Origin of the sequence: Pedobacter sp. ASV1-7, assembly GCF_040203335.1 — a bacterium.
Lineage (GTDB): Bacteria > Bacteroidota > Bacteroidia > Sphingobacteriales > Sphingobacteriaceae > Pedobacter.
Genome location: NZ_JBEHBV010000002.1, coordinates 576,715 through 634,385 on the forward strand (window position 1 = coordinate 576,715; position 57,671 = coordinate 634,385).

Genomic DNA, 57,671 nt, shown 5'->3' on the forward strand with positions numbered 1-57,671 from the left:
AATTCATTTACGTCAGAATACCAATTAGCAACACTATCACGTTCATTGCTCGCATATTCACCATAAAATACTTTAACAGATTGTGGCTTACCTATTTTTCCAGTATTAGCGGTTTCAATCCACAGCGCATGTGCAAAAAGTTGTGTTGTAGTAAAGCTGAGTAGCAAGCCCACAATTATCGTAGTGATATTTTTCATATTTTTTTATTTTAATATTGGTTCTTTAATTTCTAATATTTTTTGAGGGGTAGGTTTTGTTTTCTTTTTTTTAAACTTACGACCATACCACACCAGGAAACCAGTAATTGGTAGGCTAGCTCCGATCAAGGAAGCCAGAAAAGCCAGAACTTTACCTGGGAATCCTAATATACTACCGACATGTAAATCGTAATTCATCTTTCTAAGCTTAGTACCGATTGTGGCCCCTTCATAATCTCTAGAATAGACGTTATCTGATTTTAATTCAGCCAATGTATGCTGATCAAAAGTATATCCTTTGCTATTATAAAACTGTCCTGTATTTGGATATACAGTAATATCTATTGTTGCTTTCACTCTAGAGGTATCAGGGAAGTTATAGTAAAAACCCTGAGATCTGGGATGATTTGTAATCACCTTGTTCCATGCCAGATCCATTGCCTGCTTTGGCGTATAATGTTTATTAGCTTGTAGGGAATCTGATTCCATTCGTTTAAACTCAGTCAGCTTATCACCTCCTGATGTAACCCAGTATAGACTTTCACTATACCATTTGATGCCATACACCATTCCTGTAAGTGCAATCGCTAGCAAAAACAGTAATGAATAAAAGCCTAACACATTATGCAGATCAAGGTTAACACGTTTAAATGAAGCTCCCCATTTAATTTTGAAACTCTTGTCAATGGTCGATTTATTCCATTTTTTTGGATACCACCAGATCATACCTGTGATCAATAAAACAACAAAGACCATTGTACCATAGTTGACGATTGGCCTGCCGATTTCATAAGGAAGCCATAAAAACCTGTGGCCATTGATCACAAATCGAAAAAAATCAGTCTCACCCTTTTTACGCACCACTGTTTTGACAACTTCACCTGTATAAGGGTTAATTTTGAGCTGTATTCCTCCTCCTCTTCGGCCACCTCCCTTTACTTCTTTTTCTACTTTATTTTTTAAGCTCAGATTGATGGTACGACCTTGCTGATAATTGGCATAAGAAGGTATCTTATCGGGATACAATCGACTCACAATTGCAGAAAGTTGTGAAGGTGTAAGTACAGGCTTATCTTGCTTTTCAACTTTTGTTTCCGGCTCCAGTAATCCATTGATTTCTTCATTGAACACCCATATACAGCCTGTTAAACACACGATTAAAACAATAATACCAGAAACAAGTCCTAGCCATAAATGGAGCCATTTGTTGATTCTTATAAAAAGCGAATCCTTGCTCTTCTTTTTTGCCAGTGTATTCTTTTTTCCTAAGGCTGTCATGACTTTTTGTTAAGCTGCTGAATACATTATTCAGCAGCATTTTACCAGATTAACTTAATAAGTTAGTTTAGAAATTGAGGAGACATTTGATCCTATTATTTCAGCTCCTTTTGTAGCAGTAGCAGCATTGATATCAATTGTATAAACACGATATCTCTCTTCCGATTCACGAAGAACAAACTGAGCAGTTTTCCCATCTCCCTCATAATATGCAGGGAAATCATACCAAGGTGCATTGTACTGTGGAATACCGGAAATGTAAGTAATAGTCTGTGCTCTTACGTCAGCGATAGCTACCTTCACGTCAGCAGGATCGCCTCCTCCTCTTGATGGGGCGACGTCTCTTTTTGCTGCTTCTATAGCAACCAGGAATTTACCATTAGCGATGTACCTACCTCTAACGATTTTTAATCCTCCTGTTTTTGCTTCTACATTAAAGAAGTAGTTTTTATCAAATTCTAAGGCTCCTTTTTTTACACGAAGAAAGCTGGAAGGATTCTTTGAATTGTAAGCAGAACACCATGCATAAGTATCACCATCTTCAATTTGCTTAACACTGGTCATAGAAAACCAATTTCCACTAGAACTTGCCCTTCCATCACGAATAACTTTATTCATAGTCAGATCGGGATAATTAACCACAGCAATCCACATACTATCGGTATATTTTGAAGTCACTCCAGAAACACCGGTAGCAGTATAGTATGGCAAAAAAAGCTTGTTATTATCTACATCTGCAACTCCAGTAAAAGTCGCCAACTCATTAATTCCTGTAATACTAAGCGTATTTATATTACCTCTTTTTGCGATAATAAAGTTTTTTGTATCATAATCCATTATCGCAGCATCCGGAGCAGCAAGGTTACCATTAGCTGCAAATACAAACCTGTCAGTCTTTACAGGGCCATAAGCCAATGCACGAACAGCATTTACCGGTTCCCCCATTTTTAACACCTTACCCTGATCGTTTAGCTTATATGGCGTAATTGGTCCTTGAGTAGACCATACAAGACCAAAAATCATATTATTCTGATTGATAAATGAATATCCATCTGTTTCCGTACCATTACCCGTTGTAGAAATGGTTCCATTTGTAATATTCTCAACAGGTACAATGTAGGTGGCACCACCATCAGTACCTACTGAAGCTACCTGGAAAACGTACCTTGACTTTACATTCCCTACACCTTCCTCAGGCTTATTATTTTTTGAACAAGAAGAAAATCCCGCGCATAGAGTCAGCGCGGCTAATAAAACACCGTTTGTTTTTTTCATTTTAGTAATTATTTAATTGAATTTATTGGATAAAAAATACCTGATCTTCAAATTGAAAGACCGGCTAGGCTTTTGTAAACTAAAGTTGTCGTAAAGGATATTGTTGGCCAGGTTTCTTCCCTCCAACGCCAGATTATATTTTCCTTTCGCGAGTGTGTACGTGATATTTGCATCATGTCCGAATTGAGTAGGAACATCATCTTTACCTAAAGCACTGTCACCCTGACTAGGCCACCTCAGATAAAAGGCGTGAACATACAATAAGTTGTAACCCACTGATAATGTATTGCCTTGTCTACCTGCATTAAAGAATACTGCAGCATTAGCATTTCCAAAGAGGAAAGGCATATTGGGCATACGGTCTTTATAAACCGGACTAACGGTAGTAGAGCTACCTTCATATTTAGTATTATTCCTTATATTCTGATAGGTAACATTAAATCCGGCATTGAATAACCGCTTATAGCTATACCTGATGTCAGTATCAAATCCGTTGTTGATAACATCTCTTAAATTTCCATTTCTTAACTGTGCTGTACCTATAGTAGTTACAACTGGCCTGATAAAGTCCTTTGCAAACCGGTAAATAAAGTTACCATCGAAACCTAAATGATGATCTTTATTAATCCGATAACTATATGCTATACCCAGGTTTAAATTATCACTGCTTTCAGGCTTTAGATTAAAATTCGGATCTACGTTACCTACATCCCCAAATAATTCCTCATTTTCAGGAAGCCGGTAACTCTTTTCATATGAAGCTTTCAACTGAAGACCAGCGTTTAGAAAATAGGTTGAAGCCACACCATATCCAGTAAACTGGAAATTACTTTTTTGCGTATAGTAAATCTTTTCAACCACTTGAAAAGTTGTATTATTCTGAAAATACTTTTTAACAAATAATGTTGTATTCCATTTTACAGAAGCTTCAAATCTGTAACCAATGCCGAGAATGGCCTTTTGAGTTTTACGAGGTTGCTTAAGATTCTCATCCTCAGGTATTAGCTCATCACTACCTTCTCGATTAAATGTGCTATACATCCCATTCAAGACAAAGGAATGTCTTTCATTAAGTTTATATGTCGAATTTAAATTAGCCAGTCCATTATTGTTTCTGTATTTGTATAATGTACGTCCTCGTTCTCCACCTAATGACCATCGATCAGGATAAGTACCTTTATAAATACTCTCACCACGCCAGTTAAACAACTTATTGAGCGTATCAATGGTCTGCTCCTCTCCCAGGTTGTAATTAGCAGACAGGTTAATGTCTAAACCTTTTGTAAAAAGATCATTTTTGCTGTATTTCAAAGAAGGCATTATGATATTACCTTTTCTTTTTCTTCCTCCATACACATCAAACATTCTATTACCAGTTTGCACATCAGCGTCATTCTGTCCAAGCGTTACACCAACTGTCAACCTATCTGCATATTTTTTATTGACCACACCCACATTAGCGATAATGGTTTCATTTTGATAGGTATCATGAAATCTATTGGCCCAACCTAAACTTGTTTTTCCAGAGATGAGATCTTCTACAATCGGAACATATACTCTGTAATTATTATCAGAATAGTTCTGAAAAGCATTAAGTTGCATTGTAAATCCTGATTTAGAAGTAAAGCCGGCGTTAACATTTGTTCGATGTGTATTAAAAGAGCCATAAGAATAAGAAAGGTCAAGGTAATTATTCAGGCCTTTATTCGTAATGATATTTATAGCTCCACCTAATGCATCTGCACCCAGAGAGATCGGCACAACTCCTTTGTATACCTCAATCCTATCTGCCAGATTAACGGGAATGTTATTAATCTGAAAAGATGAACCAAAATTATCCATAGGAACGCCATCAATAAAAAACTTCACCTGCCGGCCTGTAAAGCCATTTAAAGAAAGATTAACACTTGAACCTACGCCACCAGATTCGCGGACTCTGATTCCGGAAACTTTATCTAATACATGAGAAAGATCAAGTGTAGTGTTATGAAGTTTTTTAGCATCTATGGCAGTAACATTGTAAGCTTGCCTATTGCTTTCTTGAGTAGCTGTACGGCCAATAACATTGACCATTTCCATATCCTGACTGCTTTCTGTTAGGCTAAAGTTTAATTTCAACTCTTGATTGCTAACCACAATTACCTGCCTTTTCTGAGGCGCAAAGCCTAAGGAATTAACCAGGACAATATAAGTTCCCGGTTTTACGTTTGAAATTCTAAAAAAACCATTGTGGTCTGACGTTGATCCTTGATAGGTATTTTGAAGTTTGATAGTGGCTGAAGCAACAGCTTCGCCTACACTGTTTTTTAAAGTTCCGCTGATGGAAGTAGCCGGACTTTGAGCTTTTGTAAAAAATACATAGGTACATAGCATACCTAATAGCAAAAAATTCTTAATTTGCATGACTTTTAACTACGATTAAAGGTGAGCCGGCATTGCCGGTTAGCCACACGGGTCCTAAGCCGTGTGGCATTTTTTTTATGCTGCAAATATATCTTTATTTAGAATAAGTCCAAATTAAAATTATAGATAATTTAATAATAATATAGTCGTGGCAGTAAATATGGCTCTATCCTTCCAATATGAAATGATCTGGACTTTGTTGCCTGCATTTTTTTAATTGCCAATCAGCAAATTTAAGTACAGAGCACTATGAGATTATCTGGTTTAATAAGGTACTCTACTGGTCTATTAATTGAGGTGAAACATTAGCCGAGCGAAAGACAGTAAAATCAGATACCACAAAGATGTATACCTTATCTAACTTCCCTCGTGCTTTTGACAAGCAGGTAGCAGCGATCTTAACGCACTACAAGGATCCTTTTATTTAAACATTAACTATTCAGATACCGCCAAGGCAGATGGTACTATCCAGGTTTATATACGGAATGATATGGATAGACAATTTAACAACCGGTACCGATTACAGGATTCATTATTTGGTACAATCGTAAATGGGGCAAGAAAAAGAAAAAAGGAGCTAAAAAAGAGACTGTTCTATCCAGCTCTGTCTCAGAACCAATTAAAGCAGCTGAATCTTTTGAACATGAAAAGACTTACAGCTAGCAAAGGAAGGAAAACTATGTATTCCCAAATTTTAACTGGTTCAGATTGTTTGTTGCTTTGCCACGCTTTGGAAAAATTAAAGACTATAAATTGCTATTCTCCCTAAAATCCGACTCAAAATTCATGATCTCATTTTCGCCATAGTATAATACCTTTGGAAGTTAATGAATGCCGCTATTTGACATTGATTTGCAACAAACATCACCTTAAAACAGCCCTACAACTGCTTTAACACTGGTTTGTTACTAGAAAAGCAGTAGCAGACCAGTAGCTGACCAGTAGCTGAGCAGTAGCAGACCAGTAGCTGTTATACACCAAACCACCATAATCCCTGCAAATAATACGGAAGCAATACACTTACCAAGGGTAAATAAAATTAAACTCAAAGATATATAAATTCACCATAACAACGGCGATATGGCAGATTGTGAAAAGGCTGACTGTACCGATAAAAATAACGCAAAAAATAATATAATTTTTACTTTTTGCGAAGATTGCTCTAATTTGAACATAACTTTATATGGATAGAATTAACAAAACGAATCTAATTATCAATTCAATAGTAAAGTTTTAAATCCTTCCAAAATAGTTATGAATTTGATGAATACCTAACTAGTACCTTGTATAATTCCTGCATTCTATTTATCGTATTTCAAATAGGAAAAAGTTATATTTGATAAGAAGATCAAAACTCCTATGAAAACTCTTTACCTATTCATTGTAACTATCCTTTTCTCCATTCAGCTATTTGCACAATCAGGAAACAAACAAGATGTAGTTCTGAAAACCAATGGCGAAGAAATGAAGGGAAAGGTAACCAAAATCACTGATACAGATATTTCATTTGTTTATCCAAATGAAACGTTGGAATACACCATCAAAAAATCGGACATTCTTAAAATCACCCACGCCAGCGGCAGGATTGAAAACTTTAGCCAACCAGCCAATCTGGCACAGACCCGTCAGAATGATGCTGTTGCCATGTCTGCCTCTCCAGCTGATCATCATAACAAGATTGCTATCCTGCCCTTTACTTTTATGATGGACAATCAACCTGGTTCAGAAGAAATAGGTATGAAGGCGCAACAGGATACTTATGACTTTTTAACAAAACATTCGGCTGGTTACACAATTTTAGACCCAAGGAATACCAATGCCAAGTTAATCAAAGCAGGCATCACGCGTGACAAAATGATTGGATTTACCATGAAAGAAATCTGTGATGTTCTAGGGGTAGAATATATCGTTGATGGTGCTGTTACTCAAAACAAAGGTTATTCTACAACATCTTCAAGTGGGACTTCGAATGATAAAGTGAAAAGGGACGGAAGCGATAAGGTAAAAAGTGTTTCTGGTTACAACACCAGCTATAGTAATGCTGTACAACGCTATGATGTTGCCGTAAGCCTACACATATACATGGACAATAATGCGAGCATCTACAACCAAAGTCATAAAGCTTTTTTGAGTAATACTGACGGATCATATAGTAGCCCGCTGGAATATCTGTTAAAACGTTGTCCCCTGTATAGGAAGTAATATATTTTTATAGCTCTTATAACAAAAATCTATCGTGTCTGGTTTTCATATTCAAGCAGACAAAGACTATAACAAAAACTAAAGCCTGGTAAATCCAGGCTTTAGTAAAGATAAAAACAACCGTAAATCTTCCTTATACTGGAAGTTTCTTAAATATATTTTCAATCACCTTAGGTATTTGGTCTATTGCCTTTTCAGGATTGTTCAACTCCCCTTCTGCCCAACCTCTCCAGATTACCTTTTTAGTCCTGCGATCAATCAGATCAATCATGATGCTACCCTGCTTCACATTCACTCTACGTTGTTCAGTTCCTACATAAACTGGAAATGGGTCACGGTAAGCATAATAATAAAAAGCACGTCCGCGATGAACACCGAAACGTGGAACATACCTTCCAGGAGCATCATAGTACACCGGATCATTATAAGATCTGGTTTCATTATTTACTACTGCGGTATACCTGATCAGCACGTCTGGCCTTTTATTGTTCAATTTAAAGCTTCTTTTATTCAACTCCGCACTTGCTGCCTCAACAATCCTATCCGCCGCTATATCATTATCATAAATATTAGAAGCTTTGGACTTGCTTTCTGGTAACCATGCATAGGTGCGGTAACTACTATTCAACTTTTTATTGCTAACCGCATAATAATTATAGTTGGAACAGGATGACAATACGGCCACCAATCCCAAAATCATTAAAATTTGCTTTTTCATCGTCTTTTCTATTTGTGTGATGTAGAAAATCTCCCATATCTTATCTCCTATACAATGATTTACGATAATAAACTGCTACCAGATTCTGGTAGCCACACTATTTGTTAGACTGCAGAATAAAGAAAAAGATTAATGGGGAATATTTTACCAGCTTCCCCATAAGACCCCGATAAAAAACTCAACAAGTTATCAAATGCATACTCATATTTTGCGTTTAACCCTTATTTTTATGATAATTTATAAGAATTATATAAAAAAGAAAGATAAACAGCTGTAATCTTTAAAACTGGCATTATTGATGCAAAGACAGGATCTGTAAGTTATCCTGACCAAATATATGAACCCATCTAATCGTTTCGACTGCCATTCTTATTTAGATAACAATACCTTAGCCATTCTTGAAATATCAACCAAAGTCAATTTTTCTGATCAGATCTCCAGATCTTACCATTGGTTATTGATCAACAAAAGCACACTACAAGTTAAAGTATTACAACTCCATTCAAGAGATGATTCAACCTATGTACAAGAACGTTTTTTCGATATTGGTTATTTAAAATATGATGCTAATACAGGTATTTTCATTCCTCAGAATTCGCAGGAACTACATCCTCTTGAAAACCTTACCTGCAATGATATACCAAAAAATCTATTAAAAGCGGTAGAAAATTACCTATGTGTAGTGTAGTGAGATGCAGCAAAAAAACTAAAAAAAGATGTACTGGGCAAATGGACTTTCATCAATGCAGCTTTTCCGAAAACCTCCAGTGCTTTCGAAGGAAAAACGACAATAACCAATCCGACATTAAAGTCTATGGCAAGATTATCTGCAATAGCAAATGTATCCCACGTTGCTCCCAAAACTAGTTTTATAGATTTTATAAATGATAATACCTATCTTATTTATGATGCAAAAGGTAATTACTTCACAGGTAAATTTGAGGCAAAGGATGGCCAAACAATTGATCTTTCTGGATTTGGGACAATCAAAGAAATCAAATTTACAGAAGGAAAAATAGATTTTAAAATCACATACAACAGTAGCAATCAAACCATCAGTATATCCGCAAATAAAGCGAGTGCTATGACTTTGAATGAACGCACCAAACTATTATGCCAAACATGGGAATTTCTTTCTATTGAAGAAAATGGAAAAGACATTAGGGTAAACGGAAAATGGGAAGTTTTTGGTAGATGCATTAAAAATTGAAGAGGTCTACTCTTATGATAACAAAGTTGAAACAACCAAAATGGTTCTTCGTCCAGTTCAATAAGGAATCTCTTGTTTCTGTTCCAACTTGCATTTGAAACAATGTTGGTTCTTCGATATACAAATAAAGGCCGTTCTTTAGAAACAGCCTTTATTTGTATAATGCTCCCATGGAAATAACAATTTCACTCACAATAATTTTTTGATTCTTTTTACAATATAATCAATATCAAACGGTTTACTGATATAATCATTTGCACCCGCTGTAATGCTCTTTTCTTTATTAATATCGCTTGCAGACATTACAATAATTGGAATATGTTTGGTAAATGGATCTGTTTTAAGATCAGAACATATATCAGCACCATCCCCATCTGGCAACATCACATCTAAAATAAATAAATCTGGCACAGAATCTTTCAGTTTACTTTTTAGTTCAATAAATGTGGAAGAAAGTTGTAGCTCGTAACCTTCATCTTTAAGCAAAACACCGATGATATATCTGATATCCTCATCATCCTCAAGCACATGAATTCTTTTGATCATAGTTAATTTTGTTTTAAAGTTAATTTTGCTTTTTACATAGCAACAATTTTGCCATATATTAAATGAAACAAGCTCTATACTTTCAACTGTCTACATTTTTTATACAAGTGATCAAGGGGAGTTTTTCAAATGGTGTAAAAGAATTAAAAATAGATTTCTAATAAAAAAGCACTCTCTTACAAGAATGCTTTTTAGGGATAACGGGATTTATTATCCTCACACACTATAAATTTCAATCATTTTCGCGCTTGCGCTGATTATCTTTATTTGAAGTTTGATCAGAACGGTGGCCGCCTGAGTTGGAAACACCCTGTTGCTTCTTGTCTTGTTTTGGATTGTGGAAAAACCTGTCCGAAGTAGGCTTACCTTGATCATTTCCAGTGCTTTTTTGATGGGGTTGATTTTTCATACTCGTTAGGATTATACCATAAAAAGATTAACTTATTTATATTAACAGTAATAAGCATAATATGTTTAGAAAATAATTAAGTCTTCTTTATTTTACATGGGAATAAATGGCAAAACAAATGAAAACGTAGATCCCTTACTCAGCTCACTCTGCACTCTAACTTTACCCTCATGTAACTTGAGTATCTCTGCAACCAGGTATAGGCCTATCCCGAATCCAGTGACATGTTGTTTTCGGCTGTTATCAACCCGGTAAAACCTTTCAAACAGTCGCGACTGATCTACTTTCGAAATACCATACCCCTCATCTGTTACGCTAAATTCTACAGTTCCACTATTTAATACACATTGAATTGTTACAGTTGTAGCATCTGGCGAATATTTGATCGCATTTCCAATAAGGTTGGTCAGTACCTGACCAATCTTTTCCTTGTCGGCAGTAATCATCACCTCAGGACAGGCTTCGTATTTAATCAGATGAGAGGGACTAAGCATTAAGGCATCGCTCAATACTTCTTCCATGAGTTCACTTAAAGAAAAGTCAGAAATATTTAGTGACATCTTTCCCTCTTCCAGCCTAGAAAGATTCAAAAAGTCTTGTATTAGCGTTGTCATTTTTCCGGTTTGGGTTTCCGCACGCCTCAATACATTTTGTGTAAACGTATCCTCCCGCTGAACGGCTTTTGCAAGCGCAAGTTGTACATAAGAACGCATCGAAGTTAGAGGTGTTTTAAGTTCATGACTCACGATCGCTATGAAGTCATTTTTACGTTGTTCTTCCTGTTTTTTATCAGTGATATCCCTCGCTATCTTTGAAATACCGATGATTCCGCCAGTTGAATCCATAACAGGAGAAATTGTAAGAGAAACATCTAAAAGCTTTCCATACTTGGTGATACGTTTGGTCTCAAAATGATCCACACGTTGCCCTTTCTTTAATCTTGAGATAATCTCAGGTTCCTCTTGTAAACGATCTGCTGGAATCAGCTTCACGATCGACTGTCCTATCATTTCTTCCGCAGTATAACCAAAAAGACGTTTTGCAGAATTGTTCCAACTGGTGACAATACTGTTTAGATCCTTGCTGATGATCGCATCATCAGAACCATCCACTATTGCTACCAGCATAGCACTGCGTTGCTCTGCAAGACGAAGCTTTGCTGTCAGTATTTCCTGGTCCCTCGCCAATGAAGTTATTTCCTTCCCAGACAACCCCTGTTCAGGGATTGGGCTATTTAGCTCTTCAATATATTCTCCAGAATTGTCATTTTCTTGCATAGCTTAAAAGTACTAAAAAGCAACTCGGCAGCCTAGTTAAATGTAATATTTCTGGTTGCGCGTTTCACAATCTTTGATGTATATTCATTTGCATTATTTTCTATCCAGGAGTTGCAAAGTTTGATAACCCATTCAGGTTGGCTTTTACCTGCATCATTTAACCAATTACCTACTGAAAGCTGTACATAAGGAGATGGATCAGCTTTTAAAGGATCAAGTAAGCTCAGCGCAATTTCTGGTTTTTCTTTTAATAATGTGATATGTTTACACCATACACCACGTGGGCGGGTAGCTTCTGTAGCGAAACGTCGGATATTTTCATCATCACAACTGGTCCATTTTACAAGAATCTTTATGCATTCTGATAAATTTTCATCAATATCATTGCGCATGGCCATCCATGCTAACTCCCGAACACCGAAATGACAATCTGCTGCAAAAGGACGTATCGCTATAAATTTCGAATGAATGTCAAGAGATTTATCTAACCCAACCATATATACAGCCCAACATCTTACACTATCAGAATGATGAGATGCCAGGTAATTAAACAGTTCTCGATCTCTATCTACATCTGTTGCCAGCAAGAGCGCTCGTCCAATTTCCACAACAAGTGTTCTTACACTTGGTGAATCTAGTCCCCTGATTTCCTCTTTCACAAATTTTACAAATTGCGGATACCCGGAAAGTACATTTTCGATCAATTCCATGTGGTCAATAGCCAGCCATTCCGTTAGGTTAACACTTTCAAGAGTTCCTCTATTTAATCCAATGAGCACATCTTTGGGTATATTTTCTGGTTTTGAAGCACCTTTCCTGTTCAATAACTTATCCATTTATTCTTTTCTTTTGATGAATGTAATTTTGAAATGCTAATTTCGGGAGCTGTTCCATACGAAACAATAATGGACAAAATTGTCCCAAGCATTTTGTTAAATCTTCTGCATATGAAAACTAAACTCCGTGTATCTGAAAATAAAATCTGTCCATTGGAACATGCGGTCAATACCATCAGTGGCAAATGGAAGATTCCTATTGTATGGCACCTCAATCAAGGGATTAAAAGACCTGTTGATTTCTTCGTGCATATTGCTGACATCAACAGAAGAGTACTTACCAGACAGTTAAAAGAACTAGAGGAAAGTGGTATTATTTTTAAGACTATTATAAAGGAAAAACCGCTTGAGGTGGAATACCAATTAACGACCTCAGGTAAGCAATTGGTGGCAGCACTATGGAAGCTAAACGATTGGGGTAGCAGCTTACTTGAGGTCTGATTCCAATAGATTAAAATAGCCTTACTGTTAATGACTTAAAAACTAATCTTAAATTGAGTGTAGTTAAAATAACATGAACTGGATCACCTGTAAAATACCAAAAATATACCGCATTGCCTGTCCCTGGCTGATCACCGTTAAATAGACACTTTCTTTAACCTTTGTTAAAAATAACTTCTTTATTCCAAGAAAAAAAACAAATTACCCATATCTTGCAATTGGTAGGATAAAAGTTTTTGTAAATCAGTACAAAGTCAATAACGATAAAAATGAAAATCTATAATACCACCATACTTCTTATATTATTATCTTTTACACAGGCGGAGGCGCAGAATAAATTGGTTAAAGACATTGATTTTGACGGAAAGAACGATACCGTTTATATCGATGTTAAAGCATCAGTTATTGTGTGCCGGCTTTCCTCCCGACAATACAAGCCCTTAAAAAGCCAGCCAATAGAAATACTAAACCAACAAAGCGGTGTTAGTGCTACAAAAAATGGTTTTGAATTTCAAAACCATTGGATGCGGGCAGGATATCACAACCAATTTCGTTACGATAAAAAAACAAAACAGGTCCAATTAATTGGTATGAGCCGTTACGAGTTTGGCCCAGCCAACAACAATGGTAGTGGCGAATCCAGCGTTAATTTACTTAATGGTGATTATATAGGTGATTGGAATTATTATGACAACCTGGCCAATAATGAAAAAGGAGAATTGGTAAAAATTCCAACTATCAAAACAAAAATGTGGTTTAATAAAGTTTATTTAAAGGATTTCAGTGATAAAGTATATTTTGGTTTTTCTAAAAGATGTTCCGAGCTTTATTACAAACACAAAGCATTCATGGAATCAAAATAAAATACAAATAGAGAAAATCCGAAAAGTTCACCATGTTTGTTTATTTTGAAATACCGAACTTTAAAAGTCAATCCTATAATACCTATTATATGGAAGATATTGAAAATAAGCGCCCTGGGCAAATAACCGAACAATACTTAGCTTTTTTAGACCAACATATTGAAGATGTAGCTAACGGTAATGTCACTGACTTCCTGGAATTATTTAAATTTTCTGTACTCATAAAACGTATTTTTAAAAAAGTATGAGTTGTAATAACAAGTTCAAAAAATATTTGTTTGGCGGCTTAAATCACTTTATCCTACATGTTTTTAATGCTTTAAGCCATTTCTTGTGTCCACATTTATCACAATAATGCTCATTTACAGGATGTAGATTTAAGATATTTCCGCAATGAGTACAAGCATACTTTCCTAACTCAAAAATCTTCTCATCAGCTTTTTCAAAGAGCAAAGGCATTATTGGCAGACCGTATTTTACCTTTTCATCAGGATAAAAGAATACGCTTAAGTTACCAGATGTTTCTAATATTGCAGTTTCAACCTGCCCAAGATGAGATACACTCTGTTGACGAAGTTCTGAAAAGAATTCATCTTGCGCCAGACTTTCTTTGTTAAACCCATCTATTGAGAATTCACCATCCACAATTAAATAAACGCACTTCCCCTCAACCAAATCATCAAACTTTTTACTCTTTGCCATGAAATAAGTTGTGAGCCGATAAGCTCCTACAATAATTCCAAAAATAATAACAGGGTACAGTAGCCCTATCTCTTTGTAAAACATTGGATCTCCAGCTGCTGAACCAAGACTAATGATCACTACAAGTTCAAAAACAGAAAGCTGTCTCACTCCTCTTTTCCCCAGTAACCTCAAACCAATAAGAATAATAAAATACATTATCATAGTTCGAAGAGATATCTCTAATAGAAAGGTCCAATCTTCGTCCCCTATTAAAAAGCTATACCAGTCAATTGAAGTCATAGTCAAGTTAAATATTGATGCTGTCATAAATAGTTTATAGATGCTTATTTTCAACATCTACATAATGAAGAATGTTTTAATAAAACAATTGTCAATTCTACATTGTTGAGCAAAAAGAATTAACTAAAATTAAATAATCGATCAGCTGCCTATGCATGCCATCCCTGATGCTCAAAAGAAAAAAATTGTTTCAAGACTACTACTCATATTTGGACTCTTCATTTTATTATGTGTTGAAGGGTATTTTGGTTACCAGTTATATCAACTATCCAACCAGCAAGAAGAGATTAAAAAGGATTACTCCAACGTTAACAACATCAGCTCAGGCTTGTTCTCTGTGGAGCAATGGCGAGACAAAGTATCAGCAATTATTAATCACCAGATACGTGATTTTACGTTGACTGCAAAGCAAAAGAATGAACTTCAGAAAGAAGTGGAGAAAATCGTACTCTCGCTGATTAACAAGGCAGAATCTCTTATAAATAAACCAAAAAAAACCATTGATGGAAAAATTAAGAAGTTTCTGGTTAAAACCTTTGTAGATACAGATGACATTAAAAAGAAAGCTCCATCTCTTGCTAAAGAGATTGTTGACAAGGCTTATAATCCAACAAATAAACGGCACTTGAGTAAAATGGCAATGGACAAATTCGACGCACTTGAACGTGCGGAATATCTCGATAGCGCTGTAGCTACCACAAAATCAGCAACTGATTTGGTTTATAAAAAATATCAAGTATCCACCAAAGAAGAATTAAACAATAAACTGGTTTCCTCATTGTCTCATATCAGAACTGCAACTTACAATTATTCATTCGGTATGTTAAGTTGCATAGTTGTTGTTCTTGGGCTTTGGTGGATATTTAGAAAACGAGGTGAGTTGCATGGAACACTGTTTATTATGTCATTAATGTTTGCATTTATTCTGCTTTTCATTGGTCTAACCGCCTCTATGATCGAGGTTGATGCACGCATTAAAGCGCTGGATTTTGTGTTACTGGGTGAACACGTGGTTTTCGAAAATCAAGTATTGTTTTTCCAAAGCAAAAGCATCTTGGAAGTGGTCAAAATATTAATGAGCCAATCCAGTATCGACTCGATGTTAGTAGGCATTCTGATATTGATCTTCAGCATCCTCTTTCCAATCATGAAGCTTAGCGCAACAGGAATCCATCTGCTAAGCAAAAAAGAAATTGCAAAGCACAGACTCATAAGATTCTTTGCGTTTCAGTCAGGCAAGTGGAGTATGGCAGATGTTATAGTTATAGCCATACTCATGGTGTATATAGGTTTAAACGGCTTATTAGACAGTCAGCTAAAGAGTTTGAATATAAAAAGTGATGACTTAAATGTAATCACAACAAATAATACCTCATTGCAACCAGGGTTTATCATTTTTATCAGCTTCGTATTATACGGGCTTATTTTATCGACGATATTGAAATTTATTTCTCCTCATGAACATTAGAAAAATAGCTCATCCTAATATCCTTCTAATTGCTTGCCTAAGTTTTTTACTTTGCGCAGAAGCATGGTTTGGTTACCAGATATCAAACCTTTCCAGTCAGCAGGAAGAAATAAAAACAGATTATAGTGTTGTAAACAATATCACTTTTGGCATATTATCCGTTGATCAATGGCGGGAAAAAATGGCAAATGTGATAGATGGAAAGGTCAAAGATTTTACTATGACGGCCACACAAAAACAAGAACTGCAGGAAAAAGTCGAAAAACAGTTGTACAATCTTGTTGACCAGGCAATAGCTGAAATGAATAAACCACAAAAAGGTATTGGTGGAAAACTCAAAAAACTTGCTTTCAACGCACTGGTTGATCCAGAAGAGATCAAATCAGAAGTACCTGTTTTTGCTGCTACGATCGTCAACAGGATCAACAAACCAGAAAGTAAGAAGAAACTCAAAAGTATTGTCATCAGTAAAGTTGACCAGTTGGAAAAAGAAACTTTCGACAATACTGAGCCTGCCAGCGTTACTGTACGTAAGCATATTTATAAAAAATACGGAGTATCTGGCACAGAAGCTTTTGAGAAAACCATCAATTCACAACTGACCAATATACAATCACTCTTATATCACTATACCTATGGAATGGTTGCTTGCATCTTGTTGGCACTTTCTCTCTGGTGGTTAATGAGAAAGCAGGTAGTACTTCATACTACGCTATACATCCTTTCTCTTATGTTCGCTTTTGTCCTTTTACTAGTAGGCATCACAGCCACTGTTATAGAAGTTGATGCACGCATACAATCGCTAAACTTCACGCTGCTAAGCGAAAAGTTAGCGTTTACTAATCAGGTCTTATTTTTTCAAAGCAAAAGTATAACTGGCATTATTGAGTCATTGATTGGACAACCTAAATTTGATGCCATACTTGTGGGTATACTCATCTTACTTTTTGTAGTTATCCTGCCTGCGCTCCGAATGATTGGTAAAGGCATACTGATTTGGGGAAAAGATAAATACATAAAGAATAAGCTTGTCAGTTTTTTAGCCTTTGATTTAAGTAAATGGGATATGGCCGATGTTATGCTTGTTGGTACTGCGATGACATACATAGGTCTGAATGAGATCATAAAAAGTCAACTTTCCAATCTGAACATACAAGAGGACTTGCTTTCAACCGTGACGCAAAATAACACCTCATTACAACCAGGTTATTACATTTTTCTAACATACGTTGTATACATGTCAATATTATCAATTATATTAAAACGCACAAAGTTATTTGGATAAAATTAGAACCATGAGTGGATGAAAGTCGGTCTTATACGCCTATAGCTTTACAGTTTTGCGGAAAAACTTAAAGCAAGATGAATGAAGAGTCATTATCAAGGTTTGTATTCTCGGAAGAATTCAAAGAAAAACTGGTTGAATTGGTGGTTTACAAAAACCTGTCGGCTGCACAGGTAGCCAGGAAATACGATCTACCAAACACTCACATGTTGATCAATTGGATCAATAACTACAAGAAAAAATTAGAAAAAGGAGCCGTAACTTTAGCTCCTATGGAAAAGCCAAAGACCAAAGACAGTATTCTGTTGAAGAAGCGGATCAAGGATATTGAAAAAGCACTGGAAAAGGCCAATGCTATGATAGACCATGCCTAAAAGGAAACTAAAGTTTCGATTCGAAAAAAGGGTGGTACCAAACAATAAGGCTGATCAAAGAGAAACGCATTACAAGGATGGGCGTCGGACCGCTTTGTAAATTGTTTGGTAAAACCCGGCAGGCCTATTACGATCACATCCGCCATCTCTGCGACAGAGATTCCCGGACGATCTTGCCCTGGTGATGGTACGGTTAGTCCGTCGTGAACTTCCCGGATTAGGTGGGCATAAACTATATAGATGCCTTTATGTCCCAATTTTCTTAATGCTTTTCTGAAAAGTCTGATCCACCGTTTTACGGGAAAACACATCCAATATAGTTAAAAGCTACAAAAGCGAACCTGCATACTGATATTGAATCATTAATTAAAAAGCATGAATATAAGAACCATATACAAGACCCCAGGCCACGCAGATCCACTACAAATTTACCATCGGAGCCTATTGAAGTAGTTTCTACACTATTAATTCTTGTTTCCACAGCTTTGTTTATTGGCGCTATGATTTATATAATTTATGGTATTATAAATGGTAGATATTAGTGAGTTTGAAGTCTATTTTTTCAAGAGCTCAAATAGCTCAGTATTGATATACAATGTCTCCTTCCAGATTTTTTTAGATTGTAATACGCCAATCTTTTCCAGTCCATTAAGGTACTTTGATGCTGTTACTCTTGATACTTTAAGTCTATCCACTAGAAACTCTATTTTACAATAAGGCTGTTCAAATAATAATTCTAACAGTTCCTTATTATACAGTTTAGCTGCATTGGATTTTATTTTATCCTGTAATTTCAAAAACAGTTTATTAATCGACCTTATCTGGTCAGTTGTTTGTTTAGATGTTTCCTCTACGGCTCTTAGCATGAACAATACCCACTCTTCCCAATTGCCCTTTGTCTTCACTTCTCCAAGTAATCGGTAATAATCCGCTTTATGTTTTATAATATAATCACTAAGATAAAGTACAGGACTATCCAAAAGTCCATGTAAGCATAAATAAAGCACATTAATAATTCTACCTGTCCTCCCATTACCATCATAAAATGGGTGTATACTTTCAAACTGATAATGTTGAACGGCCAATTTAATCAATGGGGAAAGCACATCAGTTTCATTCATGTATACTTCCAAATTTTTCATCAATACAAGAATAGTATCATAGTCATCTGGTGGCGTATAAATTACTTCACCCGTAACGGCATTTTTTAACGATGTTCCTGGCAATCTTCTCAAACCAGCTTTATTCTTTTCCAGAATTTCCTGTATTTCGACTACCCCATTTGTATTCAGAAAGCCCTTTTGCATTATCATATTAAAGCCGGCAAGCATCGCTTCTCGATAGCGTAGTACTTCTTTAGTAGCATGATCTATTTGTGTACCTGTTGCGGATAAGGCCTGATAGAGTTTATCATGAGTGGTAATTACATTCTCGATCTCCGAACTCACCCGGGCCTCCTTAAGTATTACTGCATTTAAAAGTATAGACGGATTGGGTAGTGTATATGCTAATCCTTTTAATTCGGCAAGAGCAATTGAAGATTGCACAACTTGTCTCAATACAGCTATTGTCTCTACTTGAGTATGACCAGGAGGTAATAAAGGTAATTCATTAAAGGGTACGTCATTTTTCTGATTAGCAAGTTTTTTCATACAAAGTTTTTTTACATGAGACACTCATCATGTAAAGATAATCCTATTTTCTTTACATGACATCATAATGATGAAAAGAATGTTTACATGAGTACCCAAATTCTTCAAGAGCCTTTTTACGAAGATTGTTTCTAATTTGCTTCCGTTTTTCCTTGTCTACTTTGTCAGCCATTATTTTTAAGAGCTTGTAATTTATGCTGTTCTACAAATTCAATTGCATCAATCATATTTTCCGGATATCGGGCATACTTAATAAATCTTTGTATTCCATGGCGGTCAGGTTCGTAAATTGATATATGTTGATATGGGAATCCATTTTTTACAAGAAATTTAACTACCTCCCATTTTCGATTGTCACCTGCTTTCGGTGGCCGAAATCTATGTGTCACCACAATTGCTTGATTACCACATTCAGGGCATTTGAAGTTTGAAAGTCCCAAATCATCTGATGACAGATTAAATGACTTCTTACAATCAAAACATAGTTTTTTCCTCATAATTACAACAATAAAGATCACTAACTCATTTTACATTTCCAATAAATAGATGATTTGGGTTAGCCAAGATCAAATGTAACTATCAAGGAGTTCTTTTAACTGCTAAAAAGGTAAGAAGAGGCCAAGGCATTGTCTGGTCTTTGTTCATTTACCAACAAATTTTCAACGATACTACCAGTGAATACGCGTTTTTACAACAGGTTCTTTGTTTAAAAAAGCATTTATTTCAAAAATGGCATGGGTCAATTGATTAGGTTTCAATTCCAATTTAAAACTATATGAGCCTGAAAGGTAACAAGCCAGGTCTAGAAAAAACTTTCTCCTCTTTAATTTTGTAACATCTTGAATAAATTCCTCTTGCTCAAAAGATAAAAGGTCATTTGCAATATCAACCGTAAGGACTTCATCAGTAAAAGTGACACCATTTGTAAGTACTTCAGCCCAAGGTAAAATATCGTATATAGCCTCCGTAAGACTCTTTCCATTTAATAGATGAAAATAATATTCAAATCTGTTTGGATCATCGAAATCCCAATTGTAAAATAACTCAGGATAATTTTCAGAATCTGCATCAATAACTACTAGTGTGATATGATAATCATCAAATCTTGAAGTCTCTTCAATTTTTACATATAAAAATAATTGTTTTTGCCTTAAAAGCAACTTTACTTCTTCTAGTGAGGTTTGTAATTGCCAAAGCTTATATTGATATCTATTCTTAAATAGGGTAACATTTGAAAGCTCAGCCCTATGAGTATTGTTTAATATATTCTGCTTCGGAATTTTAAGCTTAAAAGATTTCCCTGTTAAAATAACAGTTGTTTCATCAACCACTTGCCAACAAGCAGTATCTAACCTGTTATTGTAAATAACAACTATCACGGGCATTGAATGATTTAACCAGTATTCCAAATGCTTTTTTGAGCCACGAAAAACAACATGATCACCATTCGATTCTTTAAAATAACTTTCTCCACATTTTATTTGAACACCAATTAACCTTCCGGACGGAGATAGGGTATTTAAATCTAAATCAACTTTTGTTATTTCAACAAAAGCGTCAATACCAAAGTCATTTACGGGCTGCTCTCTAAAAATCCATTTCAGATTTTGAGTAAAAATTTTAGCCACTGAATATACGCCGATTCTTTCTTCGCTGCTATATTTCATCTAGATAGTTTATTAGCTTGGCTTAGCCAGTAGAATTCAAATTTAAAAAACAGATGATAATGTTTTATGAAATTAGGAGACAATGGATCAGCTCCACAACATTTAGAATTTATGGTTGATCCTCAATCATTGCGATTAAAGAAAGTCCTAAAATCAAAAAAGCTCCTAGTTTTCACTAGAAGCTTTTTGAAGTACCCTGGAAGGGATTCGAACCCCTGACCCACGGTTTAGAAAACCGTTGCTCTATCCAACTGAGCTACCAAGGCATCTCCTTATTAGGAGCCGCAAAGATAGATCATAAGAAGTAAACACGCAAATCTATTTGATATATTTCTTTTAATAAACGTATAAATCAGACTGTTATTTTTCTTTGAGGAAACTTTTCAACGTGATTACTGATCAAATTAAGGATATATTCATCAGAAGGGTATGGCTGTAAAACTGACTTAAGCATTTCTGATCCATTGATATCTGTATGATGAGAAATATACCCCATACCATAGAACTTGCCCTCTTCAACTAACAAGCAACTCTGTTCATCATCAGTACGCCCCTCACCAATCACAGCAAAAGTAGGAAGCATTGTTTTTAAATGTGCTATTGCATACTTAACCCTTACGTTATAGGCTGCTGCAGATTCCTTACCTACACATGCACCACTACATCTTCCCTCTTCATGTCCTGTACAACAAGCCCGGTTCTTCTGAATAAAACATAATTTCTCACAAAGAAGATGTTCCTGAATCAATACACGAAGTAAATCATATCCCTCAAGCAAAGTATTAAAACTATACAATACAGCAGCCTGTTTCTTATATTTATCAATACCAAGGCGCATATAGCCTTTCTGGTCCTCGAATACATACAAAGCATACTTCTGCTCAAATCTCTTCAAGGCACGGTTATTTTTAGGCCATAGCCGCTTAATCTCCGCAGCTTCCAATATAAAAGCCATCAACTCAGTACCACAGACCTCAAAATCTACAGTATGAATGTTCTTTAGAAAATCCTGTCGTTGTTTTCCAGCATTATTACCACTAAAATGAGAACAAACCCGCTGATAAATGCTCTTAGCCTTACCTACATAAATAACCGTACCTTTTTGATCTTTGAAATAATAAACACCAGGAACACGCGGTAAACGATCGATTTGAGATTTAGGCAAATTTGGCGGCAGTACCTGCTCTTTTGAAGCACGACTTAATGTGTGAGCTATTACACCTTCCACATCTGCAGTCAACAACAAGGTCAAAAGCTCAGCTGTAGCAGCAGCATCTCCGCCCGCCCTATGCCTGTTATGGATATGTATATTTAAAGCAGCACAGAGCTTCCCAAGACTATAAGAACCATAACCAGGCAACAACTTACGACTTAACCTTACTGTACACAATTTCTTACAGTTCAGTTCATACCCACAACTGCTTAATTGATACTTAATAAATGAAAAATCAAAATTAACATTATGTGCAACAAATACCTTGTCATGCAGCAATTCATAGATTTCTCCAGCAACCTCACTAAATACTGGCGCATCAATAACCATATCATTGCTAATGCCAGTAAGCGATTCTATATAAGTTGGAATATCCTGCTCAGGATTTATCAAGGTATCATAAACATTAAGCACTTCCACTCCATTATGCACGAGAATTGAAATCTCAGTAATTCCATTTCCTGAAGCAAAACCTCCAGTGGTTTCTATATCTACAACAGCATACAACATCTAATATTACAAATTGAACACACAAATATGCTAATAATTTTAGCATATTTATATTTAACATTTAATTCATGAATATTTTTGTGCCCAACCGATGTCAAAAAAATATAATCTAACTAGTTACAATCTTTATAGGATTACTTAGCATTTTATGTATTGGGCATTTATCTGCGATCACAAATAAACGCTGACGTTCATCCTCTGTCAGATCTCCAGTAAATTCAATTTTCCTGGTTATCGTAGTATCCTTATTCATCTCCTCTTCTTTACAAATTGCAAGATCTATTTTAATGCTATCCAGATTATAATTCTTCCTGTCTGCATACATTCTAATAGTGATAGCAGTACAACTACCCAGGCTTGCTAACAATAGCGCGGCCGGAGGCATCCCCTCATCTGTACCTCCAACATCTGTAGGTTCGTCAGCATAAATAAAATGTCCTCCTGAATATACTTTTGTCTTATAATGAGATCTATCTAATTCTGTAACTGCGGTAATCTGGCTGTTTGACATAATGGTGTTTTTATTTTGTAAAATACGATAAAATACAAAAGGGTTGAAACATTTTTCCAACCCTTTTATCCATTAATAAAGAAAAAACTATTCAGCTTCTCTTTTTATGTAAGTTTTATTACCATTTTTATTGATGTAATATTTACCTCCCCGTGGTCCTGTTAAGATTTGCTCACCATTAGGCCCTTTTAAGCTTCTGTCTACCGTAGGCTTATAATCCTTTACAGCAACAGTCGTAGCTTTAGTTTGCGTCTTAACAGTAGTTGCTTCTTTTTTCGCAGCCTTTACAGGGGCTTCAACTTTTTCCTTATTCGCTGTATAACGCTTATCAGGAGTCCCGTCTTTTTTAAGTCCAGGAGCTGCAGTAGCCTCTTTTGCTACTGTTTTTTTAGTAGTTGTTTTTACTTCTTTGGCAGTCGATTTTGCGGCTTCTTGTGTATTGGCATAGCGCCTATCAGGAGTACCATCCTTTTTAAGTTTTACACCTGTTGCCTTAGCTTTATCCTCAGCTTTCTTTGCATCGGCTTTAACTTTAGCAGCGTCTTTTTTAGCGTCAGCCTTAGCTTTGGCAGTTTCCTTTTTAGCGGTAGATACCGCAGCAGTTTGCGCAATGCTTAGGTTTACACATAAACCAAGGATAGCGATAAGTGATAATAATTTTTTCATGGTCTTTTAAATAATCAGGTTCCTTAATTGTTAATTGCTACCCACAGGATAACACTATACAATTTAGTGTATTCTAACCATTTTATGAAAAAAATATTATTAATATTTATAGCTGATCAACGACTACATCCTGAATCTCAGGGAAACAGATCTGCCAAGCGCTTGAGCAAGTTCCGGCTCTAGTTTTACTCCTCCATCATTCTGAACCCAAACACCTTTATCATTCTTTGCTAAAACAATCTCCTGACCATCAAAACCAATACGAAGTTCTGTTGTTTCTTTATTGATTACAGAATCATTTAAAATCTCATAAATGTAATCTGAATCTTTATATGTAATACGCATTGGCAACCCCATAATCTTATCTCTGACCGACAAAGGTAAATTAAAAAAGCGTATTTGGTCAGGGAAATAATCTTGGTTGATGAACCTCCCCCTCATTTCCTGATGATTTGTCGAAATTTGATACAGAAACGCCAAGCAACCTAACGCTTTTCTCTTTAAAATCAATTCCATCCAATAAAATTTTAGCTATATCTGTAATATGCTCTTGCAATATAACTCCTTCAGCAAATGATTTACTTCTGGTAATTTGCTTAAAATCGCTAAACTTAACCTTCAATGTTACTGTACGTCCCGATAAGTGATAAGATTTCATCCTGTTAAACACTATGATCGCTAGTTTTTCAATCTCTGGTTTCATCTCATTTAGATCAATCAGATCGTACGAAAATGTATCTTCTGCACCTATAGATTTAGTTTCCTGATTAGGTTCAACAGGTCTATTGTCTATTCCACGCACAATTTTATAAAAGAAGCGACCACTCTTTCCAAATAAATTAGCCAGTTCTGCTTCAGATAGCTTCTTCAAATCAGATCCAAAGTGCAGTCCCCTCACTTTCATTTTCTCTGCCGTTACCTTCCCAACTCCATAAAACTTTTCTACCGGCAACTGTTCTATAAACTTTTCAATTTTAGAGGGGCCAATAAAAGTCAATCCGTCAGGCTTATTCATATCTGAAGCTATTTTAGCTACAAACTTATTTACCGACACTCCCGCAGATGCAGTAAGGTTCAACTCATCTTTTATTGCTTGTTTGATTTTCCTGGCAATATCAATCGCAGAACCAATGCCCAGTTTATCGTTGGTCACATCCAGATAGGCTTCATCTAATGACAGTGGCTGTATAAGATCAGTATAGCGACTAAAGATCTCTCTTATCTTTCTAGAAACTTCTTTATAGGCGGCAAACCTTGGTGCGACAAAGATTAAGTGCGGACATAACTTTAAGGCTTGCTTAGACGACATTGCAGAGCGTACGCCATACTTACGAGCTTCATAGCTTGCTGTAGCCACAACACCTCCTCTTCCTTCCGGAGATCCACCCACAGCAATGGCTTTCCCAAATAAATCAGGACGATCACGCTGTTCTACAGAAGCATAAAATGAATCCATATCGATATGAATGATCTTACGGTGCTGTTTTTTTTCTGTCTGATCCATTTGGTATAAACAAGAAAGGTCCCGATACTACCGGGACCTTCTTAAAAATAATCAAAGAATATTACTTTGCGTTCTTTTTTTCTGTTATTTCAGTGCGGATTTCCTGAGCAAGGCCTTTTAAATCTTGCATTGCTTTACGTACTCTTGTACCAGCTGCACCGTTACCTGAATTATAAAACTTGTCTGCATCAGCCTCAACACCAGCGATTAGCTCTTTTAATTTTGAAAATTTTTCCATGTTTTTCTTTCGTTTAAGATTTTTAAATATATGATATAACGCTCTAAAGTTAATAATTATTGGATTTTCACCAAATGATTTTTTAACAACAAACTGCTTTTTATTTTAGGCCTAATCATTCGTGCCATCATCCAGAGCTTACTTTTGCTCTTCATTGAAGTAATATTCTCCTAAAAAATGGTTGCATTTTTCACTAAGTGTCCGATGAGCTTTATCTTTCAGTTGTCTGATCCTTTCTCTACCTATATTAAGAAAAGGAACCATATCATCTAAACTCGTTTTTTCATATCCGTTTATGCCATAAAACATCATCAGGATTAATTGTTCTCTTTCTGGCAAAATACCTAATGCCCGGTTCAAATCCACAGACAATGAAGTCTTACTCGTAAGGTGATCACTACCTGGTATATTCTGATCATTCAAGGTATCCATTAATGTAAAACTCGAACCTTCCTGAACAATATTATCCAGGGAAAAAGCTAAAAGTGAATTATCCATAAAATAAGCTACCTGCTTCGCTTCAAGCGAAGTGTGCTCAGCAATTTCCTGATAAGTAGGCGCACGTTCCAGCTGTTGCTCTAAAGACACGAAGGCTCTATTAATTCTATTGATCTGAACAACCTGGCTCCCCGGTAAACGAACCAGTCGCTTTTGATCCGCTATTGCCATCAAAATCGATTGCCTGATCCACCATACCGCAAAAGAAATAAATTTAAATCCCCTACTGCCATCAAACCGCCTGGCAGCTTTTATTAAACCAATATTTCCTTCACTGATCAGATCTGCCAGCTTCAGTCCTCTATCCTGGTATTTTTTAGCGACAGATACCACAAAGCGTAGATTACGCCTGATTAACTCCTCCATGGCTGATTCTTCACCAGCCTTGATCCGTAAAACCAATATAACTTCCTCTTCAATAGTCAAAATCCTGATTTTGCCAATTTCATTCAAATATCTTTCAATAGAATTCGAATCTCTTCGGGTAATTGAAGGTGACACTCTAAATTGCTGCATATAAACTCAATAATATGAGCCAAAGTTCAAGAGGATAAATGGCATTCACCTTGCTTAAAAAAAATACTGAGTTTAACGCAGTATTTTGATTAATTCACCATATATAATTTTTTCCATATCGTTTTTATGATCTACAATAAGAATAATGTTCCAAAAAAAAAAAGCTGATCATGACGATCAGCTTTTTTTATAGTAACAAAGTTTAATCTGTTATACGCCTAAACTCCAACCACTACGGTATTCACGTTTCACAAATTGATTCACATCATCAAAATTTGTTACCCGGAGGTTTTCTTTGTCCCAAAGTAGCTTAATATCTCTACCTGGGTAATCGAATCCTTTACCATTTGCTTTAGGACGCTGTACATCTGTACCTCTAATTGCCAGGTTAGCAATCAATAGTGTTTCCGTAAGCGGTCCGGCAATTTCAAAAGGTGAGCTCAATTCCATCTTGCCATATCCAGCAATAGAGGCTTCTGCCCATTGCCAGTAATGCCCGTCAACACCACCTTTTATACGCTCAATTTTTTGTTTGGTATGAACCTCATTATTGCGCGACAATGGAAGCAATTTTGGATTAGCACCATAAACACCGCACATCATCTTTCCTTTTGTACCTTCAAAGATTACTCCATTTGTACCAAAAGCCTCATTAGGACCAAGTTCTTCCGGACGAGCGGGTTTAATCCCACCATCCATCCAGTGAATCTTCACCTCACCCTTAGTCTTTTTAGTTTTCGCAAAGGTCATAATCACATGACTAGAAGGTGGACAACTATCTGGGAAATAACCTCTTTTAAACTCGTCTACATAAATACTACCTACACTGCATTGTACATCAATAGGTGTATCAAGATCTAAAACTTTGAAAGGTGGTTCAACCAAATGGCAACCCATATCACCTATCGCACCTGTGCCGTAATCCCACCATCCCCTCCAGTTAAAGGGAACTAGTTTTTCAATGTAAGGTTTATACGGAGCACTACCCAACCAAAGATCCCAGTCCAGTTCTTTAGGCACTTCACCATTAGTTGAAGGCCATAAAATACCTTGTGGCCAGGAAGGACGGTCGGTCCAGCAATATACAGTATGTACTTTACCAATTACACCTGCATCATACCATTCCTGTAACTGTCTTACACCATCACCAGAAGCACCTTGGTTTCCCATTTGCGTAACTACCTGATAACGGTTTGCCGCTTCAGTTAATTTACGGGCCTCATAAATATCGTGCGATAATGGTTTTTCTACATAAACATGTTTCCCAAGCTGCATCGCTGCCATCGCAATCATAGCATGGTTATGATCAGGGGTAGAAACTACTACCCCATCAATGTTTTTGCCATCCTTTTCCAGCATTTCCCTGTAATCTTTATAGAACTTCGCTTTAGGGAAGTTTTTTACAGAGTTGGCAGCTCTTCTCTCATCTACATCACATAAAAATGCAATTTCAGATTTACCACCATTATAAATTTTGGCAAGATTACTTTCACCCTTTCCACCAACACCTACACCAGCAACCATTAGGCGGTCGCTAGGTGCTAAAAAACCTTTGCCGCCCAAAACATGGCGTGGAACAATCATAAATCCTGCAGCAGCAAGTGCACTGGTTTTAATAAAGTTTCTTCTCGAATTACTTACCGTTGAATCTTTATTTTCATCCATTTTTTATCCTATTCCTTTAAATCCAATATATAAATTACTTCTTTTTACTAAGGTCTTTAATCCTGATGTTTTTGAATTGTACAGGAGAACCATGTCCAAGGAAGCCAATATGACCGCTATCACGTTTTAATCCAGGGTGAGCTTTACCATCTAAAGTTCCTTTCTCCCTAGCCTCAGTAATGTCAGTATCAAGAATTGTTGTACCATTAAGGATTACCTTAATCTTTGGACCTTTTACAATTACTTCCTGATAATTCCACTCACCAACAGGCTTAAGGAAGCCTCTTTTTGCAGCAGCAATTCCATAAGCAGAACCATGATACTGATAAACATGTAGTTTACTATAAATTGGTGCATCATTATCTAAAATCTGTAATTCTGTACCCTGATATGCAGCATCACCAGTTAAAGGAGCCCTGATACCCAAACCATTATTTGCACCTGGTGTTAATTGAAACTCGAAACGGAATATAAAATCGCTGTATTCTTCTTTCGTGAACAAATTACCACCTGATCCTTTACCTGGCTTCGGACGGATTGAAATGTTTCCATTTTCAATAACATAATCAGTCGTGTTACCAGTCCAGTTGTGCATATTGGTACCATCAAACAATACTTTATAACCTTCTTTCTTTTCCTGTGCACTTAGCTCAAATGGCTTTGGACGAGGAATTTCTCTGATGTAGATATCGCGGTAAGCAACTGGCGAACCATGTGCCTGTAACTCAATCTGCTCTTCAGCAAAAATTGGTAAAGTCCTGTCCCAGAAGTTCTCAAGGATTACATTATCTGTAACCAATACACCATTCAAATAAACAGTTACGCGGTCACCGATCATTTTAATGCGGAATGTATTCCACTCATCAAGTTTATTATCAGCAACTTTTAAAGGTTTGCTTGGATGTACCTTATTGTTATACAAACCACCAGAACCCACCTGCGCACCTACTTTAGTACGTGCAAGATCCCAGATTTGTACCTGAGGAGTACCACGCAGATAAATACCAGCATCACCTTCACCTTTTTTATCATCAATGATTTTCCAGTCTACCAGCATTTCGAAATCGCCATACTTTTTAACAGTAGCCAGGTTATTGCCATGACTCATAAACTGAAGTTCACCATTTACAGGAACCCAGCTTTTAAGTGCTTCAGCATCAGCTTTCGCTTGCGCTTCAGCCAATGTTTTAGCATCCATCTTAGCTCTTTTCAATGGATCTCCCACTAAGCCTTTCCAACCTGTAAGGTCTTTACCATTGTACATAGATACAAAGCCTTCTCCAGCTCTCATTTCAGCTAAATACTTACGCATAGCCTCAATCTGATATTCACTATCTGCACCTTTGATAGTAGAGATTGTTTTATTGATCAAGCCTTTTACGATATCACCATTGTATGATTTATCTGCAAGAGCAATGTTCATTACTGCATTAGCTGCTGCTTGTTGTAAAGTTGGATTATCCAGATATCTGCCAGCAAACAATAAAGAATTTAAGCATTTTGCAGATTCCATATCCTTTAATATCTGTTTTTGCTGAGCAGGAGTTTTTGCTACAGCCATTGCTTCACGCAATAACAATAGCCTTTGCTCTGGCTGATATTTTGAAGCTCTTACTAAACGTAAGTAACCATCAACTGCCTGATTTAAATAAGCAGAATTAGCAGGCTGACGAGCAATTTTAATCAACTCATCTTTAGCACCTGCATTGCTCCATGAAGAAAGCGCAGTAATAGCTGCTTTTTTAGTTGTTTCATTACCAGTAGCAAATGCTTCAGAAACTGCTTTTAATGATTTATTACCACCTAAGCTAGCTAATATTTTATAGTATAAATCTTTTTTATCACCAGATGAAGATGCCATTTGTTGTAGCACCATATCTACTTGCTGACTATTGTTTTTAGTTCCTTTTATAGCTGCAATAATTGCATCCTGAACTTTTACCAATTCTCCCTGATCTGTTGTTTCATTTAGCAAAGTAAACAACTGAGGAAGGTTTTCGCTTGTTACAGTTTCTTTCAGTGCAGAAAATGCAGCTTTTTTAACCTCAGGATTTTTACTTTTCAACTGAGTAGTAATTGTACCTAACTGAGCATTTGCAGCTCTTGCAGCTAATACATTGATCAAAGCTACCTGAACTTCAGGTTTTGCTTTAGAAATAAAAGCAGCAACAGTAGCTGGAATTCCAGCACCATTCATTCTTGAGATTGTTCCAGAAGTAGCTTCAATATCTGCAGCAGTACCTTTGCTCATTGTTTTAAGTAAGCTAGGAAGTACCTCTTCACCACCTAATTTACCAGCTGCATCAATTGCTGCAGCTTTCACTCCAGCATCTTTACTTTTAAATAATTTGGTAATAGTAGGAAGTACCGATTTCATTTTGCTATCTCCAAGCATACCCAATATAGCAACCTGTGTTGCAGGCTCAGCTTTACCAACTTTCTTAGCCCATTGAGCTGCTGTTTCTGGAGTAATGTTTACTAATGCCAATTTCATTGCTGCAGCACGATATTCAAATTGCTTATCATTCAATGCACCAAGTAAGTACTCATTACTTTGCGCCTGACTAAATTGAGAAACCAATTTCAAGGCAGCAGTACGAATATGTACCTGATCATCAGCAGTAGCCTTCGTTAACAGTTTCTTTGCGATGTTATTTGCAGCATCTTTCTGACCATTTGCCATCAATTGCTCTGCATAACGCACATATGAAGCAACAGCATCTGTTTTTTCATATTTATAACCGCTTTTTTCTACAGCAGCAGCAAAAGCGCTTTCCGAAGCTGGGTCAGCAATCTTTGCCAATGCATACATAGCCATTTTAGCAAGATCATTGTTACCTGTAGTTAATGCAGCAATAGCACTTGCAGCAGGTTTATGACGTGTATCACCCAATCCTTCTACTATAGAAAGTTTTGCAGCACCATTCGCTTTACTCAATGCACTTAGCATAGCTGCATTAGCTGCAGGAGTATTAATTTTCACCAATGCTCTTACTGCAGGATCTGCCAATTGAGCATTTGTTAAATAAGGTTGTATTGAAGCAACTGCATCATTATTACCAACCAACTCTAACTGAGCAAGAATAAATGACTTATTATTCGGATCAGACAATTTACTCAATGCCTTACTATATGCACTTACGCTCATTTTTCTCCAGGCTTCTTGTCCCGGTTGTGTTACATAACCTGAAAAACCACCAATTGCATATTCTAATAATGCATTATTTCCTTTTCCGGGAGCAGTTAAACCACTAATTAGAGTGATGTAACCATCCTCTCCTAAGAGCGCAATTTCCTGCATGCTTCGTTTTAACTGTTTAGCGTCTGAGGCAGGTAAAGTAGCCAACAAATCTGCTATACGTGTAGTTACGGTACGCTGGTCTGTTTTATCCTGTGCAAAAACGTTGCCTTGTAACAGAACAACTGCAAGCAGAATAAATAATATCTTTTTTATCATTATCGTGTGGATAAAGTGTTTTATTAAAATTATTTTAAGAAATGAAAATTAAATGGTGAAAGGTGCACGCATAACCGGATTAATCAATCTGTTCGCACCTTCATCATCGATAAACTCTTGTTTAACCGGATCAAATTTTAGGTTGCGGCCTAAACGTAAAGCAGCTAGTCCAATGTTGATAATATTACATGAGCGGTGTCCGTTCTGCTCATTTAATGCAAAAGTTTGTCTGGTTCTAACAGACTCAGAGAAATTTGTCATTTGTGGTGCCGGATCTGGGAAAGCAGCTAGTTTACGCTCCAAATCAGGGATATCCGATTTAAAGCCTGGATAAAGTTTTCCTTTTGGTCCTTCAATGTAAGGAACATTAGCATCTTTAGCTTCTCCATCTAAAATAATCTGGCAACCATCTGCATAAGTATAAGTTATTCTTCTCCAAATACCTACTGCATCAGTATGTTGCTGAGGTGCATCAATTTCTACTGAGATTGGGTTGGTATCATCTTTACCAAGGAAATACTGAATTGGATCCAAGTAATGTTGTCCCATATCACTTAATCCACCACCATCATAATCCCAATATCCACGGAAAGTCTGGTGTACACGGTGTGTGCTATAAGGTTTGTAAGGTGCCGGGCCTAACCACATATCGTAATCTAGTTCAGCTGGAACTGGCTCAGGAGGTAAATTGTCTTTTCCTACCCAGAAAAACTTCCAATCATAGCCTGTGTGTCTGCTTACAGTAACCTTTAAAGGCCATCCTAACAAACCACTATCAACTAATTTCTTAACAGGTTTAACTGTAGTACCTAAACCATAAAAATTATCTTTAAATCTGAACCAGGTATTGAGTCTGAACATACGTCCATTCGCTTTAACTGCTTCCATTACTCTTTTTCCTTCACCAATAGTGTGGGTCATTGGTTTTTCACACCAAATATCTTTTCCGGCATTTGCAGCATCAACAGCCATAATACCATGCCAATGCGGTGGTGTCGCAATGTGTACAATATCCACTTCAGGAAGTTTAATCATTTCCCTGTAATCACTAAAGGTTTTAACGCCTTTATCTAACATTGGTAATGATTTGGCAATATGTCTTTTATCAACATCACAAATAGCAACTACTTGTGTTCCCTCATAAGGAAAATGGCCTCTGCCCATTCCACCAACGCCAATTACAGCTTTGGTCAACTTATCGCTTGGCGCAAGAAATCCTTGTCCACCCAATACATGTCGGGGAACAATAGTAAATGCGGCCAATCCTATCGCGGTTTTCTTAATAAACTCTCTTCTAGAGCTCGGTTGTTTTGGTTCTTCAGGTTTCATATCAGCTTGTGTTGAAATTCATCAATCATGCACTCTCCAACATCATCACATCGAAAATTTGCATGGTTAATATTAGGTAGAAATTGTCAAAATCACAAAACATACTTTAATTATTTACGTATTAAAAATACTTTAATGATTTTTTAATATAAGTTTCCTACATTTAACAAAATAGAGCAATTAAACCAATGAACCTTCATCTATTAAATAACATAATTAAAGAAACGAATAAAAAACAGCTTGCCCACAAATATCAGTTGGTCAAACATCTTTTTAACTCAGGTCCATGCTCAATTTCTACTTTATGTCACACCATGAACATGAGTACACCTAGTATTTTAAAACTGATCACCAGTTTAATGGACGAAGGCTGGATAGAAAAGAAAGGTTATGGAGTATCTATTGGTGGCAGGAAACCAGATTTGTATAGTTTAGTGGATAAAAAAATCCTGATCATTTGCATTGACATTGCGTTATTTCACACCAAAATAGCTATAATAGATAACAATTACAATTATGTTGTTGAGGCCCAAACTATCTCCTTGCCGATCTCAAAAAGCACAGGATCAGATTTCTTCAATATTTTAAGCAGTCATATTGACGACATTTTAAAAGAGCATAACATAAGTGTCGACCAACTAATCGGCTGCAGCGTGGGTATGCCTGGTTTGATTGATTCTGAAAAAGGCAGGAGCTATAGTTATTTTCTTAGCGATACAGAAGACACTTGCTTAACATCTGAATTTGAAAAAATGCTAAAACTTCCTGTTGTAATCCAAAATGATGTAAATGGATCGTCAATGGCAGAATTTACGCATGGGATGGCAAAAGGTAAACAAAATGTCTTGATCCTATTGATGGACATGGGTGTCGGACTGGGAATTATTATGGACGGTAAATTAAGGAAAGGTGCCTGTGGTTTTTCCGGCGAGCTTGGGCACATCCCTTTTGTAGAGAACGGAGCCTTATGTTATTGCGGCAAGCACGGCTGCCTGGAAACTATCGCCTCAGGTAATGCTTTATCCGAAATGGCAAAAGACGGTATTCTCTCAGGCAAAAACTCTATGTTGAACAAGCTAAGCAAAGAAGAGCTACAAAGAATTGATCCAGCTGTAATCATCGAGGCAGCAAATAAAGGTGATCAATATGCCATTCAGTTGCTCTCTAATATCGGAACCTATATGGGAAAAGGAATTGCAATGTTGATCCAGCTCTTTAACCCGGAGCTGATCATTTTAAGTGGAAAAATTGCGGAGGCAAAGCAATACATCACCCTACCGATGCAACAGGCAATCAATACTTACTGCATGACCCAGATCAGAGAGCGGACAACAATTATCTCGTCGGAGCTTGGTGAAAATTCAAGGCTTTTGGGTTATGCCACAACAGGCATCGATCATTTTCTGGACATCTGCATTAAGAAAACAGGAAAATCAAAGTAAGACAATCATTTTATGTTATTTTTTATTATTAAATTGTAATAGCTAAAGAAAACATACATGGCATTTATAGATTATTATAAAACTTTGGGAATTGATAAAACAGCTTCCCAGGACGATATCAAAAAAGCCTATAGAAAACTGGCAAGGAAGTACCATCCCGATCTGAACCCGAACGATAAAGAAGCCAATAAGCAATTTCAACAGATTAACGAGGCAAATGAAGCTTTGAGTGATCCTGAAAAGCGCAAGAAATACGATGAGTATGGCGAGCATTGGAAAAATGCGGATCAATTTGAGAAGCAAAAACAATCTCAAGGCCAACATAGCTATCAAGGCGCTGGAAACCCATTTGGTGGTTCATCCCGTACTTATACATCTGGGGATTTTGGTGGAGATTTCGAAGGTGGCGATTTTTCTGAGTTCTTTGAGTCGATGTTTGGTTCCACCAGGGGTAGACAAAGTCGTGGGCAAGCAAAATATAAAGGACACGATTATCAAGCCGAATTAAAGCTAAATCTACTTGATGCTTATCATACACATAAACAAACTTTAACGGTAAACGGTAAGAACCTCCGTATTACTATTCCTGCTGGTATAGCAGATGGTCAAATTATCAAACTAAGTGGACAAGGAGGCCCTGGCCAGAATGGAGGACCAAATGGCGATCTTTACATCACCTTTAATATTGCAGAACATCCAGTTTTTAAAAGATTAAATGATGATGTATATATTAATAAGGAGATAGACCTTTATACAGCAGTTCTGGGCGGTGAAGCAACAGTTGACACGTTAGATGGTAAAGTAAAACTTAAAGTTAATCCCGGAACTCAAAACGGCACTAAAGTCAGACTTAAAAACAAAGGCTTCCCAGTATATAAAAAGGATGACCATTTCGGCAACTTGTTTGTCACATATACTGTAAAAGTACCTACAGAATTAAGCAGCAAGCAAAAGGGATTATTTGAAGAATTACAGAAACTTTCTTAAAGAACAGAAATCATGGGAAGAGATTTAATCGCAATTACAGAATACTGCATAAAATACGATATTGAACCATCATTTATCAATTCGTTAGAAGAGTCTGGCATCATTATATTAACAGATATCAATCAGGAACGGTTTATACACATTGAACAGCTACCGGAAATGGATCGATATATTCATTTTCATTATGATCTGCAGATTAATATAGAAGGCATTGATGCAATCAGACATCTATTAGATAAGGTGAGTTCAATGCAGGATGAAATCAGACAGCTTAAAAAGCAACTCGCCATCGGCAGCTGAAATAGAGATGAACAATAAACGGCTCACTAAAAAAAGGATTTCTATAACTAATTACAGACATTTTTCTCTGCTAATGAAAAAAAATCGGAAGAAGTTAAGACTCTAAATACCTGAGTTCAAAACTGTTTTAAAAAAAGACAAATAACAAGCTTAAAAATATCGAAAAATAAGCAAATCTTAATTTGCAAAACCGGATGGTATTTGTACTTTTGTCGCGGAGAGCTGGCAGAGTGGTCGAATGCGGCAGTCTTGAAAACTGTTGACTGTCATAGGTCCGGGGGTTCGAATCCCTCGCTCTCCGCTCAAAAAGTACAAAATCCTGCTATCTTAACGATAGCAGGATTTTTGCATTTAGAGGGTATCAATTTTGCATGAAATTCTGGGTTGATAGATATCAAACTTAATGTATAAATACCCTTGAAGGCTCCAGTTTCAGCTAATATTATAAAAAGTGAATATCCTATCTTTGCCCGCTCGAGGACTAATAATTATAGTGAACACCTATTCATAACAATGGCACACCGCATTTACATATATAATATTGATTCTACATCTGGAGAAAATTACCCAAACTATCTGGGCGAATGGAACTATGTATTGCCTCCACTTCTAATACCACTTTTTGGAGTCGATGTTAAAGCGAAAGGAACGCAACTCTATGCAGATCGTGAGCAAGGAATTGTTTTGCTAAGGCAATTCTATAATTTGTTGGCCGATGAATACCAATTGCATTACAAAAAAGCCTATTATGAACCAGTAAACCAGCTATTTTCAGTTTTGGAAGAACTACCTTACGACAGATTCTTGATTGATGGCACTGATGTTTTTAACATGAATGAAGAGAAACATTCAGTACAAGCTAAAGAATGGGTGGTTGAAATTCAAAAACAGATTAAGCTATATAAATTAGCGATTAAGTCACAAAGTCTGGCACCTTTGCAAAAACTACTGAAGACTTTCGGTTATCAAACCTTTTTAGAAGCATTAGAAACTGATTGGATTAATTATGGCTTGGGTTATTGGAATGAAGATATCTACAAACATAACTACACCGAAATTTTTGAGGAAAACAACTTGCAAGGACTAAAAGATGCGAAAGGTAATTGCATTGTCCCTGCTATTTATAACGAAATATTTGAATTTATAGATGGCATTGCAGTTATACAAAAAGATAACAAGTTTGGTTACCTCAATTCACAAGGAACCGAAATGGCCCCTCCTGTTTACGAGAATGCTTTTGATGCGTTTGAAATGTTTTATGGTGAGGTTACCAATTACGATTATGAATTCACGCAAAAAGTAGGGATTGTTTCCTCAAATAATAATAAATCAGGACTTTTAAGCATCACAGATAATCAATTGCTCATACCGACTGTTTATGAAGATTTAGCATTTATTTTCGAAAATTATTTCAATGCTAAAAAAGATAATCACTACCAGTTCATCAATCATAAAAATGAACAAATCATTAAGGAAGAAAGTGAAACTCCATTTGAATTCGAAGGAAGAGAGCTGTTCTTTATCAGAATCAAAGGATCTTCAAAACGCAAATATTTTAATACGAATGGTGTTTTTATAGGAGAATATATAGAGGATGTGCTACAACCATTGCCTCATAATTTTTTCTATGTAAAAACAAATAAATGGCAGAAAAAGACTACGGTTATTCAACCCAATGGTGAACTGCTGGACACCGAAATAGACCAGGTAATTACCTTATCAGGTTACCAATCTTTTGCTTATAGAAAAGCTGAAAAATGGTTTCTTTTCGATGCCTCAAATCATAAACTGTATTTACCAGAATTTGATATTCAAAAAATAAAGATCGATAATTTAGCAAACTTCTTCCAGGATATCTACATCATAGAAACCTCCAAGGGCAAAGGTATATTTGATGCTAAAAACAATTGTTGGTTGCTTCCTCCTCATACCGATTATCTTAAAATCGAGCACCTGCAAAAACATTTCTTAAGTGTACATCAAAAAACAGGTGTTCATTACTGGGATGGAAAAAACAATCAACTAAGTCCAGGTTACGATTACATATCAGAAGCTATTAATCTGGATGTTAATGAACTTTTCCTCTACCAAAATGAAGAACTCTTTTGCCTGAATTCCAATAAAGAAATCAGAAAAATAATGGATAAAGAAATGGGGGAATTGTATAATCGTAAATACAATTTAAGAGGTCATGATTTAGTTCATTTTAATAAATTTTACGAGCAATGGAAAGTAAAAATTGGCCTGGGTTATTTTCATAATTTTGATGATGAAAGTTTGTTTCAACTCGGAATAGACCTCTTTAAAGCAGACAAAATAGAAGAATGTATAGAAGTTTACAAGCTAGGTGTAGCACGCAATCATCCACAAATGATGACTGAACTAGGAATTATCTACAGCAATACCGAAGATAATCCGCATGAGAACTTGCCTTTAGCGATCGAATTGTATAAAAAAGCCGCCGCTTTGGGAGAAAGAAATGCCTGGAATAATTTAGGTTATCATTACCAGAATGGTATAGGCTGTGACCAAGATATAGCGAAAGCTATTGATGCATATAACAAAGCCGGCACATTGAAAAATGGACTGGGTTGGGCCAATTTGGGTGATTTGTATTATTATGGGGAGTTTGTCGATCAAGACTATGAGAAAGCGCTTGACTATTATTTGAAAGCACAAAAACTTTATCAGTTTAATTCAGATAAAATAACAGACATCTATTTTACGCAAGAAGAATACAAAAAAGTTTTACCGCTGCTGAAAAAAGATTATGAGGAAGAATTTTCAGCGATTTATTACGGGATCATGTATGAATTAGGTTTGGGTGGATTAAAAATAAGCCCTAAAAAAGCAATCTCTTATTATGAAAAAGCAATGAAAATCAATAATTATCCACATGCCGTAAAGCAATTATTGTATCATTATCGAACAGCATCCGAATTAGCGAATGAAGTGCAATTTAATGCATGGTTGCGATATGCGGAGGTAAATGAGATTGAAATTGATCGGGAACTTCTTGGATTAAAACCGCAAAAGAAAGAATCCTTTTTTAAAAAAATATTTAAGAAATAAACAGGCTAACCAGCATAAAACAACATCTATGTTCAATCTATTTAAAAAGAACAGTTCATTTGCTAAATGAAACAGAACCTTAGAATGTCTATATAATAGATGATCAGCTCTTTTATGAAGATCATACCAATGAAGAAATAGTCGATTTATCGAAAATTAAATACGCATACTGCCCAAACCTTATTATAATTGTTAAGCCAGATAATTTTTGTAAATTTATACATTGGAATTTCAGCTGCAGCTATTTAAAACTTCCTCCCCCTTTTCTAATTTATCCCCTGCAGTAACAAAGCTTAAATCTCCCTATTCAACTGATTTTTAAACAATTTAAAAACTATTGCCATGCCTAAGTATGTAATTGAAAGGGAAATTCCTGGAGTAGGAAAATCAACTGCTGAACAATTAAAAGAAATTGCAAAAGCATCTAACGGAGTCTTAAGCAAAATGGGACCACAAATACAATGGGTAAATAGCTATGTAACAGACAATAAAATTTATTGCATTTACAATGCTCCCAATGAAGAAATGGTCTTGGAACATGCTAAGCAAGGCGGGTTCCCTGCAAATTCAATAAGTAAGGTCTCCGCCCTTATTGATCCGATAACCGCAGAGTAGCTTTCCTCTTCTTAAAAGCACTCTTCACCGTGTAGAAAACATAAAAAAAGGGAGCGATTTAATGAGTAAATAAACCCCGCAGGCTTGCCAGGCAAGAATCTGCGGGGTGGCAACCGCTACGTTACAGTTCTTTATCCTCGAACATTTTTGAGTCGCGGGTATTCTTTTGAACGGCAATGGCCGAAAACATGCTTAGACTGAATGCCATGGCGTAAAAGCCTTTTTCACTTAGTGTGATATCTGCATTCCACAGCCCAATTGTCAATAGGATCATTGACGCAATAGTAGCAAACCAACTCAGGCCGTAGTAAAGATCCGTAACAACAAGTCCTTCAGACCTGTCTCTTACGCTTTTTTGTACGGAGATTACTGCGAATAGCCCAAATAATAAAATAGTGAAATAATAACCTTTTTCATTCAATTCCATACTAGCATTCCATAATCCAATACAATATCCCAGCGTTCCTGCCAATAAAGCAAACCAAGAGGCACCTATAAATGCGGCAGTTGGCTTAAATGGATTTCTAACCTTCTCATCATGTTTTACAATTGTTGAATTCTCTTCTGTTCTGTGTTGTAGCGATTCCATATTTTTTTGTTTTTAGTGATTAATATGGAAGCAAATGTCTGATCTAAAATAGACCTGTAAAAAACAGATTGTATAAATTACTGACGATATATTTTTTGTAATTTTATACTTTTACATAAACCAATATAGCTATATGGATTCAATACTGGAGTTAATTAATTTACTCAATAGTGCCGAAAAAAAGGCATTAAGACAGTTTATTCAGCGAAAAAACAAGAGAGAAGATGTTAAAAACCTGCACTTACTTGATTTGATAGAAACTGATGATATAAATGGCTTAAAAAAACTCTACAATTCGAAGAAAAATAATGATGCATACCATGCTTTGCGTAAAAGGCTACAGGATAACCTTCTGTTATTCTTATCACAGAAAACCTTCGAAGGTAATCATTCTGACAGCTATGATGCCCTGCGCCTACTTGTAGTAGGGCGTTTTTTATTAGAAAATGATGTGATCAAGACAGCATTCAAATGTTTGAATAAAGCCGAACGTCTGGCTGAACATTTAGAGCAATTTAATTTGTTAAACGAGTTATTGCTGTTGAAGCTGCAATATGCCCATTTACCAGGAGCAGAAGATCTCGAGGCTTTAACCACTCGTTTCCTACGAAACCAGTCGGATATGCAACGCGAAGCTAAGCTCAATATGACCTATGCCTTTTTAAGGCAAGAATTGCAGGAAATACACCTGAAAGGGAAGATCGTTAATTTAAAAACCTTGATGCTAACGACAATCCGGAAGTACAAGATTTCTAAACTGGATCTGATGACATATAAGTCCATTTACCAAATTCTTTTTATTGCGAACGAATATGCAGCGATACAACAGAATTACGGATTGATAGAACACTATATCAAACGAACAAATCAATTCATGCAGGATCAGGAGTCTAAAAAGCAGTCCTATATCTTTTATCATATATCTATCTTGTATTTCTTGGCGAACTTTCATCTACGGCGAAAGGATTTCGCAGGAAGTAGACGCCATCTTAAAGGAATGATGGATTTAATGATGACGGATAGTCGATATTACAGACTCTTTTATTTACGTCATCAGTTACTCTCTGCACTCAACCTATTCTTCACAGGCTTTGCTGACGATGCGATTGTGTTGTTGCAGGAATCGCTCTCCAATACAAAGCAAACGTCTAAACCGGAAGACATCGAGGATCTACGGGTATGCCTAACTATGTTTCTAGCCCTTTGTAACGACCGGAGTAGTTTGAAGCAGCTAACTTTACTGACGCGTACCGATGCCTGGTATGAAAAAAAAATGGGCCTGTTATGGACCATCCGAAAGAATCTGATGGAAATTTTGGTCCACGCACAGTTCTCTAACATCGAACTTGCTATGTCTCGCTTAAACAGCTTCCAACGGCGATATAAGAAGTACTTGTTGAAAACTTCGGAGGAACGTGTATTGTCGTATCTAAAACTAGTTGAAAAATACTTGCTAAAACCAGATGTGGCTTTTGAAATGATATATAGAAAGAAGGTTTTAAACCAACTAGAATGGGTAGAAAACAACGACATCTTCACTTTGAGCTTTATCGCCTGGCTGATAGCACGCTGGGAGAAAAAGACAGCTTATGAAGTCACTCTAACACTTATGCAGGGTAAGAATTATACACAAGATACGCATTAATCTGATGCTTTTATTAATGAAGCTTTACTCCGGCCTTACTAGGGCGTTACTAGGGCCTTGCTAGGGCCATTCACCCTAAGAAAGCCCTAGTAATGCTTAAGTAAAATAAGATTAATGTTTAAATAAATATTACCTCTGATAAATAATATATTTTCACCATACTTGTCAACTGGAAAAGAAGTTAAACTACATCAACGACCTCGGAAACCCTTAAGAAAAATCTGCTCGCTGTATCAAACGATATTCTGATAGCTGCCGATTTCCACGAAAAATTAGCACCAGCTATCTTAAAATACCATGATTTACTTTGTCAGTTTTCTGCAATTGATCCGGAAGGAAAGAGTGATCGGGAGCATATACAAACACATAATGGTAATGCTTTAGGCTCATTCTGGGCTGCAAATTGTGTGAAAGAAATATTTAGGACACAACGATTCATAAAAGGGCTAAGTCAAGCCATTAAAGACATACATAACCAGGGGCAACAAACAGTTCATATACTTTATGCCGGGACCGGACCTTTTGCCGCACTCGCACTCCCTATAATGCTAAGTTTTGAACCAAATCAAATACAATTTACGCTATTAGAGATCAACGAAAACAGTTACAATAGATTGCAGATGCTATTAGAACACTTAGGCCTGATGCCATATATAAGACGACTGGAATTGACAGATGCATCAAATTATCAGGTAAAGGATAAGGATATAGCAATTATATTGAGCGAAACAATGAACCTGGCACTTTTTAAAGAGCCGCAAGTGAGTATTATGTTAAACCCTGGAAACCAACTAGATGAAAAGGTTATTTATATTCCTCAAGAGATTAATGTTTCGGTATGCAAACAGAAATCATCTAGTTCGGTAATACCTTTAAAAAAGCTCACGCAATTTGATGGTAGCTACATCAGAAATAAAACAAAAGACTCTTTTACAGGTAATTGGAAATTTGAAAACATAAAATTAGAAATAGATTTAAATACAAATGAACGACTATCTTACCTTACAGAGATTACGATTTATAAGGAATTTAAATTAGGGTTGAACGACAGTTCGCTTACACTATTAAAATCTATCAAGCCTTTTGAAAAAACAGGAAAATTGCAATTGGAATTTCAATATCAGGTGAGTGAAAACCCAGGTTTTGTATTTAAAGAAGCGATCGCAGTTGAAAACAAATTAAAATGAATCAATTTTTAACAAAATGATCAGCACGTTTTTAAGCTCATTTGATATTTTCACTCCATCAGAGATTGCTGATTTTGAAGAAAAGACAGCCCTAAAATTAATTAAAAAAGGTGATTTCTTAATTAAGGAAGGTCAGCTATGTAGAGAGGTTGCCTTTCTTAAAACCGGCATCCTTAGATCTTTCTTTAGCTCAGAATCCGGAGAAGATATTACCTATTGCATCACATTTCCAAATACTTTAACAACAGCATATTCTTCATTCATTACTGGATTACCAACTTTAGAAAATATCCAGGCGATATCGACAGCAGAAGTGATTGTTATTCAGAAAGCTGAGCTGGATAAGTTATCGCAGTCCAGCCTGAACTGGACCAGATTTCTAAAAATGATTGCAGAACAGCAATATCTGGAACTGGAAAACAGGTTATTTCTTTTTCAAAAAGAAAAAGCTAAGAAAAGATACATTGATTTACTAAATAATCACCCCTTGTATGTTCAACAAATTCCTTTACAATATCTTGCATCCTATCTTGGCATCACAGCAAGACATCTAAGCAGACTAAGAAGAGAAGTGGTTTTATAGACAAATGTCCTGTAAACGGTGTATGCATGAAGATAACTTTGCCCTGAACAAATTAACATCAGGACAAAATGACCAAAATTCTTGTCATAAACGGACACCCGAATAAAGAAAGTTTTAACCACGCACTGGCAATCGCTTATAGCAATGGTGCAGTAAAATCAGGTGCTGAAGTTTCCATTATCCATATAGGTGAACTTCAATTTAATCCTAATTTACAATTCGGCTACAGTAAAAGAATGGACCTGGAGCCGGATTTACAGAATAGTCTTGAAAAGATAAGAGCTGCAAATCATCTTGTCTGGATTCATCCCGTTTGGTGGGGTGGAATGCCAGCCATCATGAAAGGTTTTATTGACCGGCTGTTTCTTCCGGGCCTTACTTATCAATACCAGGAAAATTCCATCTGGTGGAATAAACTGCTGACCGGTAAAACTGCCCGTATTATTACCACACTGGACCAGCCAGGGTGGTATTACAGATTGATGTATGGAAGGCCAAGTATCAATCAATTGAAAAAAAGCACTTTGGAGTTCTGTGGGGTAAAACCAGTAAAAGTAACCTATCTAGGAATCATAAAAATGGCAAAACCCGAGCAAAGGCAAAAGTGGATTAGTCAGATTTACAATTTAGGGATGCAGCAAAACTAATCCATTTTACCTAAGTTAGTAATCACAAACTTTCTTAGAATAATCTGTAAATAGAAAAGTAAAACCTTATGATGAAGTATATACTCCTGACATTCCTCTTTTTAGGCACTGCATTGGTGACACATGCACAGAAAGCTCCAGTTAAAAACAATGTATTGATCACCTCCCAGGAGGGAAAAACCAGAGTATACACCAACGACAACAATGAATTGTGTCTTAACGTATCACCAAAGGATTTTATTAAGTTTAAAGCCGCCGGATCTGTTAGCTACATTGCGTTCGGTGCTAAAGGTGATGGAAAAACCGATGATATAGATGCAATTGCAGCAACTCATGCATTTGCTAACCTTCATCACCTTTTGGTTAAAGCTGATGCTGGAGCCACCTATTACATCGGCGGAAATGAACGCACAGCGGTCATCCAGACAGATACCGATTTCGGCACAGCAGCATTCATCATAGATGATACTGAGGTGAAAAACCGAAACGCTTCTATTTTCGCTGTAAGTACATCTCTGAAACCATTTAAACTGAAAGCTATATCCTCACTTAAACGGAACCAGAAAAAATTAGACACTCCCTTACCCGGCCCATGTCTGATCACAGTTAAAAATTCCAATGTAAAACAATACATCCGCTTTGGTTTAAACAAGAATAATGGATCTCCGCAGACCGACATTTTTCTGGTTGATAAAAATGGAAATGTTGATATGAATGCCCCTATCCTATGGGATTTCGAACAGATCACCGATATCACAGCTCTGCCAATCGATGAAAATGCACTAAAAATTACAGGAGGCCGTTTCACAACAATTGCCAATAAAGAGGAATCGAAGTATACTTATTATAACAGAAACATCGCAATCAGACGGTCGAATGTAATAGTTGATGGATTGCAGCACAATATCAAAGATGAGGGAGATAACGGTGCACCATACGGAGGCTTCATCAATATTGGTGAATGTGCTTTTGTAACAATAAAAAACACCATTCTTACAGGGCACCGTACTTATAGTACCATCGGAGCAGCAGGTAAACCGGTCTCTATGGGAACTTACGATATTTCAGTCAACCGTGCGCTAAATGTATCTTTCTTGAATTGCAGCCAGACCAATGACATCAACGACACCAAATTCTGGGGTATTATGGCTTCAAATTTCTGCAAAAATATTCTTTATGATAATTGTACATTTTCTCGCTTTGATGCTCATCAGGGTGTAGCCAATGCCACAATCCGCAACTCAACCCTTGGACATGTAGGTATCAATGCAATTGGTAGCGGACTTTTCACCATAGAAAATACCACCATCCGTGGCCGTAGCCTGGTTAACCTACGCTCAGACTATGGCAGTACATGGGAAGGAGAACTGGTGATACGCAACTGTGTCTTTATTCCTGCAGGTGGCAAATCTATCAGTGCGGCTCTTATAAACGGTTCCTATTCAGGGCAACATGATTTTGGTTATACCTGCTATATGCCAGAACGAATCACCATTGAAAATCTACGAATTGACGATTCTAATCATCCGGACAACTACCAGGGGCCTGCCATTTTCAGCAATTTCAATCCAAAAATGATTGACAATACCTATCAGGAAGAATTCCCTTACATCAAAACCAAGGAAGTCATTCTTAAGAATATTACAACTAGCAGTAAGAAATCACTAAGGATTAGTGACAATACTTATATGTTCAAAGATGTAAAAGTAAAAACCTTAAACTAGTTTATATAAACAAACAGGTTTGCTTTACAGAAAGATTTTAATGTCTTTCCTTAAAGCAAACCTGCTAAAAAAATCCAATTTACCTATTTTTTAATATTTTGGATTTTGTGACAGCTTAGGATTTAGATCACGTTCACCAGCAGGAATCGGATAAAGCTCATGTTTATTGTCCACAAAATTTGTACCTGCTACATAAGGATAAGTAGCTCTGTAAAGTTTAAGTGCCGTCTGTGTAGCCCTTAGACTTGGCCCCAATATATTCCACCTGATCAGATCAGATTTTCTGGTACCTTCAAAACAAAGTTCATAAGCACGTTCTGTTTGCAATTTGGCAAGAAATGCCCCTTTATCTAATCCTGCAGGAAGATCAACCGCTGCATCAACAGTATTCAATGGTTTCCCGAATCCTCTTCTCCGCACCACATTTACAGCCTGATAAGCTTCGTTATTTGGCCCTTCATTAATCTCATTCTCAGCTTCTGCACGCATTAACAATACATCTGAATAACGCAACAAGGTCCAGTTAATATCTGTATTATTAAGATCTTTCGGGCCGGTATTCTGCCAATCGCGCCTCCATTTTCCCGGTGCCCATTTTGAATCATTGGTTCCGGTAAACTCTATCTTTGCTGCATTTATATCCATCTGATAGGTTGCTACAGCAACATCTCTCCTCAAATCGCCCGCTATGTAGCTTTTTTGGAATAAAGCCGTAGTCTTGTAAAAGGAGTTTGCCCTTCCGTAAGGATTTTTATCCGCTGCAACCGGAGCATTCCAGGTACCAATAACACCACTGTTTGTAGCGCCACCATCCAGATTATACAAAGCTACTTCATACATACTTTCTTTAGGCTCCAAAATCAGCTTGCAATGATTTCTGAAAATCTGTTCATAGCTTGGATTCAACACATGCTCACCAGATTCCATAATCTCTCTGGTTTCTTTTAAAGTGATGGCATAATAGTCTTTATATTTAGCCGGGCGTTCCATATGTTCATTTGCCCTTAAAGAATAACCGCCTCTGTAAAGTGCCACCCTAGCTAGCATACCTTTAGCAGCACCTTTACTGATTCGCTCATCTACAGGCTTCTGTGAAGCCCATGGCAGGTCTTGAATTGCTTCATTCATATCTTTAAAAACCTGATCATAAACCAATTCACGATCTGTTCTGGGTAATTGTAAATCGTCAGTAGCGGCTGTCGGTTTTAGTTTCATTGGCACATCACCAAATAACCTTACCAAATCGAAATAATACTGTCCCCTTAAAAATTTAGCTTCAGCCAGCAAACGGGCTAGGTCCTTTTTCTGATCATCTGTACCATTTTTATATTGGTCCATCTCCGGAATTCTTTCAATCGCCAGATTAGCCCTGTCTATTCCACGATATAGTAATTTCCAGCATTCTGCAACGTAAATATGTACCGGTGTCATTGCATAATGGGCTGCAACACGTGGATCATTGCTCAATCCCGTACCATCCATTTGTGCAATGTCAGAGTCTATATCAAATACCAATGACATATAGAATCCATAAGTAGTTAAACCAGACATAGATTCATATATTCCTAATACAGCCATCTTGGCTTCATTGGCATCCTTAAAAAAAGTATCGGCAGAATAATATGAAGTAGGTTTTTCTTCCAGCCATTTTTTGCAGGAAGTAGGTATAGTTAATATTGCAGATGCTATAACCATTAATTTAACAGTTCTGATAGCAGTAGTTTTAAAATATTTGTTCATTATCTTACACTCTTGAATTTTAAAAAGAAACATTTACACCCGCAACAAAAGAACGGGTTCTTGGATAAGCACCAAAGTCAACACCCGGCGTAAGTCCGGTACTATTTGCGGTACTTACTTCTGGATCGTAACCGGAATATTTGGTAAAAGTATGCAAGTTGTATCCTGTAACATAAACTCTTGCCCCTGAAACTTTCACTTTAGACAACCATGCTTTTGGCAAAGTATAACCCAAACTTATGTTACTGATACGTAGAAATGAACCATCTTCAATCATCTGGTCATAAAGCCTTAAGCCTGTACCTGCGCCATTATAAACAGGAATCGTTTTGCCTTCGTTAAGGGCCGCTAAAGCTACAGGATCAGTTACCCTATGTCCGGCTGCATCGATACTCGTCCAGCGGTTCGTGATGTATCCAAATGCATTTCTATAATCCAAATGCGTCTGACTATTTACTAGTTTATTTGCATTATACACATCATTACCGTACGACCAGTTTAAGAAGACACTAAGATCAATGCCTTTAAAAGAAAACGTGTTATTCATACCGCCGATAAAATTTGGATTTGCATTTCCAATCACTACCCTATCGTCTGAATTTACCTTACCATCTCCGTTCTGATCAACCAGTTTTAAAAATCCTGGTTTTGGTACGTTGTTCGCATCAAAAGGAATTCCAGGCTTAAGTGTATAAGCATTAGTAGCAGGATTGAAATCGAACTCATTTACCTGGTATAACCCGTTAGATTGATAACCAAACATCTTACCTACTGCACCTCCTACACGTATAATATAGTCCTTTTCCTGTAATCCACCCCAGCTTGCTGCGCCATACATAAACTCATTTCCACTAGTCAGTGAAATCACTCTATTTTTGTTAAAGCCCATATTGAATGTGGTATTCCAGCTAAAACCTCCGGCATCTTTAATGTTTATAGTGTTTAAAGTAAACTCAACACCTTTGTTACTTGTAGAACCAACATTAATTAACATGGTGCTATAACCCGAAAGATTAGGTACATCTGCATTCAGCAATAAATCACTTGTACGGTTATCGTAAGCATCAACAGTCAGCTGGATACGCTGATTAAAAAAGCCTACATCCAAACCAATGTTTTGCGTACGTGTTTTTTCCCATTTCAAATCCGGATTAGGCAATGTTCTCGAACCAACAGCAATTACGTTTTCATTGTTCAAAGGATAGTAACCTGATTGGAACAGTGCCTGAGATAGGTAATTAGGAATTCGGTTATTCCCAGCGACACCAACACTCAAACGCAGCTTCAAATCAGACACTACAGGCATCTTTTTCATAAATTCTTCTTCAATTACCCTCCATGCAAATGCGCCTGATGGGAAATAGCCATATTTATTGTCCGATCCAAATTTAGAAGATCCATCTGCTCTTAAACTTGCAGAAAGGATATACTTTCCTTTATAGGTATAGTTAGCTCTTGAAAAGAGCGAAAACATTTTTTCATCCTCTGAGAAGGAAGTTGGGATTCCAGGTAAAACACCTTGCGACAAATCATCTAACCCTAAACTTTGTAGTGGAAACCTATTTGAGCTGGCGCTGAAACTTTCCGATTTAGAATACAACTGCTCCTGTCCTACCAATACATCCAGTTTATGCACATTATTAAATAGGTTAGAGTAAGTTAAAGTATTACTATAATTCCAATCATTCTTGTCTGACTGAGTAATGGAACCATTTGGTCCTCCCGAACGTTTCGCATTTACAGAACGGGAATCATTAAATATTTTAGCTTTTGTACCTGAATTTCTCAACCCCACTAAACCTCTATAAGTAATGTTTTTAAACAACTTATAATCAATAGAAGCATTTAAGTTGAGAATCTTGTTTGCTGAGGATCTTTGCTGAGAAAGTGCATTGATGATTGGGTTTTGTAATACATTACCACTATCATCCTGTAAATAAGGATCCTCTTCTGCTCCAATAAGGTCTGCATCTGTACCCTTCAGACCAAAGGTTGGGCGGAACTGGAAAACATTTTGTAACTGGTTAAACCTAAAACTGCCTTCTCTTGTACCTACGCCAAAAGTATTTTGATCAGAATAGTTTAAAATCCCCGTTACCTTTAACCTATCACCAACATTATGTGTTACGTTTAATTTAGCAACATTCTTTTTTGAACCACTATTCAACATAATTCCTTCATCATTATTATGAGAATAAAAGAAATTAAAGCGGGTTTCCTTACTTCCACCCCCAACACCAAATTTATGGTACTGGCTATTTGCCGTGCCTCCAAATAATTCGTCTTGCCAGTCTACACCTGCTTTATCTCCATATAAGCTTTGCAGATCAGAGAAGGCGCCATAATTACTCAAAAACTTAGCCTCTTCAGTAAGGTTACCCAGAGTTTTCTCATATTGTAACATGGTATACTGATATGGATTTAATACAGGAAGTGTTTTAGTAATATTTTTAACACCAAAATACATATCGTAAGATAGAGCCAGCTTACCCGACTTCGGTTGTTTTGTAGTGACTAAAATAACTCCATTGGCACCTCTGGCACCATATATTGCCGTAGCAGATGCATCTTTTAATACATCCATACTTTCCACATCCATCGGATCCAGAAAACCTAGTCCGTTCGTTTGAGGAATACCATCGATAACATATAATGGTTCATTACTTTGTGTTATTGAACCTCCACCTCGTATGGTGATGGATGGATTTGAGCCAGGCGTACCGTCAGAGGCAGCAACCTGAACCCCTGCAATACGTCCTGCCAATGCACTGGCGACATTCTGTACCGGCACCTTGCTCAGTTCTTCTCCCTTTACAGAAGAAATGGCACCTGTCAGCTCTTTACGTTTTACAGTTCCGTAACCAATTACCACAACTTCATTCATGGTTTTGGTATCGGAAGCAAGTTTTACATTAATAACAGTCCTGCCCTTCACAGGTTCCTCAGTAGTTTTAAATCCCATGTAAGAGAAAACCAATATAGCATCGGGATTAGTGGTAATTATAGTATAACTACCATCAACCCCAGTTGATCTTCCTTTTTCTGTTCCTTTTACAGATACGCTTACCCCCACGAGTGGCTCACCTGCAGCATCAGACACAATTCCTTTTGTAGTTGTATTTTGGGCGTAGAGCGTAAGGTTACCCGCAACAATGATTAATAGTAGCAAAAATCGTTTCATAAATCTTTCTGGTTTTAATATTTGGTTCATTGACAAAAACTAATTTATAGCACTTTCATCAATATGGATTTAGGTATTGTTTAAAAAGCTATCACTTTGGGTTAGGCCCTTAATTGCTTCTATTTGAAGAAAAAAATCAATAATTCATCAATTTCTAAATGAACATCACCAAAATTTGAAGTCGTATATCATTATACTCAGTACCTTCATCAGCTATAAAACCAAACTTAAAACCGGAAAATAATTATGAAACCATTCCTCAATAAATTTATTCTCCTTATGCTACTCTTTGGGCTGAACACCTTTTGCTTTGCCCAAGTAAATAAACCGACTGCTGATATTAATTGGCCAGATTTTATGGCTAAACAAAATCTTTATTGGGAAGACTTACCTTTACAATGGAATGAAGGTGCTTTTACCGGAAATGGAAATATCGGAATGATGATCTACGTTTCTAAAGAAGATAATGGTGTAGTTTTTAGTTTAGGACGAACCGATGTTACTGACCATAGAAAAGCGCCTGATAAAAAGACATCTTTTGGTGTGGAAGGAGCTAAAGTTATCTATGATTTTTGCAGGCTTCCTATTGGGAAGCTACTATTAAAGCCAGTTGGAAAAATTGTTTCCGGAACTATTAAACAAGATATCTGGAACGCAGAGATAATAGGTATTATTGAAACAACAGCAGGAAAGATTCATTTTAAAGCAATGGTTCCACGTCAACATGACGTCCAGCTTATTGAAGTTAAATCAACAGAAAAAGATCAAAAATCAAATTTGAACTATAAATGGGTTTTTATTCCCGGAAACCCTACTTCATCAAGAGTTTTTACACATCCTACAGCTAAAGAATCTTTGAGCTATGAAAAGAATCCTGATCCGAAATTGAGTATAAAGGATGATTTTAAAATTTGTACCCAACCCTTACTGGCAGGTGGCGATTATGCTACTGTTTGGAATGAAGTCAGAACACCTAAAGATAACACCAGTACATTATTTGTAAGCATCGCTAATGATATCCCTCAAGCTAACCAATCGGCAAAAACTGCTATAAATAGCATTAACACCATGAAAAAGCTTTCAATAAACATGGTGAAAAATACGCATTACAGTTGGTGGCATGACTTTTACAAGCAATCTTTTCTAAGTATTCCAGATGCTAGAATGGAGGCTTTTTATTGGATACAGCTGTATAAAATGGCTACAGCTTCAAGACCAGACGGACCTGCGCTAGATCTGTTCGGGCCTTATTACAAAACTTCAGCATGGCCAGGAATGTGGTGGAACTTAAATATACAGCTTACCTATTCTCCGGTCTATACCAGCAATCACCTGGAGCTTGGAGAAAACATGATAACCATTGTTGATGATAATTTTGAAATTTTACTCAGTCGCTTTTGTGGACAGAAATTAGGAGATCTATGCTGGACAATGCATAACTATTGGAAGCAATATGCTTATGCTGGTAACTCAAAAGCTATTCAAGAAAAATGGTTACCAAAGGCTATAAGCATACTAGATTGTTATAAAAAGCAGATGATAAAGGGTGGAAATGGAGAAATTCAACTAAAAGCCATGCAATCTCCGGAATATAAAGAAAGTGCTGTCTTTATAAACACCAATTATAATCTTGCAAATTTACGTTGGCTGCTAAATACAATTATACAAGTATCGGCGAAAGGTAATATCCATACCAAAGAAATTGCGGAATGGAAGTCCATATTGGCCAATTTAATTGCTTATCCTGTTGATGAAAATGGATTGATGATTGGCAGCGATCAGGCATTGGAAATGTCACATAGACATTACTCTCATTTATTGGCTTTATATCCATTTTTCCAATTAAACCCAGATAAAAAAGAAGACAGTCTGCTGGTAGATAAATCTGTAGACCATTGGCATAAAATTGAAAATGGAAAAGGGCTTGCTGGCTATTCATTTACTGGTGCTGCTTCATTATTTGCTGCTCTTGGAAGAGGTGATGATGCATTGAAGAATATGGATCAACTTTTAACCGGTAAAACAGGGATAAGCCAGTTCCACAGCAATACGTTTTACACTGAAAGCAAGGGCAGGAACGAAGTGATAGAAACGCCATTAAGTGGAGCCACATCAATAATGGAGTTGCTTTTACAAAGCTGGGAAGGTAAAATAAGGGTATTTCCGGCATTGCCTTCAAGCTGGAAGGATGCTTCTTTTAATGATTTAAGAGCTGAGGGTGGTTACCTGGTTAGTGCAGTGTTTAAAAATGGTCAGACTAGCTGGATTAGTATAAAAAGTAAAACCGGAGAGCCATTTGTATTGAAAACACGTGATGTTGAAAGGCTAAAAGCAAAAAAATCTAATGATTACAGTATAAAAAAACTGGTAAATGATGAAATACTTATCAATTTAAAAGCAGGTGCTTCTATCTGGCTTGTAAATGAAAAAGCTAAGCCAGCTTTGTTGGCGCCTGTTAAACACAACAGCGATTTAACATTGCCTTTTGGTGTAAAGAAAGGCAAACAACTTCAAACAAATCAGGACTGGAAAGTTGATGACTTTTTGCCCGCATTACAATATTGATCAGAAACTAGTATAATTAAACAAAGTCCTGCTCATTGCTGGGTTCATTAATGTAAAGAGCCTGCAAATCGCTATGATTTGCAGGCTCTTTAATAATTTGAAATACAATGTTAATAATTTAACAATTGCATTTGAACATCAATGGTTGTCCTAAAAACACGTTGCTTATCAAAGTAAGGTAGAATGAACGAATTATCTAACCAGGTAACTGATTCTGTGTTCACATAAAAACCACCCTTGATATCTTTATCGGGAACCTTTGTCGTTTTAAACATCTTTCCTGTTGTAAAATCCATTTCACCATACAAAGAAGAAACTGAGCTAAAACTACCTGATCTCATATTTGCGACCATTCTTAATTTATTGTCTTTAAGTGAATAAGCTATCTTTGAGCCTTCGCCGTCTAAACTCATATAAGTTCGTGGAAGAAACTGATGATACTGTCTTTTTAAATTCTGATCATAAATATTCATTAGTAAAGAACCATCGAAAGTAACACTTCCATATTTGGACGATTGTACAAAACTAGGTGAGACGCCTACCAATAATTTATCACCATATTCGTCAATATGTTTTATTCCTAAAAACTCTATTTTACTGAACTGCAAATCATCAAACTTTTTGTTAACCGGGATAAAAGATTTTTCCAGCTCTTTAATATGCTTCTTGTCAAAAATTTCCTTCGCTACTTTTGAAGTACCATCTTTAAAGTCTATTCTGGAAGTCAACAAAGTAACATCCTTCTCCGTATTTTCATAAACTACTGCCAGATAATTAATGAATGGCTTTCTACCTGAGGTACTCATTATTGACCTAACCTCTTTACCCTTTCTCACATCAAAGGGAATTGTAACAACTTTTAATGGATCAGTATTACTTGAGATATAAGTTGCAGCAGAAATTGTCCCACCCTTATTGTCAACTGTCGCGATAAATAAACTACCATCTGTACCATTCGATAATGTCCAGATATCACCTGCTGGCATTCTGGGCTCTACTATTTCTCTTTGATTTAAGTTCGCATCATAATTGATGATGCTAAATCCTTGTGTAGACCGGTATGACTTGTCCGATTTAGATACAGCAAAAACAGTCACTTTACGTTTCATTGAAGTCAAACGTACCGACATTCTAAAATAGGACCCGTCCTGAGCAAAGAAAAAATCAGGTTCTTCAATGAAGTCTTTGTTCCCTTCGTAAATAACCTTTTCTGATAATATCTTACCTGTTTTTTCTTCTAACAAATAAGCTTTATAAGCACCGCTAAAGCTTTTAAGAAAGGCCCTGTCACTGGCAGCGATGACTAAAATATTATTTTTAAACTTTCCAATAGCTAATGGATATCCATTTAGGGGCGTAAGCCATTTCTGCGAAAGGTTATGATCAATATTTGTGATGGCAAAATCTACTTTTGGAATGCTGACAATCATTGCCATACTGTTATCGGAAAGATTAAGCGTATTTCCGAACTTACTGTCATAAGATGCAATTAATTTCCATTCAGGATCTTTAATAATGCCGACCTGGGTCTGTCCAAAAGTAAGGGTATACGAAAAAAGAGCTGTTAATAAGAGCATTATTCTAGTAGTCATAAATAATTAAATATAGTTTAAGTGAATTAAAAAGAGTTTTATATTAACCTAAAGATATACTATTTTATTGTTTTGACAGAATCGCTAAGAAAAAAAATATCAGCCAGTTTCTTTTCCAGGTTCTCTCCTCTTAAATCATAAGCGATAATCTCTCCATCAGGATTGATCAATAAGCTTGAAGGTATCCCTTGTATTTTATATATTTTAGCTGCTTCATTTTCAAATCCCTTTAAGGCACTGATTTGCACCCAAGGCATCCCATCTTCTTTTATTGCTTTTACCCAAGCCTCTTTCTTATCATCGAACGACACGCCCAAGATCTCTAAACCTGCATCTTTATACATATTGTAGGCCTTTAATACATTTGGATTCTCTCCTCTGCAAGGACCACACCAGGAAGCCCAAAAATCCACAAACACATATCTTCCTTTAAAGTCAGATATCCCGACAGGCTTATCATCAACAGTATTTTGAACAAAATTTGTTGCCTTTACATTCACTTTTCTTACATCTAAATCATCAAGACTATACTTTACGGATTCGGCAGGATTTGTTTTTTTTATAGCAGGACTTAAAAGGTTATATGCTTCCTTTATGATAAGAGCATCATTCTGAAGGTTCTGATCATGTATGCGTCCAAATTTATCTGCTCCCGAAAGGGCTTTTCTCAAGGCAACTCCTGCATAAAAACCAGCAGGATATTTTTTCGCATACCTCACACATACATTAGCATATTCTTTCTCGGCTAAAAACAAGTCATTTAATATACTTAAGTATCTCGACTCATCAATCTGGTTCCCTAATCTTTTTGCCTTAGAAAGGGCTGTCCAGCTATCGTTTAGACTCTTCATTTTATCTTGGGCTGTCTTAACAAAAGCCTCAAATTGTTTTCTCTCCAACTCAATCTTAGAAGGAGCTATAACAGCTTTACTAATGGAATCTTTTGCAGTCAACACATTTTTACCGTTTTCTACATAAAGACTCAACTTATCCATATGGTCGAGCGTTTCATCAAGCATAAAAGACTTATTCATTAAATCATTTAAACTGCTGCCATCATGACTTAAAACTAACTCAACAATTGCAGGCTGTTTAAGATGAGTTCCCTTATAATTGAATACACCATTTTTTAAAGGCAGACTTTCTTTTATAAACTTTTTGCTTTCATACGAATAATAGGAAAGATGAACTTTAGCTGGTGAATTTAAATTACCGACTTTACCTGAAATTGTAAATACTACCTGCGCTATACTTATTGCTGGCAAGAAAAAGGACAAAGCAAAGCCAGTCCACTTTATTTTCATTGGTTTCATATTTATTTTTTTATGATTAATGTGATTTACCTCTTGTTTAAAGGCATATTTGAATTAAAACTTTGTACCATTAAAGGAATTTGAAAAGTATATGCAGTACTTCCGGGTTTAAGTGTAGCAAAAACTGTAGTTCCGTCATTTGCAATCCGTTCCACTATTGGCATTCTACCTTCTTTATCCAGACGTTTCATATCACTCCAACGCAATCCTTTAAAAGCCAGCTCTCTCCTTCTTTCTTCCAAAACTGCGGTTAAGGCTGCTTCTGGTGTGCCTGCATTTAAAGCTGTGTATTGATTAGGCATAAACCTATTCTTTCTAATGGTATTGTTAACGATATCAAGGGCAGCATCGATGTCTCCTGCACGAGCAAGACACTCTGCTTTATCAAGGTAAATCTCTGCATAAGTAATCCCACGATTTGGATTATAAGCCTGAATACTACCATAACTGTATGATCCATCAGTCTTTTTTGTAGAAAGCAGACGTATTCTCAAATCATTATTTAAATCATATTTAGCTAACAGTTCGTTTGAATAAGTAAAAGAAAGATTGTTTGCATATCTCACCCATAATTCTTCGGGGCTACTGTTCGTGGCAGGTAAAATACCACCAGAATAAGTACTATAATTTACAATTTTAGCTTTTCCAGAGCCTAATATCAGGTTTGCATATTTTTCAGCATTTATGTAATCTCCCATACTCATGTAAATACGAGTTAACATCCCGTATGCAGCATCTTTTGTTGCCCTGGTATTGTTAATATTAACCTCCGGCAAATCAGGAACGGCAGTAATAAGGTCAGTGATCAGCTGGTCATAAGCAACTTGTAAAGTAGGTCGTGCAGGTACATCTTTACTTACGTCTGTAGTATTTACATAAGGTACACCATAATCCGTAGCTGCTGTAGTCTTGTGGTAAGCCGGGGAGAAAAAAGAGAGCAGGTGAAAGTAATTGAAACTCTTTGCTACCATAGCCTCTGCATATAGTTGTTTCTTTTGTTGCTCCGTACCATCTGTTGCTGATAAAACACCTTCAGTTACTACATTCAGGTTTGCAATACGGCTATACAAATCTGCCCAAAGATCAGGTCGTACACTATTGTTATTAATATACTCTACCCAAAAATAAGAATTCCCTTTAGGTGAAGACTGGCTCTGCGGATTAAAACTAAGGTCTTTGATATCATCCGTAGGGTAAATGATCAAATTATTCTGTCCAAATGGATTAACAATCCCCTCTCCATTTAAAACGCCTTCAAAATCATTAAGATTTTCAGCTATAATCACCCCCTTAGGTT

49 protein-coding genes and 2 tRNA genes (2 of these 51 only partly in view) are annotated in these 57,671 nt (G+C 36.5%); 21 read left to right on the forward strand and 30 right to left on the reverse strand.

The features are described from left to right. The 4 genes in view from ABDJ41_RS07340 to ABDJ41_RS07355 are tightly spaced (at most 54 nt apart) and all read right to left on the reverse strand, a layout consistent with a single transcriptional unit that may run on beyond the window. A protein-coding gene (locus ABDJ41_RS07340; RefSeq protein ID WP_349785232.1) for a DUF4198 domain-containing protein crosses the window boundary here: on the reverse strand, positions 1-197 show its start. The gene continues 517 nt to the left of window position 1, outside the view; only the first 197 of its 714 coding nucleotides appear in the window; its start codon is at positions 195-197; its stop codon lies off the left edge, out of view. A gap of 6 nt (positions 198-203) precedes the next feature. After that, complete coding sequence (locus ABDJ41_RS07345) at positions 204-1,475, reverse strand: PepSY-associated TM helix domain-containing protein (RefSeq protein WP_349785233.1); 1,272 nt, start codon at positions 1,473-1,475, stop codon at positions 204-206. Between the two features lie 54 nt (positions 1,476-1,529). Further along, on the reverse strand, positions 1,530-2,750 hold the full coding sequence (locus ABDJ41_RS07350) for a DUF4374 domain-containing protein (RefSeq protein WP_349785234.1): 1,221 nt from the start codon (positions 2,748-2,750) through the stop codon (positions 1,530-1,532). 12 nt (positions 2,751-2,762) lie between these two features. Further along, the gene (locus ABDJ41_RS07355) at positions 2,763-5,153 is read right to left on the reverse strand and encodes a TonB-dependent receptor (RefSeq protein ID WP_349785235.1); all 2,391 of its coding nucleotides are present in this window, start codon (positions 5,151-5,153) and stop codon (positions 2,763-2,765) included. Between the two features lie 1,359 nt (positions 5,154-6,512). On the opposite strand from ABDJ41_RS07355, the gene ABDJ41_RS07360 reads away from it, so the two are divergent. Further along, a complete protein-coding gene (locus ABDJ41_RS07360) occupies positions 6,513-7,355 on the forward strand; it encodes a hypothetical protein (RefSeq protein WP_349785236.1) in 843 nt (280 codons plus the stop codon). Positions 7,356-7,488: 133 nt separating this feature from the next. Here the strand turns inward: ABDJ41_RS07360 and ABDJ41_RS07365 are convergent, their stop codons facing one another. Further along, a complete protein-coding gene (locus ABDJ41_RS07365) occupies positions 7,489-8,073 on the reverse strand; it encodes a DUF4136 domain-containing protein (protein ID WP_349785237.1) in 585 nt (194 codons plus the stop codon). Positions 8,074-8,410: 337 nt separating this feature from the next. Here ABDJ41_RS07365 and ABDJ41_RS07370 point away from each other — a divergent pair, with 337 nt between their 5' ends. Then, positions 8,411-8,761: a hypothetical protein gene (locus ABDJ41_RS07370; RefSeq protein WP_349785238.1), complete on the forward strand. Its 351-nt coding sequence runs from the start codon at positions 8,411-8,413 to the stop codon at positions 8,759-8,761. Positions 8,762-8,887: 126 nt separating this feature from the next. Beyond that, the gene (locus tag ABDJ41_RS07375) at positions 8,888-9,283 is read left to right on the forward strand and encodes a hypothetical protein (protein WP_349785239.1); all 396 of its coding nucleotides are present in this window, start codon (positions 8,888-8,890) and stop codon (positions 9,281-9,283) included. 189 nt (positions 9,284-9,472) lie between these two features. On the opposite strand, the gene ABDJ41_RS07380 is transcribed toward ABDJ41_RS07375, so the two are convergent. From ABDJ41_RS07380 to ABDJ41_RS07395, 4 genes are all read right to left on the reverse strand, one after another. Beyond that, a complete protein-coding gene (locus ABDJ41_RS07380) occupies positions 9,473-9,829 on the reverse strand; it encodes a response regulator transcription factor (protein ID WP_349785240.1) in 357 nt (118 codons plus the stop codon). Positions 9,830-10,061: 232 nt separating this feature from the next. Beyond that, positions 10,062-10,238, reverse strand: a complete 177-nt coding sequence (locus ABDJ41_RS07385; protein WP_349785241.1) for a hypothetical protein — start codon at positions 10,236-10,238, stop codon at positions 10,062-10,064. Between the two features lie 92 nt (positions 10,239-10,330). Beyond that, on the reverse strand, positions 10,331-11,515 hold the full coding sequence (locus ABDJ41_RS07390) for a sensor histidine kinase (RefSeq protein WP_349785242.1): 1,185 nt from the start codon (positions 11,513-11,515) through the stop codon (positions 10,331-10,333). Between the two features lie 32 nt (positions 11,516-11,547). After that, entirely contained in the window at positions 11,548-12,351 is an 804-nt protein-coding gene (locus tag ABDJ41_RS07395) for a DNA alkylation repair protein (RefSeq protein WP_349785243.1), read from the reverse strand. Between the two features lie 111 nt (positions 12,352-12,462). Between ABDJ41_RS07395 and ABDJ41_RS07400 the strand changes: the two genes are divergently transcribed. From ABDJ41_RS07400 to ABDJ41_RS07410, 3 genes are all read left to right on the forward strand, one after another. Next, positions 12,463-12,792: a winged helix-turn-helix transcriptional regulator gene (locus ABDJ41_RS07400; RefSeq protein WP_349785244.1), complete on the forward strand. Its 330-nt coding sequence runs from the start codon at positions 12,463-12,465 to the stop codon at positions 12,790-12,792. Positions 12,793-13,061: 269 nt separating this feature from the next. Next, on the forward strand, positions 13,062-13,655 hold the full coding sequence (locus ABDJ41_RS07405; protein ID WP_349785245.1) for a hypothetical protein: 594 nt from the start codon (positions 13,062-13,064) through the stop codon (positions 13,653-13,655). An 89-nt stretch (positions 13,656-13,744) separates the two neighbouring features. Beyond that, on the forward strand, positions 13,745-13,903 hold the full coding sequence (locus tag ABDJ41_RS07410; protein ID WP_349785246.1) for a hypothetical protein: 159 nt from the start codon (positions 13,745-13,747) through the stop codon (positions 13,901-13,903). A gap of 43 nt (positions 13,904-13,946) precedes the next feature. Here ABDJ41_RS07410 and ABDJ41_RS07415 read toward each other — a convergent pair whose 3' ends face one another. Further along, the gene (locus tag ABDJ41_RS07415; RefSeq protein WP_349785247.1) at positions 13,947-14,666 is read right to left on the reverse strand and encodes a DUF421 domain-containing protein; all 720 of its coding nucleotides are present in this window, start codon (positions 14,664-14,666) and stop codon (positions 13,947-13,949) included. 124 nt (positions 14,667-14,790) lie between these two features. Between ABDJ41_RS07415 and ABDJ41_RS07420 the strand changes: the two genes are divergently transcribed. The 3 genes from ABDJ41_RS07420 (at position 14,791) to ABDJ41_RS07430 (ending at position 17,766) form a co-directional block, all read left to right on the forward strand. Continuing rightward, positions 14,791-16,107: a paraquat-inducible protein A gene (locus ABDJ41_RS07420; RefSeq protein ID WP_349785249.1), complete on the forward strand. Its 1,317-nt coding sequence runs from the start codon at positions 14,791-14,793 to the stop codon at positions 16,105-16,107. Further along, complete coding sequence (locus ABDJ41_RS07425) at positions 16,097-17,392, forward strand: paraquat-inducible protein A (protein WP_349785250.1); 1,296 nt, start codon at positions 16,097-16,099, stop codon at positions 17,390-17,392. Before ABDJ41_RS07420 ends, ABDJ41_RS07425 begins: the two co-directional genes overlap by 11 nt. A gap of 77 nt (positions 17,393-17,469) precedes the next feature. Beyond that, the gene (locus tag ABDJ41_RS07430; RefSeq protein WP_349785251.1) at positions 17,470-17,766 is read left to right on the forward strand and encodes a transposase; all 297 of its coding nucleotides are present in this window, start codon (positions 17,470-17,472) and stop codon (positions 17,764-17,766) included. Between the two features lie 554 nt (positions 17,767-18,320). On the opposite strand, the gene ABDJ41_RS07435 is transcribed toward ABDJ41_RS07430, so the two are convergent. The 14 genes from ABDJ41_RS07435 to ABDJ41_RS07500 form a co-directional block, all read right to left on the reverse strand. Further along, complete coding sequence (locus tag ABDJ41_RS07435) at positions 18,321-19,418, reverse strand: Fic family protein (RefSeq protein WP_349785253.1); 1,098 nt, start codon at positions 19,416-19,418, stop codon at positions 18,321-18,323. 164 nt (positions 19,419-19,582) lie between these two features. Further along, entirely contained in the window at positions 19,583-19,915 is a 333-nt protein-coding gene (locus ABDJ41_RS07440; protein ID WP_349785254.1) for a hypothetical protein, read from the reverse strand. Positions 19,916-20,086: 171 nt separating this feature from the next. Beyond that, positions 20,087-21,085 (reverse strand): DUF4365 domain-containing protein, encoded by a 999-nt coding sequence (locus ABDJ41_RS07445; protein ID WP_349785255.1) that lies wholly within the window; start codon positions 21,083-21,085, stop codon positions 20,087-20,089. A gap of 192 nt (positions 21,086-21,277) precedes the next feature. Continuing rightward, positions 21,278-21,351: transfer RNA gene (locus ABDJ41_RS07450), tRNA-Arg, on the reverse strand. Between the two features lie 86 nt (positions 21,352-21,437). Continuing rightward, on the reverse strand, positions 21,438-22,808 hold the full coding sequence (locus tag ABDJ41_RS07455; RefSeq protein ID WP_349785257.1) for an exonuclease domain-containing protein: 1,371 nt from the start codon (positions 22,806-22,808) through the stop codon (positions 21,438-21,440). 109 nt (positions 22,809-22,917) lie between these two features. Beyond that, the gene (locus tag ABDJ41_RS07460) at positions 22,918-23,319 is read right to left on the reverse strand and encodes an OsmC family protein (RefSeq protein ID WP_349785258.1); all 402 of its coding nucleotides are present in this window, start codon (positions 23,317-23,319) and stop codon (positions 22,918-22,920) included. An 87-nt stretch (positions 23,320-23,406) separates the two neighbouring features. Next, positions 23,407-23,985 (reverse strand): hypothetical protein, encoded by a 579-nt coding sequence (locus tag ABDJ41_RS07465; RefSeq protein WP_349785259.1) that lies wholly within the window; start codon positions 23,983-23,985, stop codon positions 23,407-23,409. Positions 23,986-24,108: 123 nt separating this feature from the next. After that, positions 24,109-24,330: a hypothetical protein gene (locus ABDJ41_RS07470; RefSeq protein ID WP_349785260.1), complete on the reverse strand. Its 222-nt coding sequence runs from the start codon at positions 24,328-24,330 to the stop codon at positions 24,109-24,111. Positions 24,331-24,388: 58 nt separating this feature from the next. Further along, positions 24,389-25,489: a DNA polymerase IV gene (gene dinB / locus ABDJ41_RS07475; RefSeq protein WP_349785261.1), complete on the reverse strand. Its 1,101-nt coding sequence runs from the start codon at positions 25,487-25,489 to the stop codon at positions 24,389-24,391. A 61-nt stretch (positions 25,490-25,550) separates the two neighbouring features. Continuing rightward, the gene (locus ABDJ41_RS07480; protein ID WP_349785262.1) at positions 25,551-25,727 is read right to left on the reverse strand and encodes a BF3379 family histone-like protein; all 177 of its coding nucleotides are present in this window, start codon (positions 25,725-25,727) and stop codon (positions 25,551-25,553) included. 138 nt (positions 25,728-25,865) lie between these two features. Next, positions 25,866-26,741: a sigma-70 family RNA polymerase sigma factor gene (locus ABDJ41_RS07485; protein WP_349785263.1), complete on the reverse strand. Its 876-nt coding sequence runs from the start codon at positions 26,739-26,741 to the stop codon at positions 25,866-25,868. 210 nt (positions 26,742-26,951) lie between these two features. After that, positions 26,952-28,406 carry a Gfo/Idh/MocA family protein gene (locus tag ABDJ41_RS07490; RefSeq protein ID WP_349785264.1) on the reverse strand — a complete coding sequence of 485 codons (1,455 nt, stop codon included), beginning with the start codon at positions 28,404-28,406 and terminating at the stop codon, positions 26,952-26,954. Between the two features lie 34 nt (positions 28,407-28,440). Beyond that, positions 28,441-31,863, reverse strand: coding sequence for a DUF1080 domain-containing protein (locus tag ABDJ41_RS07495; RefSeq protein WP_349785266.1), 3,423 nt, complete (start codon positions 31,861-31,863; stop codon positions 28,441-28,443). A gap of 48 nt (positions 31,864-31,911) precedes the next feature. Further along, positions 31,912-33,192 carry a Gfo/Idh/MocA family oxidoreductase gene (locus ABDJ41_RS07500; RefSeq protein WP_349785267.1) on the reverse strand — a complete coding sequence of 427 codons (1,281 nt, stop codon included), beginning with the start codon at positions 33,190-33,192 and terminating at the stop codon, positions 31,912-31,914. A 320-nt stretch (positions 33,193-33,512) separates the two neighbouring features. Here ABDJ41_RS07500 and ABDJ41_RS07505 point away from each other — a divergent pair, with 320 nt between their 5' ends. The 6 genes from ABDJ41_RS07505 (at position 33,513) to ABDJ41_RS07530 (ending at position 39,608) form a co-directional block, all read left to right on the forward strand. After that, positions 33,513-34,634 (forward strand): ROK family protein, encoded by a 1,122-nt coding sequence (locus ABDJ41_RS07505; RefSeq protein ID WP_349785268.1) that lies wholly within the window; start codon positions 33,513-33,515, stop codon positions 34,632-34,634. Positions 34,635-34,691: 57 nt separating this feature from the next. Further along, a complete protein-coding gene (locus ABDJ41_RS07510; protein ID WP_349785269.1) occupies positions 34,692-35,621 on the forward strand; it encodes a DnaJ C-terminal domain-containing protein in 930 nt (309 codons plus the stop codon). A gap of 12 nt (positions 35,622-35,633) precedes the next feature. Beyond that, complete coding sequence (locus ABDJ41_RS07515) at positions 35,634-35,921, forward strand: chaperone modulator CbpM (protein WP_349785270.1); 288 nt, start codon at positions 35,634-35,636, stop codon at positions 35,919-35,921. A gap of 216 nt (positions 35,922-36,137) precedes the next feature. Continuing rightward, positions 36,138-36,222: transfer RNA gene (locus tag ABDJ41_RS07520), tRNA-Ser, on the forward strand. A 212-nt stretch (positions 36,223-36,434) separates the two neighbouring features. Further along, entirely contained in the window at positions 36,435-38,993 is a 2,559-nt protein-coding gene (locus tag ABDJ41_RS07525; RefSeq protein WP_349785271.1) for an SEL1-like repeat protein, read from the forward strand. Between the two features lie 342 nt (positions 38,994-39,335). Continuing rightward, positions 39,336-39,608 (forward strand): DUF4242 domain-containing protein, encoded by a 273-nt coding sequence (locus ABDJ41_RS07530; RefSeq protein WP_349785272.1) that lies wholly within the window; start codon positions 39,336-39,338, stop codon positions 39,606-39,608. Between the two features lie 121 nt (positions 39,609-39,729). Here ABDJ41_RS07530 and yiaA read toward each other — a convergent pair whose 3' ends face one another. Next, positions 39,730-40,197, reverse strand: coding sequence for an inner membrane protein YiaA (gene yiaA / locus ABDJ41_RS07535; protein WP_349785273.1), 468 nt, complete (start codon positions 40,195-40,197; stop codon positions 39,730-39,732). A 133-nt stretch (positions 40,198-40,330) separates the two neighbouring features. Here yiaA and ABDJ41_RS07540 point away from each other — a divergent pair, with 133 nt between their 5' ends. The 5 genes from ABDJ41_RS07540 (at position 40,331) to ABDJ41_RS07560 (ending at position 45,983) form a co-directional block, all read left to right on the forward strand. Continuing rightward, positions 40,331-41,842: a hypothetical protein gene (locus ABDJ41_RS07540; RefSeq protein ID WP_349785274.1), complete on the forward strand. Its 1,512-nt coding sequence runs from the start codon at positions 40,331-40,333 to the stop codon at positions 41,840-41,842. A gap of 407 nt (positions 41,843-42,249) precedes the next feature. Next, positions 42,250-43,029: an SAM-dependent methyltransferase gene (locus tag ABDJ41_RS07545; RefSeq protein ID WP_349785276.1), complete on the forward strand. Its 780-nt coding sequence runs from the start codon at positions 42,250-42,252 to the stop codon at positions 43,027-43,029. A gap of 16 nt (positions 43,030-43,045) precedes the next feature. Beyond that, on the forward strand, positions 43,046-43,612 hold the full coding sequence (locus ABDJ41_RS07550) for a Crp/Fnr family transcriptional regulator (protein WP_349785277.1): 567 nt from the start codon (positions 43,046-43,048) through the stop codon (positions 43,610-43,612). A gap of 68 nt (positions 43,613-43,680) precedes the next feature. Continuing rightward, the gene (locus ABDJ41_RS07555) at positions 43,681-44,259 is read left to right on the forward strand and encodes an NAD(P)H-dependent oxidoreductase (RefSeq protein ID WP_349785278.1); all 579 of its coding nucleotides are present in this window, start codon (positions 43,681-43,683) and stop codon (positions 44,257-44,259) included. 68 nt (positions 44,260-44,327) lie between these two features. Beyond that, positions 44,328-45,983, forward strand: coding sequence for a hypothetical protein (locus ABDJ41_RS07560; RefSeq protein ID WP_349785279.1), 1,656 nt, complete (start codon positions 44,328-44,330; stop codon positions 45,981-45,983). 90 nt (positions 45,984-46,073) lie between these two features. Here ABDJ41_RS07560 and ABDJ41_RS07565 read toward each other — a convergent pair whose 3' ends face one another. Both ABDJ41_RS07565 and ABDJ41_RS07570 read right to left on the reverse strand, forming a co-directional pair. Beyond that, positions 46,074-47,723, reverse strand: coding sequence for a RagB/SusD family nutrient uptake outer membrane protein (locus ABDJ41_RS07565; protein ID WP_349785280.1), 1,650 nt, complete (start codon positions 47,721-47,723; stop codon positions 46,074-46,076). 19 nt (positions 47,724-47,742) lie between these two features. Next, complete coding sequence (locus ABDJ41_RS07570; protein ID WP_349785282.1) at positions 47,743-50,904, reverse strand: SusC/RagA family TonB-linked outer membrane protein; 3,162 nt, start codon at positions 50,902-50,904, stop codon at positions 47,743-47,745. A 357-nt stretch (positions 50,905-51,261) separates the two neighbouring features. Here ABDJ41_RS07570 and ABDJ41_RS07575 point away from each other — a divergent pair, with 357 nt between their 5' ends. Next, the gene (locus ABDJ41_RS07575; RefSeq protein WP_349785283.1) at positions 51,262-53,469 is read left to right on the forward strand and encodes a glycosyl hydrolase family 95 catalytic domain-containing protein; all 2,208 of its coding nucleotides are present in this window, start codon (positions 51,262-51,264) and stop codon (positions 53,467-53,469) included. Between the two features lie 110 nt (positions 53,470-53,579). Here ABDJ41_RS07575 and ABDJ41_RS07580 read toward each other — a convergent pair whose 3' ends face one another. The 3 genes in view from ABDJ41_RS07580 to ABDJ41_RS07590 are tightly spaced (at most 59 nt apart) and all read right to left on the reverse strand, a layout consistent with a single transcriptional unit that may run on beyond the window. Further along, the gene (locus ABDJ41_RS07580) at positions 53,580-55,061 is read right to left on the reverse strand and encodes a hypothetical protein (RefSeq protein WP_349785284.1); all 1,482 of its coding nucleotides are present in this window, start codon (positions 55,059-55,061) and stop codon (positions 53,580-53,582) included. A gap of 59 nt (positions 55,062-55,120) precedes the next feature. Beyond that, the gene (locus ABDJ41_RS07585) at positions 55,121-56,374 is read right to left on the reverse strand and encodes a redoxin domain-containing protein (RefSeq protein ID WP_349785285.1); all 1,254 of its coding nucleotides are present in this window, start codon (positions 56,372-56,374) and stop codon (positions 55,121-55,123) included. A 26-nt stretch (positions 56,375-56,400) separates the two neighbouring features. After that, positions 56,401-57,671: the 3' portion of a RagB/SusD family nutrient uptake outer membrane protein gene (locus tag ABDJ41_RS07590; RefSeq protein WP_349785286.1), read on the reverse strand. 79 nt of this gene lie beyond the right edge of the window; 1,271 of the gene's 1,350 nt are visible here — the last part of the coding sequence; its start codon lies off the right edge, out of view; its stop codon occupies positions 56,401-56,403.

Bases quoted from the DNA above. Each gene is read 5' to 3' on its own strand.
- ABDJ41_RS07430 (WP_349785251.1), top strand. From the start codon at position 17,470: ATGAATGAAGAGTCATTATCAAGGTTTGTATTCTCGGAAGAATTCAAA.
- ABDJ41_RS07500 (WP_349785267.1), bottom strand. From the start codon at position 33,192: ATGAAACCTGAAGAACCAAAACAACCGAGCTCTAGAAGAGAGTTTATT.
- ABDJ41_RS07380 (WP_349785240.1), bottom strand. From the start codon at position 9,829: ATGATCAAAAGAATTCATGTGCTTGAGGATGATGAGGATATCAGATAT.
- yiaA (WP_349785273.1), bottom strand. From the start codon at position 40,197: ATGGAATCGCTACAACACAGAACAGAAGAGAATTCAACAATTGTAAAA.
- ABDJ41_RS07345 (WP_349785233.1), bottom strand. From the start codon at position 1,475: ATGACAGCCTTAGGAAAAAAGAATACACTGGCAAAAAAGAAGAGCAAG.
- ABDJ41_RS07460 (WP_349785258.1), bottom strand. From the start codon at position 23,319: ATGTCAAACAGCCAGATTACCGCAGTTACAGAATTAGATAGATCTCAT.
- ABDJ41_RS07510 (WP_349785269.1), top strand. From the start codon at position 34,692: ATGGCATTTATAGATTATTATAAAACTTTGGGAATTGATAAAACAGCT.
- ABDJ41_RS07570 (WP_349785282.1), bottom strand. From the start codon at position 50,904: ATGAAACGATTTTTGCTACTATTAATCATTGTTGCGGGTAACCTTACG.
- ABDJ41_RS07515 (WP_349785270.1), top strand. From the start codon at position 35,634: ATGGGAAGAGATTTAATCGCAATTACAGAATACTGCATAAAATACGAT.
- ABDJ41_RS07575 (WP_349785283.1), top strand. From the start codon at position 51,262: ATGGCTAAACAAAATCTTTATTGGGAAGACTTACCTTTACAATGGAAT.
- ABDJ41_RS07390 (WP_349785242.1), bottom strand. From the start codon at position 11,515: ATGCAAGAAAATGACAATTCTGGAGAATATATTGAAGAGCTAAATAGC.
- ABDJ41_RS07410 (WP_349785246.1), top strand. From the start codon at position 13,745: ATGGAAGATATTGAAAATAAGCGCCCTGGGCAAATAACCGAACAATAC.
- ABDJ41_RS07425 (WP_349785250.1), top strand. From the start codon at position 16,097: ATGAACATTAGAAAAATAGCTCATCCTAATATCCTTCTAATTGCTTGC.
- ABDJ41_RS07530 (WP_349785272.1), top strand. From the start codon at position 39,336: ATGCCTAAGTATGTAATTGAAAGGGAAATTCCTGGAGTAGGAAAATCA.
- ABDJ41_RS07375 (WP_349785239.1), top strand. From the start codon at position 8,888: ATGGCAAGATTATCTGCAATAGCAAATGTATCCCACGTTGCTCCCAAA.
- ABDJ41_RS07555 (WP_349785278.1), top strand. From the start codon at position 43,681: ATGACCAAAATTCTTGTCATAAACGGACACCCGAATAAAGAAAGTTTT.
- ABDJ41_RS07360 (WP_349785236.1), top strand. From the start codon at position 6,513: ATGAAAACTCTTTACCTATTCATTGTAACTATCCTTTTCTCCATTCAG.
- ABDJ41_RS07465 (WP_349785259.1), bottom strand. From the start codon at position 23,985: ATGAAAAAATTATTATCACTTATCGCTATCCTTGGTTTATGTGTAAAC.
- ABDJ41_RS07580 (WP_349785284.1), bottom strand. From the start codon at position 55,061: ATGACTACTAGAATAATGCTCTTATTAACAGCTCTTTTTTCGTATACC.
- ABDJ41_RS07420 (WP_349785249.1), top strand. From the start codon at position 14,791: ATGCATGCCATCCCTGATGCTCAAAAGAAAAAAATTGTTTCAAGACTA.
- dinB (WP_349785261.1), bottom strand. From the start codon at position 25,489: ATGGATCAGACAGAAAAAAAACAGCACCGTAAGATCATTCATATCGAT.
- ABDJ41_RS07440 (WP_349785254.1), bottom strand. From the start codon at position 19,915: ATGAGGAAAAAACTATGTTTTGATTGTAAGAAGTCATTTAATCTGTCA.
- ABDJ41_RS07355 (WP_349785235.1), bottom strand. From the start codon at position 5,153: ATGCAAATTAAGAATTTTTTGCTATTAGGTATGCTATGTACCTATGTA.
- ABDJ41_RS07525 (WP_349785271.1), top strand. From the start codon at position 36,435: ATGGCACACCGCATTTACATATATAATATTGATTCTACATCTGGAGAA.
- ABDJ41_RS07395 (WP_349785243.1), bottom strand. From the start codon at position 12,351: ATGGATAAGTTATTGAACAGGAAAGGTGCTTCAAAACCAGAAAATATA.
- ABDJ41_RS07365 (WP_349785237.1), bottom strand. From the start codon at position 8,073: ATGAAAAAGCAAATTTTAATGATTTTGGGATTGGTGGCCGTATTGTCA.
- ABDJ41_RS07415 (WP_349785247.1), bottom strand. From the start codon at position 14,666: ATGACAGCATCAATATTTAACTTGACTATGACTTCAATTGACTGGTAT.
- ABDJ41_RS07370 (WP_349785238.1), top strand. From the start codon at position 8,411: ATGAACCCATCTAATCGTTTCGACTGCCATTCTTATTTAGATAACAAT.
- ABDJ41_RS07490 (WP_349785264.1), bottom strand. From the start codon at position 28,406: ATGGATGAAAATAAAGATTCAACGGTAAGTAATTCGAGAAGAAACTTT.
- ABDJ41_RS07540 (WP_349785274.1), top strand. From the start codon at position 40,331: ATGGATTCAATACTGGAGTTAATTAATTTACTCAATAGTGCCGAAAAA.
- ABDJ41_RS07505 (WP_349785268.1), top strand. From the start codon at position 33,513: ATGAGTACACCTAGTATTTTAAAACTGATCACCAGTTTAATGGACGAA.
- ABDJ41_RS07455 (WP_349785257.1), bottom strand. From the start codon at position 22,808: ATGTTGTATGCTGTTGTAGATATAGAAACCACTGGAGGTTTTGCTTCA.
- ABDJ41_RS07470 (WP_349785260.1), bottom strand. From the start codon at position 24,330: ATGCGTATTACATATAAAGATTCAGATTACATTTATGAGATTTTAAAT.
- ABDJ41_RS07495 (WP_349785266.1), bottom strand. From the start codon at position 31,863: ATGATAAAAAAGATATTATTTATTCTGCTTGCAGTTGTTCTGTTACAA.
- ABDJ41_RS07565 (WP_349785280.1), bottom strand. From the start codon at position 47,723: ATGAACAAATATTTTAAAACTACTGCTATCAGAACTGTTAAATTAATG.
- ABDJ41_RS07385 (WP_349785241.1), bottom strand. From the start codon at position 10,238: ATGAAAAATCAACCCCATCAAAAAAGCACTGGAAATGATCAAGGTAAG.
- ABDJ41_RS07445 (WP_349785255.1), bottom strand. From the start codon at position 21,085: ATGAAATATAGCAGCGAAGAAAGAATCGGCGTATATTCAGTGGCTAAA.
- ABDJ41_RS07550 (WP_349785277.1), top strand. From the start codon at position 43,046: ATGATCAGCACGTTTTTAAGCTCATTTGATATTTTCACTCCATCAGAG.
- ABDJ41_RS07405 (WP_349785245.1), top strand. From the start codon at position 13,062: ATGAAAATCTATAATACCACCATACTTCTTATATTATTATCTTTTACA.
- ABDJ41_RS07480 (WP_349785262.1), bottom strand. From the start codon at position 25,727: ATGGAAAAATTTTCAAAATTAAAAGAGCTAATCGCTGGTGTTGAGGCT.
- ABDJ41_RS07585 (WP_349785285.1), bottom strand. From the start codon at position 56,374: ATGAAACCAATGAAAATAAAGTGGACTGGCTTTGCTTTGTCCTTTTTC.
- ABDJ41_RS07435 (WP_349785253.1), bottom strand. From the start codon at position 19,418: ATGAAAAAACTTGCTAATCAGAAAAATGACGTACCCTTTAATGAATTA.
- ABDJ41_RS07560 (WP_349785279.1), top strand. From the start codon at position 44,328: ATGATGAAGTATATACTCCTGACATTCCTCTTTTTAGGCACTGCATTG.
- ABDJ41_RS07350 (WP_349785234.1), bottom strand. From the start codon at position 2,750: ATGAAAAAAACAAACGGTGTTTTATTAGCCGCGCTGACTCTATGCGCG.
- ABDJ41_RS07400 (WP_349785244.1), top strand. From the start codon at position 12,463: ATGAAAACTAAACTCCGTGTATCTGAAAATAAAATCTGTCCATTGGAA.
- ABDJ41_RS07485 (WP_349785263.1), bottom strand. From the start codon at position 26,741: ATGCAGCAATTTAGAGTGTCACCTTCAATTACCCGAAGAGATTCGAAT.